Genomic DNA, 57671 nt, shown 5'->3' on the forward strand with positions numbered 1-57671 from the left:
GCTGCTCAGCGTCAGCGATCGCGGGCCGGGCTTTGATCCGGCGATGCTGGGTCAACTCGGACGTCCCTATCAGTCGAGCAAGGGCCGCCCGGGCCGCGGCCTCGGCCTTTTCCTGGTGGTCAACGTGATCCGCAAGCTGGGCGGCAGCGTTTCGGCCTGGAACCACCGGGGACGTGGGGCGACCGTGCGGCTGTCACTGCCGTTGTCGACGCTTGTCATTGGAGAGCGCGATGGCGAATGACCTGTCCCTCTTGATCGTCGAGGATGATGACGGTTTTGCGCGCACCCTGAAGCGCTCGTTCGAACGGCGCGGCTACGAGGCCGTCGTCGCCGGCTCGCTCGAGGACGTCGACGAGATCCTCAAAGAAAAGACGTTCGGCTATGCCGTCGTCGATCTCAAGCTCGGCGGCGCCTCAGGTCTCGTCTGCGTCGAGAAGCTGCATGCGCATGATCCGGAGATGCTGATCGTGGTGCTCACCGGCTTCGCGAGCATCGCGACGGCGGTCGAGGCGATCAAGCTCGGCGCCTGCCACTATCTGGCCAAGCCGTCGAACACCGACGACATCGAGGAGGCGTTCCGCAAGGCGCAGGGCAATGCGCAAGTGGCCCTGGCCGAGCGCTCCACCTCGATCAAGACGCTGGAATGGGAGCGCATCCACCAGACCCTGATCGAGACCGACTTCAACATCTCCGAAGCTGCAAGACGGCTCGGCATGCATCGCCGGACGCTCGCGCGCAAGCTGGAGAAACGCCCGGTGAAGTAGATCGATCCGGTTGTTGTCCGGAGGAGTGGAGTTCATTCTTTCCGACCTACTCCCTTGCCAGAGCCGTTGCCGGATCGAGCTGCGAGGCGCTGCGGGCGGGCATGTAGCCGAAGCCGATGCCGATCGCCATCGACGTGACCGCGGCGCCGACCATTGCGAGCGGCGAATAGATCAGCTGGAAGCCGACGTCGAGCGCGTTGAAGACCGTGCCGAAGCCGACCGCGAGCGCCAGGCCCAGCGCGCCGCCGAGCAGGCAGACCAGCACGGCCTCGATCAGGAACTGCATCAGGATGTCGCTGCGCCGCGCGCCGACCGCCATGCGCACCCCGATCTCGCCGACGCGCTCGGACACCGACACCAGCATGATGTTCATGACGCCGATGCCGCCGACCAAGAGCGAGATTACGGCGATGGCTGCCACCAGCAGGGTCAGCACCTGCGTCGTGCTCTCGACGGTCTTGCGGATGTCGTCGGTGTTGAGCACGAAGAAGTCCTTGGCGTTGTGCCGCGCCGTCAGCAGCGCCGTCGCGGCGCGCTCGGCCGCGGCCATCGGCGTCGCCTCGTCGACGCGGACGCTGATGCTGCGCAGCACCTGGTTGCCGAGGAAGCGCGCCTGCACGGTCGTGTAGGGCAGGTAGACGATCGGCGTGGAGCTGGAGCCGAAGCCGGCCTGCTGCTGCTTGGTGATGCCGACGACGCGGCAGGGCACCTTGCCGATCAGGACCACGCTGCCCAGCGGACTGACGTCGGGATCGGGAAACAACGCCTTGCGCGCATTGTCGTCGATCACGGCATCCTGGGCGTAGGAGCGCACGGTATCGGCATCGAGATAGCTGCCTTCGGCGAGCTCGGTGTTCTTGACCCGGAAATACTGCTCGCCGACGCCGGAGATCTGGGCGCTGACCTCGATCGCGCCGAACCGCAGCGTGCTGGTGGTCGAGACCGTCGGCGAGATGGCGTCGACATAAGGCTGCTGCGCCATGACCTTGGCGTCGGCGAGCACCAGCGTCCTGATCTTGCTGGAGCGCGTATCGCCGAAATCCCTGCCGGGAAAGAATTCCAGCGTGTTGGTGCCGAGCCGGTTGATGTCCTTCAGCACCTTGGCCTGCGAGCCCTTGCCGAGCGCCAGCACCAGCACGACCGAGGCGACGCCGATGATGATGCCGAGCATGGTGAGGAACGCGCGCATCCGGTGTGCATTCATGGCGAGCAGCGCCATCCGCGCGGCCTCGCGGAAACGGTCGAGCTGGCTGCGCCACCACGATGCCGCCGGGGCGGTATGGTCTTCGGTCGCTGCGGCCGGCGCGGGTTCCGAAGTCCGCGGATTGAGCCGGTCGGAAATGACGCGGCCGTCCTCGATCTCGATGATGCGCCGGGCGCGCTGCGCGACGCTCGGATCGTGCGTGACGATGATGACGGTGCGCCCGGAGGCGCTGATCTCGTCGAGGATGCGCAGCACCTCCTCGCCGCTGGCGCGGTCGAGCGCGCCGGTCGGCTCGTCGGCCAGGATCACGTCGGGATCGTTGACCAGCGCGCGGGCGATCGAGACCCGCTGCTGCTGGCCGCCCGAGAGCTGACCCGGCTTGTGGTCGGTGCGGCTGCCCATGCCGAGCCGCTGCAGCAGCGCCGCCGCCTTCCGGCGCCGCGCATTGGGGCCGAGCCCGGAATAGACGGCCGGGACCTCGGCATTCTCAGCGGCCGTGAGTTCGCCCAGCAGATGGTAGCGCTGGAAGATGAAGCCGAAATGCTCGCGCCGCAACGCCGCCAGCTCGTCCGGATCGAGCGAGCCCATCTCGCGGCCGGCGATCCGGTAGCTGCCGGATGTCGGGCGGTCGAGGCAACCCAGAATGTTCATCAGCGTCGACTTGCCGGAGCCCGACTGGCCGATGATGGCGACCATCTCGCCGCGCGCGATCTGGATGTCGACACCGCGCAAGGCATGGACGGTACTCTCGCCGGAGGCGTAGCACCGCCCGACGTTCTGCAGATCGATCAGCACCTCCGCCATCACGGACCTCCGGAGGAGGCCGGCGGCGGCATCACGGTTCGCTTCGGCCCCTCGTCGGGCGTCGAGATGACGACCCGCTCGCCCTCGCGCAGGCCGGACTGCACCTCGGCCCGGATCTTGTTGTTGAGGCCGATGTGAGTGGCGCGCTTCTCCAGTGTTCCTGCGCCGGTCAGCACGCGCACCGTGTAGCTGCCGTCGGGATTGGCGTTGCCAAGCGCGGACGACGGAATGGTCGGGACCTTGCGGGCCTCGCCGAGCAGGATGTGGACCTCGGCCGTCATGTAGGTCATCAGCCGCCCGTCCGGATTGGCGATGTCGAACACGCCGTTGTAGTAGATCGCCGACGACGTGGTGGACGAGGACGAGCTGCTGCTCGACGTGGTCGTCGTGCTCGACGAGAAGCTCGAATCGCTCTTGATCGATTCGGGCGCCGGCTCGATCGATCCGAGCGTGCCCTCGTAGCGATGATCGGGCTCGCCCAGCACGGTGAAATAGACGTTCTGTCCGGGCCTGACCTTGACCACGTCGGCCTCGGAAATCTCCACCCGCACGGTCATCGTCTCGACCTGGCCGAGCACGACGATGGTCGGTGCCGACTGCACCGCATTCACGGTCTGGCCCTGCTGGGTGACGATCGACAGCACGGTGCCGTCGATCGGAGCCGTGATCTTCGTGTAGCCGAGATTGACGCGCGCGGTCTCGATCGCCACCTCGGCCTCGACGATCTGCGCGTCGAGCTGCGCGATCTGGGCCTGGGTCTGCTTCGCGGTCGCCTCGGCGCTGTCATAGTCGGCGCGCGACGACGCCTTCTGCGCCAGCGTGACCTGCTGCCGCGCCAGGTTCGCCTCTGCCAGCGCCAGGGTGGCGACCTTCTCGTCACGCTGCGCCCGCACGCTCCGCAGGCTCGCCTCGTTGGTGCGCAGCGTGTTCTGCTGCGTCAGCGAGTCGATCTCGGCGATCAGGTCGCCGGCCTTCACTTTCTGTCCCAGCTTGACGTTGAGCGCGACGAGGCGCCCCGACGCCTGGGCACCCACCGCGACGAGCTTGACCGGCTTCAGCGTGCCGGTGGCGAGCACGGTCTGCTCGATGTCGCCGGTCGTGACGGGTGCGGTGACGAGATTGGCGTTGGGATTGCTGGTCAGCCTCATGACCAGCACGATCGCGGCGGCCAGAACGACGAGCACACCTAAGATCAGCAGCGGCCAGCGGCGCGGCCGCTTCGGCGCCGGCGCGCGGCCGTCATCGACCGCGACCGGTCGGGGCATGTGGGACAAGGGTGCGTTCATCGGATCACTTCGGAGGCACTTTATTGGAGCTCGGGTCGTGGATTATTTGGGGTCGACGGATTGCGCGAGATGCGGCCCGGTGCCGCTGTCGACGACCTCGGGCCGCGAGCTGTCGATAGCGCCGGTCCAACCGCCGCCCAAAGCCTTGGCCAGTGCGACGTAATTTTTTGCCAAGGTCGCGCGGCTGGCGAGCAGGTTGTCCTCCGCGGTGAACTGCGAGCGCTCGGCATCGAGCACGTCGAGGAAGGTGCTGGAGCCGGTCTGGTAGAGCGAGCGCGACAGCCGTGCAGCCTCGCCATAGCGTCGCGCCGACTCCGTCAGGCTGCGGATGCGGATGCGTTCCTGGGCGAGATTGACGATGGCGTTCTCGACGTCCTCGAGCGCGCTCAACACGGCGCTCTGCCAGGCGACGTGGTACTCGTCGCGCTGCGCCTCGGCGATCTCCACCGCCGCCTGCAGCTTGCCGCCGTTGAAGATCGGCACCGACACGCTGGGGCCGATCGACCAGCCGATGGTCGAGCTCTTGCCGAGATCGCCGAGCTTCAGCGCGCTGGTCGAGACCGAGCCGCTGAGGCTGACATCCGGATACAGCGCAGCCGTCGCTTGTCCGATCTTCGCGGTGAACTGTGCGAGCTGCCGCTCGGCCTTGCGGACGTCCGGCCGCATCACCAGCACGTCGGCCGGGATGCCCTTCGGCAACGGCAGGCGTGGCGCCGGGATCGCCGCAGTGCGCGACAGGCGCAGGCTCAGTGCGGCCGGGTCGCGGCCGAGCAGCACGCCGAGCCGGTGCACGGCCTGCTGATAGCTGCTCTCATAGGTCGGGATGGTGGCTTCGGTGCTGGCGGCGAGCGCGGAGGCCTTGGCGGTGTCGACGGCCGACGCCGAGCCGGCATTCTGCTTGCGCTCGGTCAGTGCCGCGGTTTCGCGCTGCGAGGCCGCCGTGCGCCGGGCCAGCGCCACCCGCGCCTGATAGGCGCGGGCATCGATGTAGTTGGAGGCGACGTCGCCGATCAGCGTCAGCAAGGTCGCGCGCAGATCGTCCTCCGCAGCGTCGACGCCATAGCCCGCGGCCTCGACCGCGCGGCGGTTGGCGCCGAACAGATCGAGCTCCCAGCTCGAATCGAAGCCGGCCTGGTACTGGCTGTAGGTGGTAGGAGCGATCGCGATGCCGCTCGTCGAGCTGCCGGCGCTGCGGGTCTCCGTCGCCGTGCCGGTGCCGCTCACTGTGGGAAACAGCGCGCCGATGGCTTGGCGCTGCGTCGCCCGCGCCTCGCGGATGCGCGCCTTGGCAGCGGCGACGTCGAGATTGCCGCTGACGGCGTCTGCGATCAGCTGATCGAGCATGACATCGCCGAGGCTGCGCCACCAATGTGCGAGCTTCAGCGCTTGCGTGGGTTTGTTGCGGTCGCTGCTCCAGCTCTGGGGCATGCCGAAATCCGGCTTCACGTAGTCGGGCCCGACGGCGCAGCCGGCGAGCAGCGGTGTGGCCAGGCAGAGTGCGAGCAGGAGAGGCTTCACGGTGGCTGAGACGATCGCGGTTCGGAAGAGGGCCGCGCCGGCCGAAGAGCCATGCCGCAGGACTTCCCTGTTGATGCTTGTCTGATGCGTAAAGCCTAGGCGTGATACCAATTTCGCAGGATTAAGTCGCGTGAAGAAATGTTTCCGCCTTAACAATACAGCTTACTTTTGCCACGATCGGAGCTCGCTTCGGGCTGTTCTTTTGGACTCAAATCGACCATGTTCCGCGCATGATGTCGTCACACAATACCGCCGTGGCCGCAGACGCAAACATACCGGCAGCTGCGCGCATTCTCTGCGTCGAAGATGACCGGGAGATTGCGGCGCTGCTCACCGAGCTGTTGCAGGAGCACGGCTTCGCGCCGCGCTTCGTGTCCTCCGCGGCCGCAATGAACGACCTCTTGCAGCGCGAGCAGGTCGACCTCATCATGCTCGACGTGATGCTGCCGGATGATGACGGCATGAGCATCTGTCGCCGCCTTCGCCAGATCTCGACCGTGCCGATCATCATGGTGACGGCGAAGGGCGAGGACATCGATCGCATCCTCGGTCTCGAGCTCGGCGCCGACGACTATGTCGTCAAGCCGTTCAATCCGCGCGAGCTGGTGGCGCGGATACGCGCGCTGCTGCGCCGCTCGCAATTGCATCCCGCCGTGATCGCGGCGCGGCAGGCACCGATGACTTTCGACGGCTGGCGCATCGAGCCGGCGACGCGCACGCTGTTCGATCCCGACCGCGTCAAGATCACGCTGACCAGCGCCGAGTTCGACATCCTCCTGGCGTTCTGCCGCAACGCTGGGCGGGTGCTGTCGCGCGAGCAACTGATCGAGCTGGCGCATGGCGGGCAGGCCGGGCCGGTCGAGCGCAGCATCGACGTTCACATCAGCCGCATCCGCCAGAAGATCGAGCCCGGCGCCAGGAGCTGGACCCTGATCAAGACGGTGCGCCTCGGCGGCTACGTCTTCACGCCAAGAGTCGAGACCATCGATGACGCCTGATAGCAAGCCGTGCCCGCGCCTCGGCCTCACCACGCAGATCGTGACGCTGGCGTCGCTGTCGGTGCTGTTCGGCATGGTCGTGATGATCGCGGCGGCGCTGCTGTTCCTCGATCCGCCCGACGAGCAGGAATCGCCGGCCTACGGCATCGCGCGCGTGGCCGAGGCGGTGCACTTCGTCCGCGCCGCGAACGACCCCGTGGCCGTCGACAGCAGCCTGTCGAGCCTGCGCAGCTCCGGCATCCAGGTCGAGCTGGTGCCGCTGACCTCGCTCACGCTGCTCGCCAAGCCGGTCAGGGACGTGCCATGGACCTCGCGGCTGGCCCGCCGTCAGCTCAGCGTGCTGCGTGACATCACCTTGCTCCACGGCGTCGGCTATGGCGCGTCGCCGCCGACCCAGATCATCGTCCAGGTCGACGGCGAGCGTGCGCTGGTGTTCGACGACGTGCCGCGCCTCGAATTCTGGTCGATGGTGCTGAAGCCGACGGCGGTGTTCCTGTTCCTCATCCTGATCCTGGGCGTGCTGCTGTCGATCTACGCGGCGCGGGCGATCATCCGGCCGCTGTCGGAGATGGCGCGCGCGGCGGCGGCGTTCGGCCGCTCGCCGGGAGCGCAGGAGCCGCTGAGCCGGCGCGGGCCCCGGGAGATCGCCCAGGTCGCCGAGGCGCTGAACGAGATGCAGGCGCGCATCCGCGCGCTGCTCGACGACCGCACGCGCATGCTGGCCGCGATCAGCCACGATCTGCGCACGCCGCTGACGCGGCTGCGGCTGCGCTCGGAGCGCATCGCTCAGGGCGAGATGCGCAGCGCGATGCTGCGCGACATCGACCAGGTCAGCCGCATGCTCGACGAGACGCTGGACTATCTGCGCGACGACACCAAGGCCGAGCAGCCGGCGCGGATCGAGCTGTCGAGCCTCTTGGAGACGATCTGCTGCGACTTCGCCGATGTCGGCCACGCCGTCACCTTCGATGGACCGTCGCGGCTGGTCTGCGAGGGCCGGGCGCGGGCGCTGTCGCGCGCCGTCACCAACGTAGTTGAGAACGCGGTCAAGCACGGCAGCGAGGTCGTGGTCAGCCTGTCGACCCTGGCCGACGGCATGATCGCGATCGAGGTCGCCGACGACGGTCCGGGCATTCCGCAGGCGCTGCAGGCGCGCGCGCTGGAGCCGTTCGTCAAGCTCGACCAGGCGCGCTCCGCCGGCGGCTTCGGCCTCGGGCTGTCGATCGCGCAGGAGATCATGAAGAAGCATGACGGCGGCATCGCGCTGATGCCCAATGCCCCGCGCGGTCTGCGGGTGCGGCTGTCGCTGCCGCTGCGCATCGCGATGTCCTCGGCGATCCCCGCCAAGGTGGCGTAGCAGACGCCACGAGAAGGAAACCCCGCCGGTGCTGATCCCGGCGGGGCCCTTGCGTTTGCCGATGTCGAGGGACGGCGATCAGCTCACGCGCTTCCAGGTCTGGCCGCCGCAGAACAGGCCGCCGAACGCGCAGCCCTGGACCCGCAAGGTGTTCGGGTTCTTGAGCACGACGGTGGAGTCGTAATTGCCGCCGCCGTCCGGATCGTGGATGCGGCCGATCCATTTGCTGTCCTTCGGCTTCATGTTGATCAGGATCTTCTCGCGCGTCTTCTCGGCAAAGCCGCAGATGTTGGCGCCGCACGGCTCGATCACGACGTTGCCCTTGCCGCCCTCGGTGGCCCACAGGCCGAGCGGCGAGTTCGGATCGGCTGCAGCCGGAGCGGGCTGAACTGCGGCAGGCGCCGCGGCGACGGTGACCGGCGCGGGTGCCGGAGCTGGCTGGGGAGCAGGCGCGGTCGCCGCGACCGGTGCCGGCGGCACCGGCATCTGCCCCGTCGTGGATGGCGCGACGGAAGCGGGCGCTGCGGGGGCCGGCGCGGCCACGGCTGGCGCGGCGGCGACGGGCGCTGGCGCATTCACGACCGGCGCAGCGGGCGCCGCGGCGGCGGGGGCCGGAGCGCTGGCCGCAGGCGCGCTGCTCGCCGGCGCATCATCGTCGAGCTTGGACGATGTCAGCCCGCTGAGGTCGATGCCCGACACCTGCAGGCAGGACAGCGACTGGCAGTTGCGCGGCACGGTGACGCGGATCTTGTGTCCGTCGAAATTGAACGCGATCGAGCTGCCGGCCTGCGCGGCGCTGCTCGCGATCAGAACGGCCGCTGCGGCCAGAAAGACGGTCTTCATGGATGAGCTCCCTCGGGACGGCGTCGTGAACCTGAGGGACCTGTTAAACGCGGGCGCCGGCGCGATCTGTGACAGAGATCACAGCCGGCGGATGCGTGTCTGAAGACGACAACTCCGCGCGGGAAGGTGGGCGATGGCACGCCGCCGGCCGACAGCCGCCCGTCGATTGATCGAGATCGGATCTCAGCGATCAGATCATCCCGACGACGATGGCGCCGACGAATGCAAACACGATATACGTGACCACCATGCTCAGCCGATCGGCAGGGCTCATGGGATGGCTCCCGTTTTCGTATCTCTCGCGCCCCTGACGTGCGCGTCGCTCTTGACGCAGGCGTTCCGCGGAGCGCGCGCCACACATATCCGATCGGCATCGGCAAAAAAGACAGCGCGGTTGTCGCTTCCCCGTAAATGGACTGCCTTTCACGTCACGATGGTTTGCGCGCCGTAAATGGACGGCATTGACAGGTCCTTAAGCAAATTGCCGCAAACCTCTGCATATGACGCGCGGAGTTCGTTTGTATCTCGTCGGCTCCATCGTCCTTGTCTCGCTTGCGGGTTGCGGCCGTGGATTCTTCCAGGAGCGCGAGCCGTGGCGGGCCGAGGCCGAGATTGCCTGCCTGAAATCGGGCGCGGTGAAGGAGAGCGCGGATATCGTCCGCATCAATCCGATCTCCGGCCCCGGCATGTGCGGCGCCGACTATCCGCTGAAGGTGGCGGCGCTCGGCGAAGCGACCACGAGCTATGGCTTCGCCGATGAAAGCCTGCGTCCACCGGCCGCGATCGGCGGCCAGCCGCGCTGGCCGATCAACCAGCCGCCGCAACGCTACGCCCCGCCCGCGACCTATCAGCCGCAGGCCGCGCCGCAGCCGGCCTATCCCGCGTCGAGCGCGGCCTATCCGAATTCGGCATCGCCGTCCTATGGCGCTCCTCCCGGCGCGCCACTGCAGCTCGAGCCGCCGGTCGGCGAGGACGACGTCGATCAGCCGGCCGACGCGGCCTATTCGCCCTATCGCGGTCAGCCGGCCGCTCGCACCGCCTATCCGCCGCAGGAACCGCCACCGCGGCTCGGACCGTCGCGCGATCCGGTCGGCACCGTCGGCCCGGTCGCGGTGAAGCCGACCGCGACGCTCGCCTGTCCGATCGTCTCGGCGCTGGACCGCTGGCTTGCGGAATCGGTGCAGCCGGCGGCCCAGCGCTGGTTCGGCACCAAGGTCGTCGAGATCAAGCAGATCTCGGCCTATTCCTGCCGCGGCATGAACGGCAATCCGAGCGCGCACATTTCCGAGCATGCCTTCGGCAACGCGCTCGACATCGCCGCCTTCACGCTCGCCGACGGCCGTCGCATCAGCGTCAAGGATGGCTGGATCGGCCTGCCGGAGGAGCAGGGCTTTCTGCGCGACATCCAGGGTGGCGCCTGCCAGCAGTTCACCACCGTGCTGGCGCCGGGCTCCAACGTCTATCACTACGACCACATCCATGTGGACCTGATGCGCCGCGCCAGCCGCCGCCTGATCTGCCAGCCGGCCGCGCAGTCCGGCGAGGCGGTGGCGGCGCGCGCGCAGCAGCGGCGCTATGGCTACGGCCAGCGCGAGCCCGACGTGACCAGCTCGATCCCGTCGCGCAAGCAGCCGCGCAGCATCGGCCAGCTGATCAACGAGGAAGACGAATTCCGGGACTATTGAGAGGGGCGAATAGGGAATAGCGAGTAGCGAATCGGGACGATCACCTGCTCGCCATTCGCTCGCGCCTGTGCGCCGCTGTGGATTTCTCCCGCCGTTGGCCGCGCCTGAAACCGTTCTGTCCCGCCCCGAAACGGAAACGCCGATGTCACGCGCTGCGCATTAGGAGTCCGTTGACCAGTTTTGCCGTCCGCCATTGGCCGACACTAGACCTGCCACAGTCGCCAGGAACAAGGCGCGCGGGGTTCTGGTTGCTGCCGGATTGGGAGAGGCGGAGATGGTATCGTATCGCATCAAGGCGATTGGCTCGGGCTTCGAGGTCGGCACCGCCGAGCAGGCCGTGCTGGTCTGCCGTTCGCTGAAGATCGCCCGCCGCGCCGTCGCCGACGCGCAGCGCCTGGAGCGGATGCCGCCGAAGCCGATTCCCTGGCGCACGCCGCCGCAGAGTGAGACCTCCGCTGGCGGAGCGGACGATGCCGCGCGCAGCGAGGATACCGACATCGAGGTTCTCGTCGTGTCGGATGGCCCGCCTCTGTGCTGCTGACTAACCGGCGCGGAAGCGGCAGAACTGGAACTGCTGCGTCGAGTCCCATGGCGTGCGATGCGCCTCGGTGCAACTGTCCTGCAGCGTGAAAGCAGGACCCAGCGTTGCGGCCAGGCTGTGGGCGTCGTAGCGGACGACCGGCAGTCCGCTGCACCTCTCCGGACCATCGGGCGCGAACGTGCCGATGATGACGGCCCCGCCGGGCACCACCGCCGCGCGCAGGCGGTCGACGTAGGCGGCGCGGTCCTCAGGCGCGGTGAGGAAATGGAAGGCGGCCCGGTCGTGCCAGACGTCGTAGCGCGCGTCCGGCGTCCAGGTGGTGACGTCGGAGGCGATCCACGTGACCCCGGCTGCCGCCGCGCCGAGCCTGCGGCGCGCCGTCGCCAGTGCCGCATCGGAGATGTCGAGCACGGCGAGCGCGCTGTAGCCGGCCGCGAGCAGCGCATCGACCAGCCGCGAGGCGCCGCCGCCGATATCGATGATCCGCGATGTCGGCGTCGCGCCGGCCTCGTGGATCAGCCGCAGCGAGGTCGCCGGATCGTCCTGGTACCAGCTGACCTCGGTCTCGGCCTTGGTGGTGTAGACGCTCTGCCAATGGGTGGTGCGGTCGGACATGGTTTCGGTCCCGAGGAGAGGCACACATTATAGCACGCGACGGCTCGAACTCTTGCCCAGGTGGTGGTGAGCTCCCCTCCCCCTTGCGGGGAGGGGGCGGGGGTGGGGGTCCCCACGCGCTGAACGTGGTGAGATCCCCATCATCTGTCGAGAACTCATGGGGTGCGTAACGCGACACGCAACGAAGCGTCGTGCCTGTCGGCGCGCTGGCTCTCATCAACGGCGGGACCCGTGAATACCAACCCCCAACCCCTCCCCGCAAGGGGAGGGGAGCGCACCGCCTGCGCGGCGATAGCGTGCCTTGAACGCGCTGCCGGAACGGTCATGCCGCTACGACGATCAAGTCCTCAAAACGTCCCCGCCACCGTCACCCGGAACGTCAGCGGCTCGATCGGGTGCAGCACGCGGTCCATCACGCCAGTCTGGCAGACCTGCGCCGGAACCGGCGTCGCGGGCGGCGACACATAGCAGTCCTTGTAGAGCTGGTCGGTCGGCAGCAGCGAGCCGTAACCGTAGGAGATCTGGCTGGCCTTGGTGTTGAGCAGGTTCAGCACGTCGAGCTGGATGCGCCAGCCATTGGCGTCGCGGAAGCCGATGCGGCCGTTGAACACGCTGGTCGCGGTCGAGCGGAAATAGTTGTCCTCGGTCAGCGGCGTCGATCCGAGATAGCGCCAGCGCAATCCGCCGAACCAGCCGGTCTTCTCGCCGAGCGTGATGCCGGCCGAGGCGATCATCGACGGCGCGTTCGGGATGGAGTTGCCCGGTGCATTGCCAAGCTGTGCCTGGGGGTAGCCGGCGAGCGAGGTGTAGACCGCCGCCTGGTCGGTGTTGTCGCCGACGAAGCGGGCATGCGTCATCGCCAGATCGGCATCGATGTCGATCCACGACGCCGGCCGATAATGGTTGGTCAGCTCGAAGCCGTAGCGCCGGCTCGGCCGGCTCGCCTCGGTGTCGCCGGCATCGCCGGAGAACAGGATCTCCGAATCCTGGTTGAGCATGAAAAGGCTGAGCGACGAGTCGAGTCCCGGAATGATGCGCGTGCGTACGCCGACCTCGGCGCCCTTGGTGCGGACGAGAAGCGGCGAGGAGGCTAGCTTGTTGGTCGGATCGGCCGGATCCTCGGTGGTGGTCGCGCCGCGGGCATCGTTGCTGTGCATGCCATAGCCGGCGCCAAGGAAGAATTCGGTCTTGTCGAACGGCCCGATCACCATGCGGAATTTCGGGCTGCCGAGGCTGGCTGCGGCATCGCCGGTGTTGTTGCCGTTGGTCAGCGAATACACGTGGGTCTGATAATAGTCGCCGCGATAGCCGACCGTGGTGCGCAGCCAGTCGGTCCAGCGCACGGTGTTCTCGACGTAGATCCCGACGCTGCCTTCGCCGACCTTGTCCGCGCGGACGACGCCGGTGCTGTTGGCATCGATGTCGGAGAGCAGCACCCGCTGACGGGTGTTGGTCAACGCCAGCGCGATGTCGTCGTAGCGCGTCTGGATGCTGACGGTCGTCTCCATCGGCTGGCCGGCAAAGCTGCCGTTCAAGGTGCGCGACGCGTTGGCGCCGAGCATCAGCCGGTCGTCGTGCTGGTGGAACTGGTCGCCATAGGTGGGGTTGCTGAGTGCGTAGGTGAAATTGTTGTAGAGATCGAGCTGGCTCTTCACCACATAGGCGTTGGCCTTCCAGGAGCCGGCGTCGTCGGTGCCGGCGATGCGGCCGGACAGCGCGAAGCGGTTGGTCTTGCCGCCGTCGGTCGGATCGACCGCATCGTAGCGGCCGAGCAGGCCGGAGGTGATGGCGCGCTCCGGCACCTGGTCGGTCGAGGTCCAGCGGTTCGCATAGGCCATGCCGGTGATCGAGAAGCCGTCGGTCGCGGTGCCCTGCGAATACCGCATCAGGCCGTTCAGCTTCTTCGCATCATCGGGCGCGGTCCACGGTCCGTCATAGCGGCCCGCCTCGCCGGCGATCAGCAGATGGCCTTCGCCGACATGCACCGAGTCCATGCCGAAGAAGCGGCGATAGCCGAAACTGCCCGCCGTCATCTGCACGATCGCCTTCGGCACGCTGTCGACCAAGCCGATATGGACGCTGCCGACCGAGGCGAAGTCGCCTTCGTCGGCGAAGTAGGGCCCCTTGCGCACGTCGACACGGCCGATCGTCTCCGGCATCAGCCAGTTGAGATCGGCATAGCCCTGGCCGTGGGCATGGGTGCGCATGTTGACCGGCACGTCGTCGACGAACAGCGCGAGGTCGGTGCCGTGGTCGAGATTGTAGCCGCGCAGGAAATACTGGTTGGCTTTGCCTTCACCGGAATGCTGCGTGACGATTAGGCCGGGCACTGCTTCGAGCACCTCGCCGGGCCGCGTGGCCGGGCGGGCGTTGATCTCCTCGCCGGATATCACGACCTCGCTCGCCATGCCCTGCGGCCGCGCCGGGCCGGAGCCGACATTGGGCGCGCCGGACGGTGTAGCCGCGGCCGTGGCGGCCGGGATCACATGCGCAGTCACACCGGCCGTGCCCGGCTTCGGTCGCTGCGCCGCGCGCCGGACCTGCGGCTTCGGCTTGGCCGTGCGTCGGGGGGCATCCACGTCGACCGTCGGCAACTCGGCAGGGGCCCGTTCCGGATGGGCGTTTGCCTGCTGCGCCAATGCCGCCATCAGCACGCCAACACCCGCCCCACGCCACCGCATCGTCACGCCCCTAGAGCTCGCCACAGGGCATGCATCGTCAACTGCCGCGCGCCTTCGTTGGCCCGCGACATGCTCGCTTGGATCGCCCTACTGTCGAATGTTAAAGAACGCTAAGGTGACACCGGTATGATGTCAACGTGAATACATCATACTCATGCGGTGGATAGGCGCTTGCCGCGCAGCTCAGGGAGACGGGACATGCAGCGCCTGACGATCACGATCGACGACGATCTGCTCGCCGAGGTCGACGCCTTCATGGCCCGGCGCGGCTACGACAATCGTTCGGAGGCGTTTCGCGATCTGCTGCGCAGCGGCTTAGAGACGGCTGACGCCGGCGCCAGCGACAGCCGGCACTGCATCGCGACGCTCAGCTACGTCTACGACCACGCCGCGCGCGAGCTGCCGAAGCGCCTCACCCAGGAGGCGCACGACCATTCCGGCCTCGCCCAGGCGACCCTGCACGTGCACATCGACCAGGAGAGCTGCCTCGAGGTCACCGTGCTCAAGGGCGAGCGGCGCGAGGTCAAGGCGTTCGCCGACCACGTCATCGCCGAGCGCGGCGTCCGCCACGGCCACGTCGCGATGATGCCGGTCGATCCGGCGCAGGACCACGGGCGTGCGCACAGCCATTCCCACAGTCACAGCCACGCGCATTCCCACACGACGAAGGGCGTAAAGAAGTAGTTGCCCTGGCTCGCAACGACGAAAGGGTAGGGTGGGCAAAGGCGCGCCCCGATGCTGCTGCTCAGACGTGATGCGTCGCGCGCCGTGCCCACCATTCCGCTTTCGTGTGCGCGGAGCGATGGTGGGCATGCGACCGCCGTGCGGGCGGCGGCTTTGCCCGCAGCTACTCCACACTTAGACGGTTCAAGCGAAGACGTCGCCGGCGACGGTGTGCGCCACAGTGACGTCGGCTATTGACCTACTTGCTCTAATCTATGCGAGTTAACGGACGCGGACTTAGCCTTTCGACCTTCGCAAGTTTACATATTTCATCGATGCAACGATCGATGTCTTTGTAAACCTCAGTGCCCGTAAAGCGCAGAACGTGCCAGCCCTGTCCAAACAGCCATCGGTCTCGTTGAGCATCGTGAGTCCGCTGGTACTTGGTTTTGTGGTATTCATGACCGTCCAACTCAATCGCAATCATCTTATCTGGAATCGCAAAGTCCAGGCGATATTTCCCAACGCGATGCTGCGGATATAAATGAAGATCGAGGAGCGCGAGTTCATAGAAAATCTGTTCGAGCGGCGACTCGAAGAAGTTCGGTGTAAAGCTATGGCGGATGGCCGGGTCGCGGCTCAGCAGCGCCGATATGATCGAGTCGTCGATCCAAATGGGCAAGAGCAATTTGCCGTCGGGAGTGCCTCTGCTCGAACTTATATCTACTGTCGGAACGATGTTGTCCGGGTTTTCAGCGTAGGCCATATCCACGATGCGGCATGCGATACATGGACAATGCGGAGTAGCCCGGCAGCCGCGAGAGATGACGCGCATTGCGACAGTCGAGGACACATAGGAGTGAGTGAAGGTGCCGTCGTCCGCTCGATCGATCATCAGCAACGCGTTGGGCTGGTCAAACAGCTTGTTGAGATGTGCGATGGTGATCGGTCCACGATAATCTGCATATTGGTGTTTGAGCGCGTCGATAAACATCTGCCCGGGCTTAGTGAACCTGTAAGCAAATAGTTTGTCTTGAACTTGCTTCCCCCCTTCCAGATCAAGCACCGAATAAGGGCCATCGTCGGTTTCAACCGTCGCTTCAAGAAGGAAGCAACCTATACAACGGCAGCCTTCGGTGGCGCATTCCTTGGTTAGCACAAACCTCCCTCGCGTCGGTGAGACGATAACGAAAATCCTCCGGGTCTGTTCGGTGTAAACGAGAGCGTAACTAACGTAACCGTCCAGCATTGCATGAAGTTCCGTCAGGTGAGCGTATCGATTGAAGCCACGATTCGCGTCATTTCAGGTGGGCTTACACGCAGCAAGGCCGCAACCTTGGTAGTACTCGTGTATCCGTGTTTGCGACTACAGGATTACCCTTTGCAATCCACCCACTGCGAGTGTCGGCCAGTCCATAGTCCAAATTGCGCCTAATACACAGTACATGCAGTCTCTCTGCAAGTCTGCAATCGGTCGAGGCGCAGGAGACGCAATGCCTTGAAGTGGCCCTTCTCGGACGCCTCGCTCCGGCGCTGGGCGCTGCGCTGTGGCATCGTCATCCGCGGCTGCAACGGAGCAAGTTGGCTTTGCTCATATTGCGCGCCTTGCATCGTCCGGGCTATTGCGAGGCGCCCTTGCGCCGACGTGTCCGCCGAAGCCGATCGGGCGTAGCGGAAGCCATCCAGACGCGTGGTGGGGGGCCTGGATCGCGTCGCTGCGCTCGCGGTGATGCCGTGCGGCTGCGGCCGTCTGCCGCGAAAACCGTCTGCGCGCAAAATCCAATTTCGTCGGCGGGGTAGGGTGGGCAAAGGCGCGCCCCGATGCGTGTTGCACGCTGCGCTTCATCGCGCGCCGTGCCCACTATTGGCTCCTCGTGCGCGGGACGATGGTGGGCACGCGACCGCCCTGCGGGCGGCTGCTTTGCCCACCCTACGCGTCTTGCTAGATCGCGTCGCTTCGGTCGCGATGACGCCGCACTGCTGCTGCTGTCATGCGCCTTCATGTGCGCGCAAAAACTAAATTTGTCAGTCCCATCAAGCTGATTTGGCCTGTCCAGTCCCCGCGCCAAAAATAATCGACTTCCAGTTTTCCGAATTTCATGGTTGTCTACCGCCATCCCGCCTCGATCGAAGAGGGACGTTTCGCGGTCGTCACGAGCGTTGGAGGCGGGGAGTGGTGGCCTGTCGGCGCGCAGCGCGCTGGAATCGCGAGCGGACGAACGCGACCGGCAGGACGATGAAGTCGTATGGTCCTGGCGCCCCGATGCTGGCGTCAAGTTCGCAGCAGATGCTCGCGCATCTGCGCGGGCGACGGTGGCTACAAGCCCGGACACCGGGGAGATTACGTATAAATCGTAAGCCCATCGCGCGGGGAGGGCCGGGTGTGTTCGGCCAGACCTGTGGTACCTGCCGCCTGCATTTTTTTGAGCAGGCGGGCCACGGGCGGTGTGCCGAGTATGAACGACAGCTTGGAGGTGGAAGTCCTCTATCCAGCCTGATGGCGGCGAAGGATTAGCGAAGCGCAAGGGCGTCATCGCGAGGTGGGGTCTGAAGACAGCGTGGAGCAAAGCCGCGGCCCGATGAACAAACATCGGATGTGAGGCCTACCCGGCCGGACGAGCGAGCCACCAATCGCGAAGTCCACGGTCATCAAGGGGCGGGGTGGTAGATCCGACGGGCATGCGGTGAAGGCGGTCGGTCTTACCTCGGGAGATCTGCGTCGTGTCCCGGCAACGGGACTGAGGTCGTTGCAAGGCGATCTGAACGCGACGCAGAAGTCAGCAGAGGGCATAGTAGGCGGCAGCGTACCGCCGAAGGCCCGAACGATGGAAGTTCTGGTGGAGCGGTGATCTCGCACGACCCAATGCGGCAGGAAGCTCAGAGCAATCTGAACCCTCGCCCCGGACCGAGGGGTGAAGCCCCGCGGGCCGGCGCCGGGGCGGCCGAAGCTCGCGCGGCGAAAGCCTGTCTCGATCAGACGGCGGTCGCGGGACCGTCGATGGAAAGGATCGTCGCACGTGAGAACCTGAAGAAGGCATTGGACCGAGTGAAGCGCAACAAGGGCGCGGCGGGGGTCGACGGGATGACCGTGGATGATCTGCCGGCCTACCTGAAGGTGAACTGGCTCGCGATCCGCGCCCAACTGCTCGACGGCACCTACAAGCCGCAGCCGGTGCGGCGTGTCGAGATTCCGAAGGCATCGGGCGGCGTCAGGCTGCTCGGCATCCCGACGGTGCTCGACCGCTTCATCCAGCAGGCGGTTCTGCAGGTGCTGCAAAGCGAATGGGATCGGACGTTCTCCGAGACGAGCTTCGGCTTCCGGCCGGGCCGCTCGGCGCATCAGGCGGTGGCGAAGGCGCAGACCTACATTGCGTCCCGGCACGCGGTCGTGGTGGATATCGATCTGGAGAAGTTCTTCGACCGGGTCAATCACGACATCCTGATGGGGCTGGTCGCCAAGCGGGTTGCCGACAAGCGACTCCTGAAGCTGATCCGCGGCTTCCTGACTGCGGGCGTGCTGGAGGGAGGGCTGGTCAGCCCGACGGAGGAAGGAACGCCGCAAGGCGGGCCGCTCTCGCCGCTGCTGTCGAACCTGATGCTGGACGTGCTGGACAAGGAGCTGGAGAGGCGAGGTCATCGCTTCGTGCGCTATGCCGACGACTGCAACATCTATGTGCGCAGTCGGAAGGCGGGCGAGCGGGTGATGGCGAGCATCGAGAGATTCCTGGAACGGCGCCTCGAGCTCAAGGTGAACAGGGCCAAGAGCGCGGTCGCCAGACCGAGCCACCGCAAGTTCCTGGGCTTCAGCTTTACGCAGGGGAAGAAGCCGCGCCGGCGCATCGCGCCTGAGGCCATTGCCCGTTGCAAGGCGAGAGTTCGGGAGCTGACGGGGCGACAGTCTGGCCGAAGCCTGGAGCAGATCATCGAGAAGCTGGCGCTGTATCTGAAGGGATGGCGCGGCTACTTCGGGTTCTGCGAGACGCCGTCGGTGTTGCGCAAGCTCGATGAGTGGATCAGGCGGCGGTTGCGCGCCGTCGTCTGGACCCAATGGAAGTGCGGTCCTACTCGCTTCGACGAGCTGCGACGCCGCGGCGTCGACCGGGAGACGGCGCTTAAAACCGCCGGCAACCCACGTGGTCCCTGGCGGCTCGCCAACAGCGCCGCACTGGCCAACGCTCTGCCAAGGTCCTTGTTCGCCTCACTCGGCCTGCCTTTCCTCGCAGCCCGCAAAGCCGCTTAATCCGCCGAACCGCCGTATACGTGATCCGTATGTACGGTGGTGTGGGAGGGGTGGAGTCGCGAGACTCCCCCCTATCCCGATCGGCCAGCGCCCGGCCTTCCCTGCACCCTCCGATCGATCCGAGGGTGATCCGAACGCAAAGCTCGGGCGTCACCAGCCGCGAGAAGGAGAGCGCATGTCTTATGCTGGCATATCTCGGGCTGACATGTCTTGCGCCGATATCTGTTGTGCCGACATCGCCGCGCGCATCGCTGCGGTCAGCGGCGTCTCAACTCTTGATGCCGTAGGTCGCGAGGAACATGCGGACGGCGCTCGCCACCACTTTGTGTACCTCGTCGGGCGAGGGGGCGGGGGCTCCCTGAAAGATGAAGGGCAGGAACAGCGTGGCCTGGCACATCAGCTGGAATTGCGATGCGGCGAGGTGGCAGTCGTCGATGGCGAGCTCCCCGGCATCGACGCGCGCCTGCAGATAGGCGGCGAGCCGGCCGATCGTGCCCTCGATGACGCAATCATAGTAGCGCCGCCCCACCTCCGGCATGCGTTCGGCAATCGCCATCACGGTGCGGATCGCCGATCCGCCGCCGGGGCGGCAGACGACCGCGATCCAGGCGGTGCCGAATTCGTACAGCACGGTCGCGGCGTCGCGGGCGGGCTCGAAGCTGAAGTTCGAGGCGCCCCGATGCACGGTCTCCTCCGAGACGATCGCCTCGAACAGGCGGAATTTGTCGGCGAAGTAGACGTAGAGCGTACCCTTGGAGACGCCGGCCGCGCGTGCGATCTCGCCCATGCTGGCGCCGTCGAAGCCCATGTCCATGAACACCTTGCGGGCGCCTTCGAGGATCTGGCGCCGTTTCGAGGAGTCCTCATCCGGCATCACCTGGGTGGTGTTATGGTCCGCCTCAATCATTGGTTTAGGCTGTTCCCGAAGATTTGGCCGGCGCCAACGTCACTAAGGCATCCGCGCGGATATGTTGCGATAGCGAAGATGTATATTGACCGAACGGTTCGGTCAATGGTAGATGTGGATTGACCGAACGGTTCGGTCGGGATTTTCGGGGCCTGAGCGGCCCCGCTGTCATGGGTGGGAGTCTCTGATGGCCGCTGCGAGAGATCAGGCTGTACGGGCGCGCCGTCCGGACGCCGAGGAAACGCCGAAACAGCCGAGCGCTGAGTCGGCCCGCCCGCAGCCCAGCGACACGGCGCAGCGCAAGCCGGCTGATGCCAAGCCGGCTGAGCTGAAGGCAGACGTCAGCACCGAGGCGCCATCCGAACGGCCCGCGCCGGCCGGCGCTCCTGCCGCAGCGAAGCCGCAAGCCGCGCCCGCCGCCGCGCCGAAATCCGGCAAGCGCAAGCGCGTGCTCGCCAGCATCGGCGTGCTGCTCGCGCTCGCCGCCGCCGGCTATGCCACACACTATTATCTGGTCGGCCGCTTCATGGTTTCGACCGACGATTCCTATGTCCGCGCCAACAACACCATGCTGGGCGCGCGCGTCTCCGGGCACATCCAGGAGATCGTGCCGCGGGACAATTCGGTGGTCCGCAAGGGCGACGTGATCTTCCGCATCGATGACGGCGACTACGAGATCGCAGTCGACGCCGCGCGCAGCAAGATCGCCACCCAGGAGGCGACCATCGCGCGCATCGGCCGCCAGGTCGCCGCGCAGCAGAGCGCCGTCGAGCAGGCGCAGGCCAATCTCACCTCATCCGAAGCCGCGATGAAGCGCGCCGGGCTCGACTATGAGCGCCAGCAGGCGCTGAGCAGCAAGGGTTTTGCCTCGCATGCGACCTTCGAGCAGTCGGAAGCCACGCGCGATCAGGGCATGGCCGGGGTGCGCGCCGCGCGCGCCGCGTTCGACGCCGCGCGCGACAATGTCGAGGTGACGAAGGCACAGCAGGTCGAGGCCCAGGCGCAGCTCGCCGAGCTCAAGACCTCGCTCGCCAAGGCCGAGCGCGATCTCGAATTCGCCACCGTGCGCGCACCGGTCGACGGCACCTTCTCCAACCGCCTCGTCAACACCGGCGATTTCGTCGCGGTCGGCCAGCGGCTCGGCAATGTCGTGCCGCTCGACGACGTGTTCATCGATGCCAATTTCAAGGAAACCCAGCTCAAGCGCATTCGCCCCGGCCAGCCGGTGACGATCAAGGTCGACGCCTATGGCGCACGCGGCTTCAAGGGCGTGGTCGACAGCATCTCGCCGGCCGCGGGTTCGGTGTTCACCCTGCTGCCACCGGACAACGCGACCGGCAACTTCACCAAGATCGTGCAGCGCCTGCCGGTGCGCATCCGCGTGCCGAAGGACGTGGCGCGGCAGAACCTCTTGCGCGCCGGCATGTCGGTCTACGTCACGGTGGATACCACCGACGCCAAGGATGCCGACGGCGACACCGACCTCGACGCACCCGCGACGGTGCAGGGGAAGTAGCGAGGTGATCTAACTGACGCGATTGCATTCGCTGTTGCGTCATCGGAAGTCAGCTCCCTCCCCCCTTGCGGGGGAGGGTTGGGGTGGGGGGTCTCCGGGCGAGACCGCCGTTGGGGACCCCCACCCCCGACCCCTCCCCGCAAGGGGGAGGGGAGCGCACCTGTGACGCGGCGCGGTCATCGACTCCAGCGGACTCATTAGACCATGGCCACCGCAACGACAGCCGACCCCACTATGAGCGCACCGGCCGCGCCGGCGGACCGCATCGCGCCGCGGCGGCTGATCGCGTTCCTGATCATGGTGTTCGGCATGTTCATGTCGATCCTGGACATCCAGATCGTGTCGGCGTCGCTCAGCGAGATCCAGGCCGGACTGTCGGCGAGCTCCAGCGAAGTGTCCTGGGTGCAGACCGCCTATCTGATTGCCGAGGTGATCGCGATTCCCTTGTCCGGCTTTCTGTCGCGCGCGCTCGGCACGCGGCTGTTGTTCGCGATCTCGGCCGCGGGATTCACCATCTCCAGCTTCCTGTGTGGCTTCGCGTCCTCGATCGAGCAGATGATCGTATGGCGCGCGCTCCAGGGCTTTCTCGGCGCCGGCATGATCCCGACCGTGTTCGCCTCGGCCTACACGGTGTTTCCGCGCTCCAAGTTCAACGTCGTCGGCCCGATCATCGGGCTCGTCGCCACCCTTGCGCCGACGGTCGGCCCGACGGTCGGCGGCTACATCACCGACGCGATGTCCTGGCATTGGCTGTTCTTCGTCAACATCCCGCCGGGCATCCTCATCACGGTCGGCGTGCTCGCCTTGGTCGATTTCGACGAGCCGCATTTCGAGCTGCTCGACCGCTTCGACTGGTGGGGCCTGCTGTTCATGGCCGGATTCCTCGGCTCACTCGAATACGTGCTGGAGGAAGGGCCGCAATATGAGTGGCTGCAGGACACGTCGGTGGCGATCTTCGCCGCGGTCTGCGCCGTCTCGGCGGTGTGCTTCTTCTGGCGCGTGCTGACGGTCGACGAGCCGATCGTCGACCTCTATGCGTTCGGCGACCGCAACTTCACGGTCGGCTGCCTGCTGCAGTTCTGCATCGGCATCGGCCTCTACGGCCTGACCTACATCTATCCGCGCTATCTCGCCGAGGTGCGAGGCTACAGCGCGCTGATGATCGGCGAGACGATGTTCGTGTCGGGCGTGACCATGTTCCTGATGGCGCCCGTGGTCGGCCGGCTGATGGTGAAGATCGACATGCGCCTGATCATCGCCTTCGGCCTCGTCATCTTCGCTATCGGCTCCTACCAGATGACCGGGATCACCCGCGACTACGATTTCTGGGAGCTGTTCGTGCCGCAGGTGCTGCGGGGCGTCGGCATGATGTGCGCGATGGTGCCGACCAACAACATCGCGCTCGGCACTCTGGCGCCGGACCGCGTCAAGAACGCGTCGGGTCTGTTCAACCTGATGCGCAATCTCGGCGGCGCGGTCGGACTCGCCGTGATCAACCAGGTGCTGAACGATCGCACCGATCTGCACATCTCGCGCCTGCACGAGCGGGTGACCTGGGGCAATGCGACCGCGGTCGAGACCCTCAACATGCTGCAGCAGAAGCTGCAGGGCATGGGCGACTCGGCGCTGATGGCGATGAAGCAGCTCTCGCAGATCGTGCACCGACAGGCCGTGGTGATGGGCTATGGCGATGCCTTCTTCATGCTGACCTGCTTCTACATCGCGCTCAGCTTCATGGTGATGCTGCTCAAGAAGCCGAGCTCGCCGATGGCGGGCGGCGGCGACGCACATTGACGTGAGCGGCTCCTGCGCGTGTCGCGGGTTGCCAAATCATACCGTCGATGGTATGGAACAAGAATTGTCGCTCGAACCGGGGAGATTTGCATGACCACATCGCATCTGCAGATCGCATGCACCCGCTCGATGCCTGTTCTGGTGTTCGGCCGCTCGCTTTGAGCACCATCGCTTAACTTCCCAACGCCTGAGTTACTCATCCGCAGACCGCGCGCCGCGTCGCGTCTGCACTATTTGGAGCCGGCCTGGCGCGACGAGCGCGGCCGGATGATGCCATGACCGTCGACGTCTCCGGCCTGAAGGCCGACAAGCGTCCCGCCGCGATCCGCGTCGTGATCCCGTTCGTGACCCGCCACTGGCTGAAGCAGCCGCGCATGGCCCTCGGCATTGCGTGCGCGCTGTTGGGCGCCACCGCTGCCGATCTGTTCATGCCGCTGTTCTCCGGCCGGCTGGTCGATGCGCTCACTCTGGGCCCAGGCAATGCCGATGCACGGCACAGCGCGCTGGTGGCGTTCGCCGCCATCGTAGGCCTCGGCTTCGCCTCGATCGTGCTGCGATTGTCGGGCCTGCAACTGATCGTGCCGTTCACGTTGCGCATCATGTCCGATGTCGCGCGCGACGCCTTCGTGCGCGTGCAACGCTTCTCGACCGACTGGCACGCCAACAGCTTCGCCGGCTCGACCGTGCGCAAGATCACCCGGGGCATGTGGGCGCTCGACCTCTACAACGACACCATCCTGCTGGCGCTGCTGCCGTCGCTGTCGGTGCTGCTGGGCTCGATGGTGCTGCTCGGGCTGCACTGGGGCGCTCTGGGCGGCGTGATCGCGATCGGCGCAGTGCTCTATGTCGCGATGACCGTCGCGTTCTCGACCCGCTACATCGCGCCCGCGGCGCGCATCTCCAATGCCTGGGACACCAAGGTCGGCGGCACGCTGGCGGACGCGTTGAGCTGCAACGCGGTGGTGAAGTCGTTCGGCGCCGAGGCGCGTGAGGACGGTCGGCTGATGCGCGTCGTCAGCCGCTGGTCCCGGCGGGTCAATCGCACGTGGCTGCGCTACAACACCACGGCTGCGGTGCAGCTCGGCGTGCTGCTGTGCCTGCGCTCGTCGGTGATCGGCGGCGCCGTGCTGCTGTGGATGGTGGGCAAGGCCTCGCCAGGCGACGTCACTTATGTGCTCACCAGCTATTATGTGATCCATGCCTATCTGCGCGACGTCGGCATGCACATCAACAACCTGCAGCGGGCGGTCAACGACATGGACGAGCTGGTGGCGATCCATGGCGAGCCGATCGGCATCGTCGATGCGGCGGACGCGAAGCCGATCGCGGTGACCGGTGGGCACATCGTGTTCGATGCGGTGACGTTCCACTATGGCGGCCATCGCAGCTCCCTCTACGACAGGCTGTCGGTGGACATCCGGTCGGGCGAGCGGATCGGGCTGGTCGGGCGCTCGGGCTCCGGCAAGACGACGTTCGTCAAGCTGGTGCAGCGGCTCTACGACGTCAGCGGCGGCCACATCCTGATCGACGGCCAGGACATCGCGCACGCCAAGCAGGACTCGCTGCGCAGCCAGATCGCGATCGTGCAGCAGGAGCCGATCCTGTTTCACCGCTCGCTCGCGGAGAACATCGCCTATGGCCGGCCCGGCGCTGGTCAGGCCGAGATCGAGCAGGCGGCGCGGCTCGCCAACGCTCATGAGTTCATCACGCGGCTGCCCAAGGGCTACGGCACGCTGGTGGGCGAGCGCGGCGTCAAGCTGTCGGGCGGCGAGCGGCAGCGGGTGGCGCTGGCGCGGGCGTTCCTGGCGGACGCGCGCGTGCTGATCCTGGACGAGGCGACCTCCAGCCTCGATTCGGAATCGGAGGCGCTGATCCAGGAGGCGATGGAGCGGCTGATGAAGGGCAGGACCGCGATCGTGATCGCGCATCGTCTGGCGACCGTGCGCAGTCTCGACCGCATCCTGGTGTTCGATCGCGGCCGCATCGTCGAGCAGGGCAGCCACGCCGCGCTGGTCGGCAGACCCGGCGGGCTCTACCGCAGCCTGTTCGAGCGCCAGGCCACCGAGTTCGGCCAGCTCTCGGCGGCTGGTTAACAAAAATGGTGAGGGGCCCGGCGCTGTCGGCGCCGAGCCCCTCATGAACATATCAGCCGGCCTGTAAGCCGGGTTCTGTAGGGCACCGTGATGCTTGCGCATGACGATACGTGACGGCCATTCCTCTGGGATCGCGCTTGCGCGCGACCTCGGGCAACCTACCCGGACGGCGAGCCTGACATCGCTCCCGCGGACGTCATCGCCTTGGCATCATCTGCCTTGGCGATTGTCTCCGCGTGGCCATCCCTATTCGGTTTTGCTCCCGGTGGGGTTTACCATGCCGGTTCCGTTGCCGGCCCCGCGGTGCGCTCTTACCGCACCTTTTCACCCTTACTGCCTCCCTCGCGGGAGGAAGCGGTTCGTTCTCTGTGGCACTATCCCTGGGGTCGCCCCCGCCGGACGTTATCCGGCACCGCATGTCGATGGAGCCCGGACTTTCCTCCCCGGCGGCCTTTCGGCACCTGCCGGAGCGGCCGTCCGGCCGACTGATGCAGCTTGAATGGGGCTTCTCGACCAGCACGTCAAGCCATCGCCATGCCGGCGGAAAATATTATCCTTCGCGTGTCGTTCCGTGTCGACGCCGTTCGACTGGATGTCGGCGATCCAGCCGAAGAGAGGAGCAAGTCCGATGCAGTATCTGTTGATGATCTACCTGAATGAGGCCGAATATGCGAAGATCGAGAAGGAGGCTGAAGGCAAGATGCTGGCGGAGTACCAGACGTTCACCCAATCGATCATCTCGAGCGGCAATTACAAGGGCGGTGACCGGCTGCAGCCGACCTCGACGTCGACGACCGTGCGGGTGCGCGACGGCAAGATCCTCACCACGGACGGTCCGTTCGCCGAGACCCGAGAGCAGCTAGGCGGCTACTACATGATCGAGGCCAAGAATCTCGACGAGGCGATCGGGATTGCCGCACGTATTCCCGGCGCCCGTTTCGGCTCGATCGAGGTGCGGCCGGTCTGGCAATACAATCATTGAGACCGGTGCGGCTCGCTGCCGAGAAGGTCACCGATGACGCCTGATGCGATCGACAGGGTGTTCCGTGATGAGGCCGGCCGCGCACTCGCGACCTTGATCCGGCTCGTCGGTGACTTCGATCTGGCTGAGGACGTGCTGCAGGATGCGTTCGCTGCGGCGCTGCTCAAATGGCGGGGGTCCGACGCCCCCGCCAACCCGCGGGCGTGGCTGGTCAACGTCGCCCGCAACAAGGCGATCGACCGGATCCGGCGGCGGAGCAATTTTCGCGACAAGGAGGCGGAGATCGTTCATGCGATCGAGCGTGACGCCGCCAACGACGACGCCGACGCGCCGTCCGATCTCGACGATGACATGCTGCGGCTGATCTTCACCTGCTGCCATCCGTCGTTCGCGCCGGAGGTCCAGGTGGCGCTGACGCTGCGCACGGTCTGCGGCCTCACCACCGCCGAGGTCGCCCGCGCCTTTGTCGCCGGCGAGGAGGCGATGGCGCAGCGCCTCGTGCGCGCCAAGCAGAAGATCCGCCTCGCGGGCATTCCCTATGAGGTGCCGGGACGCGACGCGCTCGAGGAGCGACTGCGCGGCGTCCTGACCGTGATCTATCTGGTGTTCACGGAGGGCTATCTCGCGACCTCAGGCACCGAGCTGATTCGCGAGGATCTCGCGCGTGAGGCGATCCGGCTGGGTCGCCTGCTGCTTGGCTTGATGCCGGAGGCGCGCGACATCAAGGGCCTGCTCGCGTTGATGCTGCTGCACGATGCGCGGCGCGCCGGCCGTACCAATGCGGCGGGCGACATCGTCCTGCTGGAGGAGCAGGACCGCGCGCTGTGGAATCGCGAGCAGATCGCCGAAGGGCTGGGGCTGGTCGAACAGGCCCTGGGCATGAAGGGGCTGCCGCAGCCCTATACGGTCCAGGCGGCGATTGCCGCGCTTCATGCTCAGGCCTCCAGCTACGCTGAAACGGATTGGCGGCAGATCGTGGGGCTCTACGAGGTTCTGCTGCGGATCGCGCCATCGCCCGTGATCGAGCTCAATCATGCAGCCGCCGTGTCGATGGTCGATGGCCCGGCGCGGGCGCTGGCGCTGGTCGATGCGCTGGCCGCGCGCGGCGGATTGAAGCAGTACGATCTTCTACCGGCGGTGCGGGCGGACCTCCTGCGGCGGCTCGGTCGGCGCGACGAGGCGCGCGCCGCCTACCGCGAGGCGAGCGCAGCCACGCAGCTCGCGCCGCTCAAGCGTCTGTATGCACGGCGGCTCGGTGAGCTCGACGCTGAGGCCTGACGTGTCAGACGCGCGGCGCCTGATCCTCGGCCGGCAGGCTCGTCAGCAGCGCATGCAACGTCCACAAGGTCGAGCGGTCGGCGATGCCGTCGATCTTTTCGGGGCGGAAGTGCCGTTGGAACGCGGTGACGACATCCATGGTGATGCCGTCGAATTTGCCCGTGATCGGCACGCCATAGCCGTATTTGGCGAGCGCCTTCTGCAAGCCCTTGACGTCATCGCCGATGCTGCCGAGCTTCAACGTCTCGCCCTTGGTGATCGCCGCCGGCTGCACCCAGTGGCCCACGCCCGAATTCGCCAGCGAATGCCACGGGAATTTCTCGCCGGGATCCTTCTTGCGCGCGGGCGCCACGTCGGAATGCCCGAGCACGCGATGCGCCGGCACATTGCGGCGAAGCATGATGCCTCGGCACAGCGCGATGACCGCCGCGATTTGCCGCGGTGGGAAATCCGGATAGCCCCAATCGTGGCCGCGATTGACGATCTCGACACCGATCGAGCAGGAATTGATGTCCTCGTCGCCGCCCCAGGACGAGAGACCCGCGTGCCAAGCGCGGAAGGCCTCCGGTACGCACTGGACGATGCGTCCGTCCTCAAGCACGACGTAATGGGCGGACACCTCGCTGCCGGCGGTGCAAAGCTTGGTGATCGCCCCTTCGACATCCGGCATTCCGGTGTAATGAAGAATGATCATGTCCGGCTGGCGCCCACCCTTGCGCTCGCCGAAATTGGCCGACGGGATCACGTCGGAGGCGATCGACGAGTCCGGCGTGAAGACCGGCAGGTCGGAAACGCCCTTGGGGATCGGCAGCGCACGGGGACGCTTCGATTCCGGCTTGTCGGATGGATTTGGCATGAACGACTCGAAGCGGACGGCGGCGGCGATGGCTCAAACCGAATATGGGCAGGCACTACTCTTTTACATGTCCCAGCCGCAATCGAAATCGCATGCGAGCCCTCGCTATTGAGCGGACCGTTGTACGGCGATTGCCAGTCCGCCGAACGGCGCGACGGCGTGCAGGACGAACGGTCTACCGGGCAGCTCCGCCTCGCGGTCCAAGTGCCCAACATCCGCCACAGACCGTCAACTGTTTGTTAACGCTAAACGCCGTTACTGAGTGGTGAAGAGCCAAGCCGGCTTTCGGGACGGCAAGCCGCCACGATGCAAGGTCCTGCACAGCAGATCACGATCGAAAGCGGTTCCGGGGCGCTCCGGCGCCGCGCGATCGCTGTCGGATCGAGGGTCTCGACAAGGCCGGATCGTGCCGCTGATGTCGGGACGGCTCGACGGATGACCGACCGTCCCGGGAGATGGCTTGGCGAATTGACGGGCGCGAGGATCGAAGGCGCGATGGGCTCGCTGCCGAACAAAGTCAGTCTGAAGCAACGGCGCGCTTGCGGAGCGGCCGCGTGAGCACGGCTGACCAGCGACACGTCCCGGTGCTCGGCCCCGAAGCGGTCGAGATGCTGGCGCCGCGCGCCGGCGGAACCTATGTCGACGCGACCTTTGGCGCGGGTGGCTATACACGCCTGATCCTGGCGACGGCGGGAACACGGGTGATCGGGATCGATCGCGACAGCACCGCAATCGCCGGCGGCGCGAGTCTCCTCATCGAAGCGGGCGGCCGCCTGACACTGGTCGAGAACCGTTTCTCGGCATTGGCCGACATCTGTGCATCGCAAGACCTCACACATGTCGACGGCGTCGTGATGGACGTCGGCGTATCCTCGATGCAGCTCGACTCCGCCGCGCGCGGCTTCTCGTTCAGGTTCGACGGCCCGCTCGACATGCGGATGGGCGGCACGGGGCCGACGGCTGCCGATGTCGTTGCGCACGCTGCCGAGCGCGATCTGGCCGACGTCATCTACATCTTTGGCGAGGAGCGGCACTCCCGCGCCGTGGCGCGGGCCATCGTCGCCGCGCGCAAGGAGCAGCCGATCACGATGACGCGGCAGCTCGCCGACATCGTCGCGCGCGTGGTGAGATCGAAGCCTGGCGACATCCATCCGGCGACGCGCACGTTCCAGGCGTTGCGCATTCTCGTCAACGAGGAGCTGGACGAGCTCGAACAGGCGCTGGCGGCAGCGGAGCGCGTGCTGGCGCCGGGCGGCCGCCTCGCGGTCGTCTCGTTCCATTCGCTCGAGGACCGCATCGTCAAGACGTTCCTGGCCGAGCGCAGCAGGACTGGCGGCGGCTCCCGCCATCGGCCCGAGGTGGCCCAGGAGGTACCGAGCTTCCAACTGCTCAACCGCAAGCCGGTGGTGGCCGCGGAGGCCGAGACCGAAGCCAATCCCCGGGCACGGTCCGCCAAGCTGCGCGGCGCCGAACGCACGGCCGCGCCGGCGCACGCCTCGGCATCCTCGTCCCCCTGGCCGCGCCTGGCCGATGTCCTGCGAGGAGGGTGACCGATGCGCCTCCTGCACCTCGTCGTGATCTGCTCGCTGATCTTCGCGGCGGCCTATGTCTATCGCATCAAGATGGACTCGACGGCACGGGTCGAGCGCGTGCTGCAATTGCGCGCTGAGATCCGCGAGCAGCGCGAGGCCATCGCAGTGTTGCGCGCGGAATGGGCCAAGCTCGACGCGCCGCTGCGGCTGCAAGGGCTGGTCGAACGGCATCTGCCGCTGAAGCCGCTCAACGCCACACAATACGACAGCCTGAAGAATCTGCCGGAGCGGCCGCCGCGATTTGCGCGACCGGACAATCCGGATCCGATCGGATCGATGATCGATGCGATCGACGCGATCAACGAAGAACCCCCCGTGACCGGATCGGTGCGTCGCCCGGAGGATCAGCAATGAGCGATCAGCCTCGGCCTCACGTCAAGCCGCAGGAGCCCTGGCGGCAGCGACTGGTGCGCACGCTGCTGTATGGGCGCGATGTCGATCGCACTGCCAAGGCGCGCGTGCGCGTCGGCCTCGCGATCGTCGCCTTTGCCGCGGTCTACGCGATCATCGGCGGCCGCCTCGTGATGTTCGCGATCGGCTCGGATGGTCCGAGCGCGCGGCGTGCCGCGCAGCAGGACGCCATCGCCACCGCGCGGCCGGACATCGTCGACCGTCATGGCGCCGTACTCGCCACCGACGTGAAGACGCCGAGCCTGTTCGCCGAGCCGCGCCGCCTCATCGACAAGGACGAGGCGATCGAGCTTCTGACGGCGACCTTGCCGGATCTCGATACGGGCGAGGTCCGCGACCGACTGCTGTCGCGCAAGGGGTTCGTCTGGTTGAAGCGCGAGATGACACCGAAGCAGCAGCAGGACATTCATCGCCTCGGCCTGCCGGGCATCGGCTTCCTGCGCGAGAACAAGCGCGTCTATCCGACCGGCAACGAGGTCGCCCATCTGATCGGCCTGGTGAACATCGACAACCAGGGCATCGCCGGTATGGAGAAGTGGCTCGACAATCAGGGCCTCGCCGACCTCCATCGCGCCGGCTTCGCCACCGATCGCCTGCAGCGCCCGATCGAGCTCTCGGTCGATCTGCGCGTCGAGCACGCGCTGCGCGATGAGCTGCTCAAGGCCAAGGACAAGTTCAAGGCCAAGGCGGCTTCCGGTCTCGTCGTCAATGTCAGGACCGGCGAGATCATCGCCATGGTCTCGCTGCCGGATTTTGATCCGAACAACCCGAAGGAAGCGCACGATCCCGATCGGATCAACCGCCTGACCACGGGCGTGTACGAAATGGGTTCGACCTTCAAGGCCTTCACCCTGGCGATGGCGCTCGACAGCGGCAAGTATGATCTCAACTCGCTGTGGGATGCGCGCGGACCGCTGCACTACGGCAAGTTTACGATTCACGACGACGAACCAAAGGGCCGCTTCCTCAACATGCGGGAAGTGTTCTACTTCTCGTCCAACGTCGGTGCTGCCAGGATCGCGTTGGCGCAGGGCGTGGACGCGCACAAGGCGTTCCTGCGCAAGATGGGCCAGTTCGACCGGTTGCGCACCGAGTTGCCGGAGAGCGCCTCGCCGATCCTGCCCAAGCGCTGGGCCGAGTTGAACACGGTCACGATCGCGTTCGGTCACGGCATGGCGGTGGCGCCGCTGCAGGGCGTGATGGGTGTCAGCGCGCTGGTCAATGGTGGCTATCTGATCCCGCCGACTTTCATGAAGCGCACCGAGGCAGAGGCGATGCAGGTCGCCAAGCGCGTGATCAAGCCGGAGACCTCGGAGAAGATGCGCTACCTGATGCGTCTGAACGCCGAGGTCGGCACCGCGCGCAAGGCCGACGTGAAGGGCTATTACATCGGCGGCAAGACCGGCACCGCCGAGAAGGTCATCAACGGCCGCTACGCCAAGAAGAAGGTGCTGACCCTCTTCACCGCCGTGATCCCGGCAGACAAGCCAAAATACCAGCTCCTGATCATGCTGGACGAGCCGCAGTCATTGAAGGAAACCTATGGCTTCATCACCTCCGGCTGGAATGCCGCGCCGACGGCTGGTGCCGTGATCTCCCGGATCGGGCCGCTGCTGGGAATCGAGCCCCGCTTCGACCTGCCGCCGTCCGACCGCCAAATTCTTGCAGCATCGCGGCTGACACAGTAAGCCGTCGTCGAATCGCGGGCTTTGGAGCTGCCGCCGCCCGGGGCGGGGCCAGGACTGGCACGGAACCAGGATGAAACTTCAGGACCTCCTGGGCGATCAGGCGACGCTCGACGCCCGCATCGCCGCTGTCGAGATCTCCGGCCTCGCGGTGGACAGCCGCGCCGTGCGGCCCGGCGACCTGTTTTTTGCTCTGTCCGGCACCAAGACCGATGGCACCCGCTTCATCGCGGCGGCGATCTCGGCCGGCGCGGTCGCCGTGGCCGGCGCGGCGGGCCCTGGAACGGAGCTGGCCGTGCCATTCATCGCGCTGCCAAACCCTCGGCGGGCGCTCGCGCTCGCTTCATCTCGGTTCTATCCGCGCCAGCCGGCGACCATTGCCGCCGTCACCGGCACCAGCGGCAAGACGTCGGTCGCCGCCTTCACGCGCCAGATATGGCAGCGCCTCGGCCACAGTTCGGCCAGCATCGGCACCGTCGGGCTGGTGTCGGACAAACGCACCGTCTACGGCTCGCTGACGACGCCGGATCCGATCGCACTGCATCGGCAGATCGACGAGATCACGCAGGATGGCGTCACCCATCTGGCGTTCGAGGCCTCGTCGCATGGGCTCGATCAATTCAGGCTCGATGGTGTCAGGGTCTCGGCCGGCGGGTTCACGAACCTGTCGCGCGACCACATGGACTATCATCCGGACATCACTCACTACCTCAACGCCAAGCTGAGGCTGTTCCGCGATCTCGTGCCGCCGGGCGGCCCTGCCGTGATCTCGGCCGATCATGAGTGCTCGCCGGAGGTCATCGCCGCCGCGCAGACACGCGGTCTTCGCCTGATGACGGTGGGAACGCATGGGGACGGCGCTGGAGAGGGCATCCGGCTGGTGGCCACTGCAATCGACGGCTTTGCTCAGCAGCTCCAGATCCAGCATTGCGGCCGCATGCATGCGGTCCGCCTGCCGCTGGTCGGCGCGTTTCAGATCGAGAATGCGCTGGTCGCGGCGGGCCTTGCGATCGGCACCGGCAGCGATCCGCAAGCCGTGTTCGAATCTCTCGAGCAGCTCGAGGGCGCCAGGGGCCGGCTCGAGCTGGTCGGCGAGCACAATGGTGCACCCATCTTCATCGACTACGCGCACAAGCCGGACGCGCTTGCCAAGGCGCTGCACGCGCTGCGGCCCTATGCTGCGCGAAAACTCGTCGTCGTGTTCGGCGCCGGCGGCGACCGTGACACCGGCAAGCGCCCTTTGATGGGCGCGATCGCCGCTGAAGGGGCCGACAGCGTCATCGTCACCGACGACAACCCGCGCAGCGAGGATCCGGCTGCGATCCGCGCCGCGATCCTCGCCGCCGCACCCGGTGCGCGCGAGATCGGCGATCGGGCGGAGGCGATCGAGGTCGCGATTGGCGAGCTGCAGCCCGGCGATGCGCTCGTGATCGCCGGCAAGGGCCACGAGACCGGACAGATCATCGGCAGCAATGTTCTGCATTTCAGCGATCACGAAGCGGTCGCGGACGCGTTGGCATCGAGGACACCATGACGAAGGCGCTGTGGACCGTGGCGGAGGCGGCGCGCGCGCTCGGCCTCGCCGGTGACTATCCGGAGAGCCCGATCGATTTCGTGACGCAGGACAGCCGTGCCGTGAAGCCCGGCAGCCTGTTCGTTGCGCTGAGCGGCACGCCGAGCGGTGGCTTCGTGTCGAGCTTCGCCTCCAGCCGCGACGGCTGGGAGTTTGCGGCCAACGCCGAAGCGGCCGGCGCCGTCGCGATGATCGTGCCGCACAGGATCGACGGCATCACCGTGCCGCAGCTCGTGGTGCAGGACACGCTGATCGATGGATTGTGGACGCTCGCGCGCGCTGCAAGGGCGCGCTTTCATGGCCCGGTGATCGGGCTCACCGGCAGCGCCGGCAAGACCTCGACCAAGGAGTTCATCGCCGCCTATCCCGGAGCGTCAGCCAGCCCGTCGAGCTTCAACAATTTCTGGGGCGTGCCGCTGACGCTGTGCAATGCCGATCCGGGCGCTTCGGTCTGGGTCGTCGAGATGGGCATGAATCAAAAAGGCGAGATCGCGCGGCTGACGGAGCTGTCGCAGCCGACGGTGGCTCTCGTCGTCAACGTGCAGCCGGTGCACCTGGAGAAGCTCGGCAGCCTGGAAGCGATCAGGAAAGAGAAAGTCTCGATCGCGTGCGGGCTGCCGGCTGACGGCGTTCTCGTGCTGCCGGCCGATCTCGCTGCGCCAGAATGGGCGGGCAAAGTGACCCGCTTCGGTGGCGGCGCTGACGTGCGCGAGCTCGCGCACACCTCGCGCGGCGACAGCTGGGATGTGTCGGCAGACATCGCCGGTCGCCGCGTCGCCTTCACGGTGACGCCGGGGGCGCCGCATCGCCTGCACAATGCGCTGGCGGCGCTCGCCTCCATCGCGGCGGCCGGGCTCGATCCGGCGCTGCTCGCGCCGACGCTCGGCCAGGTCGGCATCATGACGGGCCGCGGCGTCGAGCAGACCATCGGCGACATCGTTCTGATCGACGACAGCTTCAACGGCAATCCGGCCAGCATGGCGGCGGCGCTCGACAGCCTGCAGGCGCGGCCGGTGCGGGGGCGGCGCATTGCCATCATCGGCGACATGCTGGAGCTCGGCGACGAGGCGCCGGCCTATCATCAGGGGATGGTCGCTCATCTCGCCGGGGTCGACGGTGTCTATTGCGTCGGTCCGCTGATGCGTCACCTGTTCGACAGCCTGCCGCAAGCGAAGCGGCTCGGCTGGCACGAGGATCCGGTGACGTTGGATCCCGGTCGGGTCGCGGCGCTGCTCGCGCCGGGCGACGTCGTCGTCATCAAGGGCAGCAAGAAGATCTTCTGGGTCAACAAGTTCGTGTCGAAGCTCGCCGCGGCGTTGCAGGGCGTCGGTTGAAATCGGGCGATATCGCGGCGCGGCAGAAGGATAGTTTTCCACTGGTGGCCGAAGCGGTCATGCCGGACGGATCGTTCCCGTCGGGCTACGATTCGCACCCGGCCCCGTTCATGGTTAAAAGAGACTGGACCGGATTCGCGCACGAGCAACCGTGTTGGCGTGGCTTAGTCTCGGTGAGGCGGCATAGGCGGGTTGGATGTTCTACTGGTTGATCGAGCTGACGAATACGTTTCCGAGCCTTTCGGTGTTTCGCGGGCTCTTGAACGTGTTCCGTTACATCACCTTCCGGACCGGCGGCGCCGTCGTCACCGGCGCGCTGTTCGTGTTCCTGTTCGGCCCCTGGATCATTGATCATCTCAGGCTGCGTCAAGGCAAAGGCCAGCCGATCCGCACCGACGGCCCGCAATCGCATATCATCAGCAAGAAGGGCACGCCCACGATGGGCGGGCTGATGATCCTCTCGGGACTCGTCGTCTCCACCGTGCTGTGGGCCAATCCGCTCAATCCCTATGTCTGGATCGTGCTCGCGGTCACGCTCGGCTTCGGCTTCGTCGGCTTCTATGACGACTATCTGAAGGTCACCAAGCAGTCGCATTCGGGCTTCGCTGGCCGCCTCAGGTTGCTGATCGAGGCTGCAATCGCGCTGGTCGCCTGTTATGCGCTGGTTCGCCTCGGCCGCGATCCATCCTCGACAGGGCTGGCGATTCCCTTCTTCAAGGACCTCGTCTTCAAGTTCGGCTGGCTCTATGTCATCTTTGGCGCCTTCGTCATCGTCGGCGCAGGCAATGCCGTCAACCTGACCGATGGCCTCGACGGCCTTGCGATCGTGCCGGTGATGATTGCCTCGGCGAGCTTCGGTCTGATCGCCTACCTCGTCGGCAATGCCGTGTTCTCCGACTATCTGCAGATCCATTATGTCGCGGGCACCGGCGAGCTTGCCGTGCTGTGCGGCGCGGTGCTCGGCGCCGGGCTCGGCTTCCTCTGGTTCAACGCCCCGCCGGCCTCGATCTTCATGGGTGACACCGGCTCATTGGCACTTGGCGGGATGCTCGGCTCGATCGCGGTCGCCGTGAAGCACGAGATCGTGCTGGCGGTGATCGGCGGCCTGTTCGTGCTGGAAGCCGTGTCGGTGATCGTGCAGGTCGCGTCGTTCAAGCTGACCGGCAAGCGCATCTTCAGGATGGCGCCGATCCACCATCATTTCGAGCAGCTCGGCTGGACCGAGCCGCAGATCGTGATCCGGTTCTGGATCATCTCGGTGATGCTGGCGCTGGTCGGTCTCTCGACGCTGAAGCTGCGCTGATGGGTCCGTATGCCATGGATTGTCATTCCGGGGCGCGCGCAGCGCGAACCCGGAACCCCGAGATTGCGGATCAGCGCTGCGCGGTGTCCGGAACGACGGAGTTCTTCCCATGATCCCCGTCACCTCATTCGCCGGCAAGACCGTCGCCGTGTTCGGACTCGGCGGCTCGGGGCTGGCTTCGTGTCATGCCCTGCGGGCCGGCGGCGCCGAAGTGATCGCGGCCGACGACGGCGCCGATCGGATGACGGAAGCGGCGAAGGCGGGTTTCATCACCGCCGATCTGCGCACCGTCTCCTGGGCGAACTTCGCCGCGCTGGTGCTGGCGCCGGGCGTGCCGCTGACCCATCCCGTGCCGCATTGGAGCGTGCTCAGGGCACGCGAGGCCGGCGTCGAGGTGATCGGCGACATCGAGCTGTTCTGTCGCGAGCGCAGGCGGCACGCGCCGGATGCGCCGTTCGTCGCCATCACCGGCACCAACGGCAAGTCGACCACGACCGCGCTGATCGCGCATCTGATGCGGGTTGCCGGCTACGACACCCAGATGGGCGGCAATATCGGCACCGCGATCCTGTCGCTGGAGCCGCCGCGCATGGGCCGCGTCCACGTCATCGAGATGTCATCCTACCAGATCGACCTGACGCCCTCGCTCGATCCGAGCGTCGGCATCCTCATCAACGTCAGCGAGGACCATCTCGACCGTCACGGCACGATCGAGAACTACGCGGCCGTGAAGGAGCGCCTTGTCGCCGGCGTGAAGCCGCAAGGCACCGCGATTGTCGGCGTCGACGACGGTTTTTCGCGCGCGATCGCCGACCGGCTCGACCAGGCCGGCAAGCGCGTCGTGCGCATCTCGGTCAAAAATCCGCTGGCTGACGGGCTGTATGTCGAGCACGAGACCATCCTGCGCAGCGCTGGCGGGGCGCGCAGCGAGGTTGTGCGGCTCGGTGGCATCGGCTCGCTGCGCGGCCAGCACAATGCGCAGAATGCGGCCTGCGCGGCGGCGACTGCGCTCGCGCTCGGTGTCAAGGAGGACGTCCTGCAGCAGGGGCTGCGCAGCTTTCCCGGCCTGGCGCATCGCATGGAGCAGGTCGGCCGCCGAGCCAACGTGCTGTTCGTCAACGACTCCAAGGGCACCAATGCGGATGCGACCGCGCATGCGCTGTCGTCCTTCGCCGACATCTTCTGGATCGCCGGCGGCAAGCCGAAGGCCGGCGGCATCACCAGCCTCGCGGGCTTCTTCCCGCGCATCCGCAAGGCCTATCTGATCGGCGAGGCGGCTATGGAGTTCGCCGGCACGCTCGGTGACAAGGTGGCGCACGAGATGTCCGGCACGCTGGAGATCGCGGTGGCGCAGGCGGCTGCAGACGCTGAAGCCTCTGGCCTGAAGGAGGCCGTGGTCCTGCTGTCGCCGGCCTGCGCTTCGTTCGACCAATTCCGCAACTTCGAGATCCGCGGCACGCGGTTCCGCGAGCTGGTGCAGGCTCTGCCGGGCGTGAAGCCGGTGGCGTAGCTTCATCGCGACGGTACGGTGTGTTGGATTCTCCTCTGCGCGGAGGATGACGGTGTTTGCTCAGCAGGCCGGACGCTTGAACGATACGACGCGCATCTGCAGCAGCACACACCGGTGTCGTCCCGGCGAACGCCGGGACCCATACCCTCATGAAGCGGTTTGAGGCACGCGGGTCGTTGGCATTTTGTCCGTTCACGATGGCCGCGGCGTATGGGTCCCGGATCGGCGCCGCGACGCGCTGGCGCGTCACGGCTTGTCCGGGGCGACAGCGGAGGAATCCTTAACCCTTCAATAACCATCCTGGGCGCCAATGGTCTGATTCCTTAAGGCCTCAGGTGGACGCCCGATGCTCTCCCGTGAAGAACGCAATCCGCTGTCCGACTGGTGGTGGACGGTGGACCGCCCGCTGCTCGGCGCCATCCTCGCCTTGATGCTGTGCGGGGTGATCCTGTCGCTGGCGGCCAGCCCTCCGGTCGCGACCCGGATCGGGCTCGATCCGTTTCACTTCTTCAACCGCCACGTCCTGTTCCTGCTGCCGTCCTTCATCGTGCTAATCGGCGTGTCGTTCCTGTCGCCGCGCCAGATCCGGCGCAGTGCGCTGGTGGTGTTCGCGGTCGCCATCGTGCTGATCGTGCTGACGCTCGCGATCGGGCCGGAGGTGAAGGGCTCGCGGCGCTGGATCACGCTGATCGGTGTCAACATCCAGGCGTCCGAGGCCGCGAAGCCGGCCTTCGTCGTGGTTTCCGCCTGGCTGTTCTCGGAATCGGCGCGGCGGCCCGACATGCCGGCGACCACGATGGCGCTGGTGCTGCTGCTGATGCTGGTGTCGCTCCTGGTGATGGAGCCGGATTTCGGCCAGACCATGCTGATCCTGATGGTCTGGGGCTCGCTGTTCTTCATCGCCGGCATGCGCATGATCTGGGTCGCGGGCCTCGCCGGCGCCGCGGCCGCTGGTCTGTTCGGCGCCTATCTGCTGGTCCCGCACGTCGCCGGCCGCATCAAGCGCTTCATGAACCCGGCATCGGGCGACACCTTCCAGGTCGACACCGCGATGGAGGCGTTCTCCAACGGCGGCTGGTTCGGGCTGGGGCCGGGCGAGGGCATCGCCAAGCGCAGCCTGCCGGACAGCCACACCGATTTCGTGTTCGCGGTCGCCGCCGAGGAGTTCGGCATCATCCTGTGCCTGGCGCTGGTCGCGCTGTTCGCCTTCATCGTGATCCGCACGCTGTCGCGCGCCTATGCGACCGAGGACGGCTTTGCGCGCTTCGCGGCCTCGGGTCTGGCGATCCTGTTCGGCATCCAGGCGGCCATCAACATCTCAGTCAACCTGCAGCTGATCCCGGCCAAGGGCATGACCTTGCCCTTCATCTCCTACGGTGGCTCCTCGATCGTGTCGCTGGCCTATGGCGTCGGCATGATGCTGGCGCTGACCCGACAGCGGCCGCGGATGGAGGTCGAGGCCGGCGACGCAGCCGGCGCGCTGCGCAATTACGCCTAGGCTGCCTGGCTCGCAATGACCGCACATTGCCTGTAAACAAGCGCATGACCTCAACCGCGCCTCTCATTCTGCTCGCGGCCGGCGGCACCGGCGGCCATCTGTTTCCTGCTGAAGCGCTCGGTGTCGAGCTGATCAGGCGCGGCTATCGCGTCCGTCTCGTCACCGATGAGCGCGCGCTGCGATACAGCGGCCTGTTCACCCCGGACATGATCGACGTGGTGCCGAGCGAGACCGTGCGCAGCCGTTCGCCGTTGGCGCTGGCGCGCACCGCGCTGCTGCTCGGCAGCGGCACCATCGCGGCCTTCAACCTGATGCGGCGGCTCAAGCCCGCGGCCGTGATCGGCTTCGGCGGCTATCCGACCGTGCCGCCGCTGCTGGCGGCGCGGCTCGCCGGCGTGCCCAGCCTGATCCACGACGCCAACGCCGTGCTCGGCCGCGCCAACCGTTTCCTGTCCGCGCATGTGAAGGCGATCGCGACGTCGCTGCCTGGCGTGCTCGACCGCGATCCGGCGCTTTCGGCGAAGACCACCACGGTCGGCACGCCGATGCGTCCCGCCATCCTCGAAGCGGCGGCCATGCCCTATGTGGCGCCGGAGACTTCGGGCCCGTTGCGGCTGCTCGTCGTCGGCGGCAGCCAGGGCGCGCGCATCATGAGCGACATCGTGCCCGGCGCGATCGAGCGGCTGGAGCCGGCCCTCTGGGACCGACTGGTGCTGACCCAGCAGGTGCGGCAGGAGGACATGGCGCGGGTGCGCGCGGTCTATGACCGGCTCAAGATCAATGCCGACCTGCAACCCTTCTTCACCGACCTGCCGGCGCGGCTTGCTGCCGATCACCTCGTGATCTCGCGTTCCGGCGCCGGTACCGTCGCCGAGCTCGCCGCGATCGGCCGTCCTTCGATCCTGGTGCCGCTGCCGGGCGCCATCGACCAGGACCAGTTTGCCAATGCCGGCGTGCTCTCGGACGCGAACGCCGCGATCCGGATCGTGCAGAGCGAATTCACCTCCGACAGGCTGGCCTCCGAGATCTCGGCGCTCGCCGCCGAGCCCACGCGTCTCGCAGCGATGGCCCAGGCTGCGCGCGCGGCCGGGCGGCTCGATGCCGCCGAGCGGCTGGCCGACCTCGTGATCAGGACGGCGGCGCTCTAGTTGATCGAGTGCGCGGTGATGCGATGACGAACCGGAGCGCTGACCAGGGCGCCATCGCGGCGGATGATCATCCGATGCGTTTGCGACGCCATCCGTCCTTCGTGCCCGTGTTCGTCGGATTTTGCGATCAGCTGATTGCGCCCCTGCGCGGTCAGCGCCTGATGATCAAGCTGTTCGGTCAGCGCGCCCCGACGGAAATTGCTGCGCACATCGTGATGATGCACGTGTCGGCGCGCAAATCGGCCGAGCGGCCGACCCTGACGCGCCTGCAGATGCGGCTGCCGGGTCCGCGGCAGACGGCGGCGTTCGTCGCGCTTTTGCGCGGTCTGTCGCTGGTGACCGTCGAGCGAGATCCCGGGGACGCCCGCATCCGCTATCTGGTGCCAGGCGCCGTCATCCTCGAGGGTCTGCGAGGCTGGCTTGCCATGCATCTGGATTGCCACGCGCGGTTGACGCATGCCTACGGACTGAGCCTTCGTCTGCAGGACGACGCCGCGTTCTACGCGGAGACGATCCGGCAATGTGCGAGCTGGCTCTGCCGCGACAACCGGCCCCTGACGGGATTTCCCGATCTCGCCTGGACCGACGAGCACGACAGCGGCATCCATCTGGCGCTGACACTCGTCGCCCGTTCCGCCGCTGGGCGCGAGGCCGTCGAGATTTCGACGGCGGAGCTTGCGACCTCGCTGGGCGTCTCGCGCTCCCATATCCGCAATCTGCTGGCGACAATGGAGGAGCGCGGTCTGCTGCGCTTTGGCGACGGGCGCCGGCATCTGACGCTGATGCCGGATTTCGTGGCTTCCGTGGAGGCCTGGTTCTGCCACCAGGTGTGCTGGCTCGCGGCCGCAGCCGCGCGTGCGGATCGCGCGCTGCGGCCAGCTTGACGCGTCAGATCATCGTGACCCGGCCGGAGCCGATGTCATAGATGCCGCCGACGATCTTCACCTTGCCCTCGGCGACCATGCGGCCGACGATCGGCTTGGCGGTCGACAGGCGCCGGACATTGTTGCGCACGTTCTCCGCGGTGGCCTCGGCCAGCAGGTCCTGCGGCTTCTTCGCGATCGCGGCCTCGACGCCGGGTTTGAGCGCATTGATCAGGGCGGGCAGGTGGCCAGGCAGCTTGGTGCCGTCCTTGAGCACCTTGATCGTGGCATCGATGGCGCCGCAGCCGCTGTGACCAAGCACCAGCACGAGAGGCGTGCCGAGGAACTTGACGCCATATTCGAGGCTGGCGAGACCGTCGTCGTTGACGAAATTGCCGGCGACCCGGACCACGAACAGCTCACCGGGCCCCTGATCGAACACCAGCTCCGGCGCGACCCGTGCATCGGCGCAGCTCACGATCGCGGCGATCGGGTACTGTGCCGCGGCGCGCGCCGCGCGGCCGGCCGAGAAATCCTTGTTGTCGAGATTGCCGGCGACGTAGCGCGCGTTGCCATCGACGATGCGCTTCATCGCGTCGTCCGGCGAGATCGCGTTGGGGGGTGTTGCGATGTCGCTCGTCTGCTTGGCTTCCTTCGCAAACGCCGGAAGCGCGCCGAGCGCCGCGGCAGCCAGCACTGCGCCGCCGCCGAGCAGCCGACGGCGGGACAATACGGGAGGGTGCGTTTCACACAGCGAGCACATCGGCGGGGATTCTCCATCAAGAGTTGAAAGATGCGCGACCGGCACGCCGGCCGCGGCACTACCCATGCCACGCGAACTGACGCGGTGAACGCGCAAAAATTGCAGGTATCCCGTTGGGACGGGTTTGCGTGGGATCGTGCTTAACAATTTGTGAAGCGGGCATCCCCGGCGGGAACTGCTCGCCCATCGCGGCCGCGAAGCTGCCAAAATCGGCCAAAATCGGGCGGGCGCCTGCGAATTTGGCGATGTTTACGGCCGGGGCGGACTTGTCCAGGCCGGTCATGTCTTGCAAGAAGGGCTGATGATTCGCGGTCGCGCCCCTCCGCCGGGCGCCCGGAACCCTTGAGACGAGACGCCCCATGAGACTGCCGCGCGAGATCGGACCCATCCACTTCGTCGGGATCGGCGGCATCGGCATGAGCGGCATCGCCGAGGTGCTGTGCAATCTCGGCTACACGGTGCAGGGCTCGGACGCCTCCGACAACGCCAATGTCGCGCGGCTCCGCGAGAAGGGCATCACCGTCAGCGTCGGCCACAAGGCCGAGAACGTCGCCGGCGCGGATGTGGTCGTCGTCTCGACCGCGATCAAGCGCGACAATCCGGAGCTGATGGCCGCGCGCGCCCAGCGCATCCCCGTGGTGCGGCGGGCCGAGATGCTGGCCGAGTTGATGCGGCTGAAGAGCTGCGTCGCCATCGCCGGGACCCATGGCAAGACCACGACGACCTCGATGGTTGCGGCGCTGCTTGATGCCGGCGGGCTCGATCCCACCGTCATCAATGGCGGCATCATCAATGCCTACGGCACCAATGCGCGGCTCGGCGGCGGCGAGTGGATGGTGGTCGAGGCGGACGAGAGCGACGGCACCTTCCTGAAGCTGCCGGCGGATGTCGCCATCGTCACCAATGTCGATCCCGAGCATCTCGATCACTTCAAGACCTTCGACGCCGTGCAGGAGGCGTTCCGCACCTTCGTCGAGAACGTGCCGTTCTACGGCTTTGCCGTGATGTGCATCGATCACCCGGTGGTGCAAACGTTGGTCGGCAAGATCGAGGACCGCCGGATCATCACCTACGGCGTCAACCCGCAGGCCGATGTGCGCCTCGTCGATCTCACGCCGATGGGCGGCGGCTCTCGCTTCAAGGTGGTGTTCCGCAATCGCAAGAGCGGCGCGACGCACGAGATTGCCGACATCGCGCTGCCGATGCCCGGCCGGCACAACGCCTCGAATGCAACGGCGGCCATCGCGGTCGCGCGGGAGCTTGGCCTGTCCGACGAGGCGATCCGCAAGGCGATTGCCGGCTTCGGCGGCGTCAAGCGCCGCTTCACCCGCACCGGCGAATGGAATGGCGTGACCGTGATCGACGATTACGGCCATCACCCGGTCGAGATCGCGGCCGTGCTGAAGGCGGCGCGCGAATCCACCAACGGCAAGATCATCGCCGTGGTGCAGCCGCATCGCTACACCCGCCTGCAGTCCCTGTTCGAGGAGTTCTGCACCTGCTTCAACGACGCCGACGCAGTCGTCGTCGCCGATGTCTATCCGGCTGGTGAGGCGCCGATCGAAGGCGTCGATCGCGACCATTTCGTGCTCGGCCTGCGCGCCCACGGCCATCGCGACGTGGTGCCGCTGCCGAAGGCCGCGGACCTCGCCGGCATCGTCAAGGGCCTCGCCAAGCCGGGCGATCTCGTCGTCTGCCTCGGCGCCGGCAACATCACGCAATGGGCCTACGCGCTTCCCAACGAGCTCAAGGCGCTGGGGTGACCAGGTGAGCTTGACGAAGCGGGTCCCTGCCACACGGCACGCTCTGCTCTCTCTCCCCTTGTGGAGGAGAGGTGGAGAGGGGGGTACCACGAGCGCCGGCGCCTGGGGCTCACCCCCCTTCCTGACCCTCTCCCACAAGGGGGGAGGGAACGGAGAGTGCGTGCCGACCCTGACGATGTCGGGGCACGATGCGAGAGCGGCCGCATGACCTTCCCCGACATCACCCCCGACCTCAAAGCCGTCATGCCGGAGCTGCGCGGGCGGCTGCTGGCCAATGAGACCCTGGCGCCGTTCACATGGTTTCGCGTCGGCGGTCCGGCGCAGGTGTTGTTCACGCCGGCCGATGCCAACGACCTCGCTTATTTCCTGAGGCGGCTTCCAGCCGATCTGCCGGTCACCGTCATCGGCGTCGGTTCCAACCTCATCGTGCGCGACGGCGGGGTGCCCGGCATCGTCATCCGCTTGGCGCCGCGCGCGTTCGGTGAGGTCAAGGCGGAAGGCGACATCGTCACGGCCGGGACGGCTGCGCTCGATAAGCGCGTGGCCGAGGTCGCAGCCTCCGCCAATCTCGCCGGCCTCGAATTCCTGTTCGGCATCCCCGGCACGATCGGCGGCGCGTTGCGAATGAATGCCGGCGCCAATGGCGGCGAGACCAAGGACATCCTGGTCGAGGCGATTGCGATCGACCGCAGCGGGGAGACCCGTCTCTTCAACAATGCCGAGATGAAGTTCACCTATCGCGCGAGCGGCGTCGATCCGTCGCTGATCTTCACGGCAGCGCGCTTCCGCGGCACGCCGTCGGCGCCGGAGGCGATCCGGGCGCGCATGGCCGAGGTGCAGGCGCATCGTGAGACGGCGCAGCCGATCCGCGAGAAGACCGGCGGCTCGACCTTCAAGAATCCGCCCGGACATTCCGCCTGGAAGCTGGTCGATTCCGCGGGCTGCCGCGGCCTCAAGGTCGGCGGCGCCCAGGTTTCCGAAATGCACTGCAACTTCCTGATCAACACCGGCGATGCCACGGCCGAGGACATCGAGACGCTCGGCGAGACCGTGCGTGCGCGGGTCAAGGCGAGTTCGGGCATCGAGCTGCAGTGGGAGATCAAGCGGATCGGAGTCAAGGCGAGCTGATCGCCCCGCTTGCTCACGTGACGTCAGCGCAATCGCGACTGCGGTTGTGAGATCAACCGAGAAGACATTGATGCGCACCACGATTTTGTTCGGCGGCTCCAACAAGGAGCGCCTCGTCTCGGTCGCCAGCACCAAGGCGCTGCATGCCGCGCTGCCCGAGGCTGACCTCTGGTTCTGGGAGGCCGACGACACGGTGCATCAGGCGAGCGGCACGGCGCTGGTCGCGCATGCGAAGCCGTTCGAGGAGCCGTTCACCGCCGATGGCCCCCGGATCGGGACGCTCGCCGAGGCTCTCGATCGCGCCAGGGCCGAGGATCGGGTTCTGGTGCTCGGTCTCCACGGTGGCCGGGCGGAGAATGGCGAGCTTCAACTGATGTGCGAGCTTCGCGGCGTGCCGTTCACCGGCTCGAGCTCGGCTGCCTCGCACCTCGCCTTCGACAAGGTCGCGGCGAAGCGCTTCGCCGTGCTCGGCGGGGTGACGGCGGCCGAGGGCGTCGCGCTCGATGACGCCGAAGCGGCGCTGGCGCGCTACGGCAGGCTGATCGCCAAGCCGGTGAAGGACGGATCGAGCTTCGGGCTGATCTTCGTCAACGCCAGCCAGGACCTCGTTGCCGTCAAAGCGGCAGCCGCGACCGAGGAGTATCTGATCGAGCCCTTCGTCACCGGGACGGAGGCAACCTGCGGCGTGCTCGAACAGGCCGATGGATCGCTGATCGCGCTGCCGCCGATCGAGATCCTCCCCGCAGACGGCGCCTTCGACTATTTCGCGAAGTACCTCGCCGCGGCGACGAAGGAGATCTGTCCCGGCCGCTTCAGTCCGGAGGTGACGGCCGCGCTGCAGACGGAGGCGATCAAGGCGCATCGCGCGCTGTCCTGCGGTGGCTATTCGCGCACCGACTTCATCGTCTCGTCCAATGGTCCCGTTTATCTGGAGACCAATACGCTGCCCGGGCTGACCGCGGCCTCGCTCTATCCCAAGGCGCTCGCGGCACAGGGCATCGCCTTCGTCGATTTCCTCAATCAGCAGATCGCCTTGGCCGAGGGGCGCAGTCGCCGATCAAACGTGCGGTAGACGCACCGGAGGTCCCCCGGCCCGGCGTCCCCCGATGGTTCCTGTAACCTGTAAAATGCTTAAGAATTCCAGGCAAGGTCCTCATAAATCGGAGAAAAAATTCGTCTCTCCGGACCGATTTTACTTTTTGTTTACCAGGACGTCCGAAGGTTAACGCTGGCGCCTCAGTGGTGCTCGGCTGCCGGGTCGTGACGTCACCAGTGTCCGGCCGGCCGGGAGCGCAGGCGCGGGTCCGCGAGTATCTGCGGGCGCAACAGTTTGATGAGCTCGTGCAATGGATGGTGCAGGACGCCTCGCTCGATCGCAGAGGCCTCAAGCGAACCTGAAAGCCGCTGCCCTTGGCGCGGCAATCCTGCTGCGCGAGTATGTCTCGGCCCGCCTTCCGCGTGTCCGCTTCGCGCGGGGATACACGAAGCAACCTCTGGGCCGGCGGTCGACCCGAAGAGATCTTGCGCCGATGCAGGCCGCGCTCGCGCCGATGGTCGAGCGTGAGGCGCCGCCGCGCGTGGTCGAGCTCGTCGAGCGCTATCTGCCGCGCCGGCTCGGCACCGTGGCGACCGTGGTGCTCTTGTTCGGCAGCGTCTGGCTCGGCATCGTCAAGGGCGGCCACGCCCAGGACGTCAGCGCGGCCCTGTCCGACACCCGCAATGCGCTGGCCAATGCGGCCGGCTTCCGCATCACGGCCGTGGCGATCAATGGCCGCAAGCAGCTCACCCAGGACGAGATCCTCGCCGTCGGCGGCGTCACCGGCCGCTCCTCGCTGCTGTTCCTCGATGCCGCCGCCGTGCGCGACAGGCTCAAGGCCAACCCCTGGATCGCCGACGCCACGGTGCAGAAGTTCTTTCCGAACCAGCTGCAGATCGACGTCGTCGAGCGCAAGGCGTTCGCGCTCTGGCAGCAGGAGGGCCGCCTCTCGGTCATCGCCGATGACGGCGCCGTGCTCGAGCAATACGTCTCGCGCCGTTTCCTGACGCTGCCGTTGGTGGTCGGCAAGGGGGCCGAGAGCCGCGCGCGCGATTTCCTGGCGCTGCTCGCCCGTTACCCGCAGGTGCGCGCCGTCACCAAGGCCGCCGTGTTCGTCGGCGAGCGGCGCTGGAACCTGCGTACCAAGGACGGCCTCGACATTCGCCTGCCCGAGCACGATGTCGGCAACGCGCTCGCCACCCTGACCCAGCTCGATCAGGACGATCGGCTGTTCTCACGCGACATCGTCGCCATCGACTTGCGGCTGCCGGACCGCCTGACGGTGCAACTGTCCGAGGACGCAGCGAAGGCGCACGACGAGCTGTTCAAGGACAAGAAGTCCAAGAAGAAGGCCGGTGACGCATGACCGGCTTCGATCGCCAGACTCCGAAGACGCGCCCGATGGGCCAGAAGCGCACCGCGCTTGTGGCCTCTCTCGATGTCGGCACCAGCAAGATCGCCTGCATGATCGCGCGGCTGAAGCCGGCGCCGCCGAGCGACGCGCTGCGCGGCCGCACCCACACGGTCGAGCTGATCGGCTACAGCCAGATCCAGTCGCGCGGCGTCAAGGCCGGCGCCGTCGTCGATCCCGTCGAATGCGAGCAGGCCGTGCGGCAGGCGGTCGCACTGGCCGAGCGCATGGCCAGGGTGCGGGTCGAGTCCGTGCTGCTGCCGGTCGCCGGCGGCCGCGTCATGGGCCATCTGATCGAGGCCACCTCGGACATTCGCGGCGGCGCCGTGACCCAGGCCGATGTCAGCCGCGTGACCTCAACCGGCATGCATCACGCCACCGGCGACGGGCGCGCGGTGCTGCATGCCTTGCCCGTCGGCTACACGCTCGATGGCGTGAAGGGCATCCGCGACCCCCGCGGCATGCTGGCGCGGCAGTTCGGCGTCGACATGAACGTGGTCACGACCGACGCCACCGTGGCCAAGAACCTGATGCTCGTGGTGGAGCGTTGCCATCTCAACGTCGAGGCCATGGCGGCAAGCCCGTATGTTGCCGGGTTGTCGGTGCTGACCGACGACGAGGCCGATCTCGGCGCTGCCGTGGTCGAGATGGGGGCGGGCACCACGACGATCGCGATCTATTCCGGCGGCCGCTTCGTCCATGCCTCCGGTTTTGCGCTCGGCGGGCATCACGTGACCATGGATCTTGCGCGCGGACTATCAGCGTGCATTGCAGATGCCGAGCGAATCAAGACGTTATATGGCACGGTGCTGACTGGCGGGTCCGACGCGCGTGAGTTGATGTCTGTTCCGACGGCCGGTGACAACGAGCGGGATGTTCCGCAGATCGTGTCCCGCGCCACCATCGCGAACATCGTCAGGCACCGCGCAGAGGAGATTTTTGAAATGGTCCGCGACCGGCTGAAGGATTCGCCCTTTGCGGCAGAACCCAAGGCGCGCGTCGTCCTCAGCGGAGGCGCCTCCCAGCTGACGGGGCTGGTCGAGCTTGCGACCCGGATCCTCGACCGCCCGGTGCGTGTCGGCCGCCCGCTTGGCTTCGGCCGTCTTCCCAACGAGGCCAAGAACGCCGCCTTCGCGGTGCCGACGGGGCTGCTGGTCTATCCGCAATACGCGCACCTCGAACATGTCGAACCGCGGCATACGCGGCAGGTCGGGACAGGAACCGACGGCTACTTCGGAAAGGTCGGACGATGGCTACGCGAGGGCTTCTGATGACCGGTTTCCATCCCATGCGATTTCCAACAACACCAACCGCGGCCGGCGGCCGGGGCGAACCCACCCGCGCGTGATCGAGAGGCAATCATGGCACTCACTATTACCCCTCCTGATATCCACGAGCTGAAGCCCCGGATCACCGTGTTCGGGGTCGGCGGCGCGGGCGGCAACGCCGTCAACAACATGATCACGGCTGGCCTTCAGGGCGTCGACTTCGTCGTCGCCAATACTGACGCGCAGGCGCTGACCATGTCCAAGGCGCAGCGCATCATCCAGATGGGCACGCAGGTGACCCAGGGCCTCGGCGCCGGCTCGCAGCCGGATGTCGGCGCCGCCGCCGCACAGGAGGTGATCGACGAGATCCGCGATCACCTCTCGGGCGCCAACATGGTGTTCGTGACCGCCGGCATGGGCGGCGGAACCGGCACCGGTGCAGCTCCGGTCATCGCCAAGACCGCGCGCGAGATGAACATCCTCACCGTGGGCGTCGTCACCAAGCCGTTCCACTTCGAAGGCGCGCGCCGCATGCGCACCGCAGAATCGGGCATCTCGGAGCTGCACAAGGTCGTCGACACGCTGCTGATCATCCCGAACCAGAACCTGTTCCGGGTCGCCAACGAGAAGACCACCTTTGCGGACGCCTTCGCGATGGCCGACCAGGTGCTCTATTCCGGCGTCGCCTGCATCACCGACCTGATGGTCAAGGAAGGCCTGATCAACCTCGACTTCGCCGACGTCCGCGCCGTCATGCGTGAGATGGGCAAGGCGATGATGGGCACCGGCGAGGCCTCCGGCGACAAGCGCGCGCTGACCGCGGCCGAGGCCGCGATCGCCAACCCGCTGATCGACGATTCCTCGATGAAGGGCGCGCGCGGCCTCCTGATCTCGATCACCGGCGGCAAGGATCTCACGCTGTTCGAGGTCGACGAAGCCGCGACCCGCATCCGCGAGGAGGTCGACCAGGACGCCAACATCATCGTCGGCGCCACCTTCGACGAATCGCTCGACGGCCTGATCCGCGTCTCGGTGGTTGCCACCGGCATCGAGCAGGCGCAGTTCAACCGGAACGTTACGACCTCACAGCCGGCGGCGGCTGTCGCTCCGATTGCCGCCGCCCCGACCGCTGTTGCGGGTCTTCCTGAAAGCCGCCTCGCCGATCTGACCGCGCGCCTGCGCGCCGACAATCAGCGCCTGGCTGAACGCGCCGCCAAGCTCGAGCAGCAGGCGTCGCAGGCTCCGGCCGTCGCCGCTCCGGCACCCGCGCCGATGGCGCCTGCGCCGCGTCCGGCGCCGAATCTCGAGCGTGATACGCTGGCCGCCGTCGCGGCCGCGATGGCAAGCGAGCCCGGTCCGTCGGCTGCCCCGGCGCAGGCAGCGTCCTATGGCGATGTGACGGTGCGCCCGATTGCACAGAAGCCGTCGCTGTTCCCGGAGCCCGAGGCGCAGCGCGCGGCTCCGATCGAGCCGGCGGCCTTGCCCGAGACCTTCATTCCGCAGGCCGCCGAGCGGGTTCCGGTCCGCGCGCCGCGCATGCCGAAGTTCGAGGACCTGCCGATGCCGGCCCAGGCCGAGATTCGTCAGGCGAGGGGCGACGAGGGCGACGAGCATCCGCAGAAGACCCGGATGTCGCTGCTGCAGCGTCTCGCCAATGTCGGTCTCGGCCGCCGGGACGAGGACGCCGAGCCGCCGCTGCCGGTGCGGACCGCGGGTCCTGCCATGCCGCAGATGCCGCCGCTGCCGGAACGGAAGCCGCAGCGGAACGTTGCTCAGCAGGTTGCGAGCCACGAATCGCCCGTCTCGGAGTATGCCCGCCGTCCCGCGCCGCAGGGGCTGGATGTCCATGGCCGTCCCGCGCCTGTGTCCCCGGCGCCACAGGGAGACGACCATTTGGATATCCCAGCCTTCCTCCGCCGGCAGGCAACCTGAGAATTGTTACAGCCCTGACGGTGCTGAACAGGCCCGGCTCGCGAGAGCCGGGCCTTTTCCTTGGCCTCCCGGTGCGCGCCGATCGCCCTTCAACTAACTGATTTTAAATGATTAATTATTCTTTCGGTGTTTAGATCGGGAACCAGGAGGGTTAAGGCCACGTTCCAGTTTGGTTAAGGGTTGGCGCGAATACGGCAGAGATGGGGTAACAATCCGTAAAGAAGCGTGAGTTGGCGCTCTTTGGGGCTCTCGTTAAGTTCTGCCGTGACTTGGGGATGCCTGAAAGTGAGTCGGTTCGCGAGGGGCGACCGATGAAGGGTCAGGCGGGGTCTTGGGCGATCGTCGATGAAATTCAGCCGGCAAACAACGCTTCGTTCGCAAGCCACCGTCACCGGTGTAGGCGTCCACTCTGGTGCGCCTGTCAGCCTGACGATTGGCCCGGCGCCGATCGATGCAGGGATCGTGTTTCTCCGCACCGGCCTCGATGGGGCCGACCGCGAGGTCCAGGCCTCCTTCGGTTCAGTGATCGCGACCGAGCTCGCGACGGTGCTCGGTGACCGCACCGGCCCGCTGGTCTCGACCGCCGAGCATGTTCTCGCCGCGCTGCGCGGCATGGGTGTCGACAACGCCCTGATCGAGGTCGACGGCCCCGAGGTACCGATCATGGACGGTAGCGCTGCGCCGTTCGTCGCTGCCATTGACCAGGCCGGGATCGTCAATCAGTCGGCTCCACGGCGTTACATTCAGGTGCTCAAGCCGGTCCAGGTGACCATGGGTGCCTCGACGGGCGAGCTGCGTCCCAACAACTCCGGCTTCCGGGTCGAAGCCGAGATCGATTTCACCAATCCCGTGATCGGCCGCCAAGCCTATCATTTCGAACTCAATCCCGAGCGCTTCCGCCGCGAGATCGCCCGCGCCCGTACCTTCGGCTGCATGAGCGACGTGTCGCGGCTGTGGAGCGCCGGTTTCGCGCTCGGCTCCTCCTTCGACAACACGCTGGTGTTCGACGAGGACCGTCTGCTCAATCCCGAAGGTCTGCGCTACGCGGACGAATGCGTCCGCCACAAGGTGCTGGACGCGATCGGTGATCTGGCGCTGGCCGGCCTGCCGATGCTCGGAACCTATCGTTCGGTCCGTGGCGGTCACAAGCTCAACCACGCGGTCCTGACCGCTCTGATGGCCGATCGCGCCGCCTGGCGGATCGTCGAAGGCGAGACCGTGCGGCGTCCCCGCGTGGCCGCGGACGCCGTCGGTGGCATGGTCGGTGGCATGGTCGCCCCGGCCTACGGTCCGGACGTGTCCTGAGCGCCTGCTGCGAGGCTCGAGCGAACGGATAGCGTCCCTCGTGGGGCGCGATGGGGCAACACGATTCTGCCGTCGGTATTTGCTCGGCTGCAGATCTTGTACGCTGAATTTTTTGTCATTGATTGTTGCCGACCGCATCCTTCCTCATGGACGGGCTGTCGGCATTTCCAGGTTTTCCCGCGGCTTCTTCAGCGATAACCATGATGCACGGCGGCAGCCTCGATCTTGCCTTAATCCGGGCGGATTGGCTTCCTATGCGGTTGGTTGATGAAGTGTTTTCGGCTAGAGAGGCCGGGGCCGCGTGATGCGTGCCACTGGCGGGGCTCTTCCTTCGCGGTCATGAAGCGACCTTCATGGTGCGCGGCGTAGATCAGATCACAGGCATCGGGTTCCAAAGAAGCATGTCGATACAGCGTCTCACGCGCGACCTCCGTCATCCCGCAGCAAGCATCGGCCGGCTCCGCCTCGCCGCGTCGCTGATCCTGCTGGCGCCGTTGTTGAGCGGCTGCGGCACCGGCGGACTCTGGGACAAATTCCTGGCCAAGGACGACACCTTCGTCGATGAGCCCGCGGACAAGCTCTACAATGAGGGCTTGTTCCTGATGAACGAGAAGAAGGACGTCAAAGGCGCGACCAAGAAGTTCGAGGAGGTCGATCGCCAGCATCCTTATTCCGACTGGGCCCGCAAATCGCTGCTGATGTCGGCCTACGCGTCCTATCAGGCCGGCGACTACGACGGCTGCATCGGCGCTGCCACCCGTTACGTGACGTTGCATCCGGGCAGCCCGGACGCGGCCTATGCGCAATACCTGATCGCCGCGTCGCATTACGACCAGATCCCGGACATCAGCCGCGATCAGGGCCGCACCGAGAAGGCCATTGCCTCACTCGAAGAGGTGGTACGCAAATATCCGACCTCCGAATACGCCACCAATGCGAAGGCCAAGATGGAGGGCGCCCGCGACCAGCTCGCCGGCAAGGAGATGGATGTCGGCCGCTATTACATGCAGAAGCGCGACTACACGGCCGCCATCAACCGCTTCAAGGCGGTGGTGACGCAGTATCAGACCACGCGGCACGTCGAGGAAGCGCTGTATCGCCTGACCGAGGCCTACATGACGATCGGCATCGTCGGCGAAGCCCAGACGGCGGCGGCTGTGCTCGGGCACAATTTCCCCGACAGCAAGTGGTATAAGGACGCCTACAATCTCGTGAAGTCGGGCGGCGTCGAGCCCGAGGAGAACAAGGGCTCCTACATCTCTCGGGCCTTCAAGAAGCTGGGCCTGGGCTGAGCGGTCGGCCAGATCGGCTGGTCGGTCTGGCTTTGTTCTGTATTCTTGTTTTGTTCTCTATTTGCTGCTAGCATCGAGTCGTTCGCTCAGGGGCGTTCCGCCCCGTTACGAAGGACTTCGGTTCCATGCTGGCGCGACTGTCGATCCGTGACATCGTCCTGATCGAACGACTCGATCTCGAATTTTCCCATGGACTTGCGGTGCTGACCGGCGAGACCGGTGCCGGCAAGTCGATCCTGCTCGACGCCTTTGCTCTCGCTCTCGGCGGCCGCGGCGACGCCAGCCTGGTGCGCCACGGCGCCGACCAGGGGCAGGTCACGGCCGTGTTCGAGATCGGCAAGGATCATCCCGCCGCCAGGATCCTCGCTGCCAACGGCCTGGATGCCGATGGCGAGATGATCCTGCGCCGCGTTCAATACGGCGACGGCCGCACCCGCGCCTTCATCAACGACCAGTCGGTCAGCGTGCAGACGCTGAAAGCGATCGGCGCCACCCTGGTCGAGATCCACGGCCAGCATGACGAACGTGCGCTGGTCGATGCCGCCACCCACCGCCGGCTGCTGGATGCCTTTGCGGGCCTGGAGAAGGATGTCGCCGCGGTCGAGGCGCTCTGGGCGGCCCGCCGGACCGCGGTCACGGCGCTCGATGAGCATCGTGCGAGCATGGAGCGCGCGGCCCGCGAGGCCGATTATCTGCGGCATGCCTCGGACGAGCTGAAGAAGCTGGCGCCAAAGGAGGGCGAGGAGACGCAGCTCGCCGCCCGCCGCACCGCCATGATGCAGGGCGAGAAGATCGCAGGCGATCTGCGTGACGCGCAGGATGCCGTCAGCGGCAACCAGTCGCCGATTGCCGCGCTGGCTGCGGCGGTCCGCCGGCTGGAGCGACGCGCGGTCAGCTCGCCCGCGCTGGTCGATCCAGCGGTGAAGGCGATCGATTCGGCGATCAACGCCCTGGAGGAGGCCGATCAGCATCTGACGGTGGCGCTCGCGGCCACCGATTTCGATCCGCTGGAGCTGGAGCGCATCGAGGAGCGGCTGTTCGCGCTGCGCGCGGCCGCGCGCAAATATTCGACGCCGGTGGACGGTCTGGCTGCTTTGGCTGCCAAATATGCCGCCGATGTGATCCTGATCGATGCCGGCGCCGAGCAGTTGAAGAAGCTGGAAGCGGCGGCGGCGGCGGCCGATGCGCGCTATGCCGCGGCGGCGGCCAAGCTGTCGGCGGCGCGGACCAAGTCGGCGGAGAAGCTGAACCGGGCCGTCCATGCCGAGCTCGCTCCGCTCAAGCTCGAACGCGCCAAGTTCATGACCCAGGTCGACAGCGACGCCGAAGCGCCGGGGCCGGAGGGCATCGATCGCGTCGAGTTCTGGGTGCAGACCAATCCGGGCACGCGGCCGGGCCCGATGATGAAGGTCGCCTCGGGCGGCGAGCTGTCGCGGTTCCTGCTGGCGCTCAAGGTCGTGCTGTCCGACCGCGGCTCGGCGCCGACCTTGGTGTTCGACGAGATCGATACCGGCGTTGGCGGCGCGGTCGCCGATGCCATCGGCGCCCGGCTGGCGCGGCTCGCGCACGGGGTTCAGGTGATGGCCGTGACCCATGCGCCGCAGGTCGCGGCCAGGGCGGACCAGCATCTCCTGATTTCCAAGGATGCGCTGGATCGCGGCAAGCGTGTCGTCACCCGGGTCAACACGCTCGCCACCCTGCACCGCCGCGAGGAGATCGCCCGCATGCTGGCCGGCGCCGAGGTCACCGCCGAAGCCCGTGCCGCCGCCGACCGGCTGCTGGAGGCTGCGGCGGCATAAGCCGAGGGATCGGGCCGAACGCTTTTGGCTCCGGCGTGCGCATTGTGTAAACCGTCGTTTCGGGGCGGCCTTCGGGCCGTCCCGCCATGACGAGCAGACAGTACGCAGCATGCCCAAGACAGCAAAACCGAAGCAGCCCGTCGACGTTGCCGATCTCACCAAGGCCCAGGCCAAGGTGGAATGGAAGCGGCTGGCGCTGGAGCTCGAGACCCACGACAGGCTCTATTATCAGGATGACGCGCCGAAGATCTCGGACGCCGCTTATGACGAGCTGCGTCGCCGTTTCAATGCGATCGAGAAGCGTTTCCCTGAGCTCGTCAGCAGCGAGTCTCCGTCACAGAAGGTCGGCGCGGCTCCCTCCGGCCGGTTCAAGAAAGTGCGGCACGCGGTGCCGATGCTGTCGCTCGACAACGCCTTCGCCGAGGAGGACGTGCGCGACTTCGTCGGCCGCATCGCGCGCTTCCTCAAGCTTGCCGACGATCGCATCGATTTCTCGGCCGAGCCGAAGATCGACGGGCTGTCGATGTCGCTACGCTATGAAGGCGGCGAGCTGGTCACCGCCGCGACCCGCGGTGACGGCGCCGAGGGCGAGGATGTCACCGCCAACATCCGCACCCTGAAGGACGTGCCGCACAAGCTGCACGGCCGCAACCTGCCCGACATCTGCGAAGTGCGCGGCGAGGTCTACATGACCAAGCAGGCCTTCCTCGCGCTCAACGAGCGCCAGAAGGAAGCGGGCGACACCATCTTCGCCAACCCGCGCAACTCCGCCGCAGGTTCGCTGCGGCAGAAGGATCCGGCCATCACCGCCTCGCGTCCCCTCGGCTTCTTCGCCTATGCCTGGGGCGAAATGAGCGCGATGCCGGCGGAGACGCAGAGCGGCATGATCAAATGGTTCGAGCGCTGCGGCTTCACCACCAATCCGCTCACGAGGCTCTGCCACTCGGTGGAGGAGCTGATCGCGTTCCATCATCACATCGAGGAGCAGCGCGCCGAGCTCGACTACGATATCGACGGCGTCGTCTACAAGGTCGACCGCATCGACTGGCAGGAGCGGCTCGGATTCGTGTCGCGCACGCCGCGCTGGGGCATCGCGCACAAGTTTCCGGCCGAGCGCGCCATGACCGTGCTCAAGGACATCGAGATCCAGGTCGGCCGCACCGGCTCGTTCACGCCGGTCGGCAAGCTTGAGCCGGTCGGTGTCGGAGGCGTCATCGTGCAGAACGTGACGCTGCACAATGAGGACTACATCAAGGGGATCGGCAACAAGGGCGAGGTGCTGCGCGAGGGCCGTGACATCCGGATCGGCGACACCGTCGTGATCCAGCGCGCCGGCGACGTCATCCCCCAAGTGGTCGACGTCCTCATCGACAAACGGCCGGAGCACGCCAAGGAATTCCACTTCCCGAAGACGTGCCCTTGTCCGCTGCATACCGACGTCGTGCGTGAGGAGATTGCGACCGGCGAGGAGGGCTCGCGCGCCCGCTGCACCGGCGAGTTCGCCTGTCCGTTCCAGAAGATCGAGCACCTCAAGCTGTTCGCCTCGCGCCGCGCTTTCGACATCGATGGTCTCGGCGAGAAGCAGATCCAATTCTTCTTCGACCAGGGCTGGGTCAAGGAGCCCGCCGACATCTTCACGCTGGCCGCACGCAACAGCAAGCTGAAGCTCGAGGAGATCGAGGGCTATGGCGAGACCTCGGTGCGCAATCTCTTCAATGCCATCGACGCGCGGCGCGAGATCGCGCTGGAGCGCTTCATCTTTGCGCTCGGCATGCGCCATGTCGGCGAGACCACGGCGCTGGCGCTGGCGCGGGGCTATGGCTCATGGGAGGCGTTCCATGAGGCCTGTCTCAAGGTCGCCAATGGCGACGAGGAGGCGATCGCGGAGATGGATGCGCTCGACCAGATCGGCGACACCGTGATCAAGAGCGTCGCCGCCTATTTCGGCGAGGACCACAACCGCGGCATCGTCGAGCGGCTGACGAAAGAGGTCAAGATCCTCGACGCGGAGAGGCCGAAGCGCAATTCGCCGATCGCCGCCAAGACTGTCGTGTTCACAGGCACGCTGGAAAAGATGACGCGCGATGAGGCCAAGGCGACTGCCGAGCGGCTCGGTGCGAAAGTGTCGGGATCGGTGTCGAAGAAGACGGACTACGTCGTCGCCGGTCCGGGGGCAGGCTCAAAGCTGAAGGACGCGCAAAAGCACGGCGTGCAGGTGCTCACCGAGGACGAGTGGCTGCAGCTGATCGGGGAGTAGCAGCTCCGCAGTGTTGGTTGCGACAGACGCTGGATGCGACACCAACAGTTGTCATCATCCGCGAAAGCGGATGATCCAGTATTCCACAGGCATTTGTCATAGGGCCGAGACGCCTCGGCCTACTGGATACCCGCCTGCGCGGGTATGACGCCGAGAGTGACGCGCGGTCGTGCAG

Annotated in this window: 45 protein-coding genes and 1 other RNA gene (1 of these 46 running past the window's edge); 33 read left to right on the forward strand and 13 right to left on the reverse strand. The window is 66.5% G+C overall.

Translation table 11 applies throughout. The features are described 5' to 3' along the window. Positions 1–241, forward strand: the 3' end of a protein-coding gene (locus tag QX121_RS04205) for an ATP-binding protein (RefSeq protein ID WP_315811250.1). It extends 1112 nt beyond the left edge of the window; 241 of the gene's 1353 nt are visible here — the last part of the coding sequence; its start codon lies off the left edge, out of view; its stop codon occupies positions 239–241. Further along, positions 231–764 carry a response regulator transcription factor gene (locus QX121_RS04210; protein WP_315713466.1) on the forward strand — a complete coding sequence of 178 codons (534 nt, stop codon included), beginning with the start codon at positions 231–233 and terminating at the stop codon, positions 762–764. Before QX121_RS04205 ends, QX121_RS04210 begins: the two co-directional genes overlap by 11 nt. A 46-nt stretch (positions 765–810) precedes the next feature. Here QX121_RS04210 and QX121_RS04215 read toward each other — a convergent pair whose 3' ends face one another. Genes QX121_RS04215 through QX121_RS04225 form a run of 3 tightly spaced genes read right to left on the reverse strand, consistent with a single transcriptional unit; the run spans position 811 to position 5576 of the window. After that, positions 811–2772, reverse strand: coding sequence for a MacB family efflux pump subunit (locus QX121_RS04215; RefSeq protein ID WP_315811251.1), 1962 nt, complete (start codon positions 2770–2772; stop codon positions 811–813). After that, positions 2772–4058, reverse strand: coding sequence for an efflux RND transporter periplasmic adaptor subunit (locus QX121_RS04220; RefSeq protein WP_315811252.1), 1287 nt, complete (start codon positions 4056–4058; stop codon positions 2772–2774). Before QX121_RS04220 ends, QX121_RS04215 begins: the two co-directional genes overlap by 1 nt. Before the next feature lie 42 nt (positions 4059–4100). After that, positions 4101–5576 (reverse strand): efflux transporter outer membrane subunit, encoded by a 1476-nt coding sequence (locus tag QX121_RS04225; protein WP_315811253.1) that lies wholly within the window; start codon positions 5574–5576, stop codon positions 4101–4103. Positions 5577–5806: 230 nt separating this feature from the next. On the opposite strand from QX121_RS04225, the gene QX121_RS04230 reads away from it, so the two are divergent. Continuing rightward, entirely contained in the window at positions 5807–6574 is a 768-nt protein-coding gene (locus QX121_RS04230) for a response regulator (protein WP_315736751.1), read from the forward strand. Then, entirely contained in the window at positions 6564–7931 is a 1368-nt protein-coding gene (locus tag QX121_RS04235) for an ATP-binding protein (RefSeq protein WP_315811254.1), read from the forward strand. Before QX121_RS04230 ends, QX121_RS04235 begins: the two co-directional genes overlap by 11 nt. Positions 7932–8009: 78 nt before the next feature. Here the strand turns inward: QX121_RS04235 and QX121_RS04240 are convergent, their stop codons facing one another. Next, positions 8010–8774 carry a DUF2147 domain-containing protein gene (locus QX121_RS04240; RefSeq protein ID WP_315811255.1) on the reverse strand — a complete coding sequence of 255 codons (765 nt, stop codon included), beginning with the start codon at positions 8772–8774 and terminating at the stop codon, positions 8010–8012. Positions 8775–9274: 500 nt separating this feature from the next. On the opposite strand from QX121_RS04240, the gene QX121_RS04245 reads away from it, so the two are divergent. Both QX121_RS04245 and QX121_RS04250 read left to right on the forward strand, forming a co-directional pair. Beyond that, a complete protein-coding gene (locus QX121_RS04245) occupies positions 9275–10459 on the forward strand; it encodes an extensin family protein (RefSeq protein ID WP_315796257.1) in 1185 nt (394 codons plus the stop codon). Positions 10460–10733: 274 nt separating this feature from the next. Beyond that, positions 10734–11000 carry a hypothetical protein gene (locus QX121_RS04250; RefSeq protein WP_315778811.1) on the forward strand — a complete coding sequence of 89 codons (267 nt, stop codon included), beginning with the start codon at positions 10734–10736 and terminating at the stop codon, positions 10998–11000. On the opposite strand, the gene QX121_RS04255 is transcribed toward QX121_RS04250, so the two are convergent. Further along, positions 11001–11615, reverse strand: a complete 615-nt coding sequence (locus tag QX121_RS04255) for a class I SAM-dependent methyltransferase (RefSeq protein ID WP_315811256.1) — start codon at positions 11613–11615, stop codon at positions 11001–11003. 347 nt (positions 11616–11962) lie between these two features. Then, a complete protein-coding gene (locus QX121_RS04260) occupies positions 11963–14296 on the reverse strand; it encodes a TonB-dependent receptor (RefSeq protein WP_315811257.1) in 2334 nt (777 codons plus the stop codon). A 198-nt stretch (positions 14297–14494) separates the two neighbouring features. On the opposite strand from QX121_RS04260, the gene nikR reads away from it, so the two are divergent. Then, complete coding sequence (nikR, locus tag QX121_RS04265; protein ID WP_315811258.1) at positions 14495–14980, forward strand: nickel-responsive transcriptional regulator NikR; 486 nt, start codon at positions 14495–14497, stop codon at positions 14978–14980. A gap of 247 nt (positions 14981–15227) precedes the next feature. Here nikR and QX121_RS04270 read toward each other — a convergent pair whose 3' ends face one another. Beyond that, positions 15228–16208, reverse strand: coding sequence for an endonuclease domain-containing protein (locus tag QX121_RS04270; RefSeq protein WP_315811259.1), 981 nt, complete (start codon positions 16206–16208; stop codon positions 15228–15230). 1614 nt (positions 16209–17822) lie between these two features. Here QX121_RS04270 and ltrA point away from each other — a divergent pair. After that, complete coding sequence (ltrA, locus tag QX121_RS04275) at positions 17823–19199, forward strand: group II intron reverse transcriptase/maturase (protein ID WP_409997696.1); 1377 nt, start codon at positions 17823–17825, stop codon at positions 19197–19199. 268 nt (positions 19200–19467) lie between these two features. Here ltrA and QX121_RS04280 read toward each other — a convergent pair whose 3' ends face one another. Then, positions 19468–20106 carry a TetR/AcrR family transcriptional regulator gene (locus QX121_RS04280; protein WP_315811260.1) on the reverse strand — a complete coding sequence of 213 codons (639 nt, stop codon included), beginning with the start codon at positions 20104–20106 and terminating at the stop codon, positions 19468–19470. Between the two features lie 187 nt (positions 20107–20293). Between QX121_RS04280 and QX121_RS04285 the strand changes: the two genes are divergently transcribed. From QX121_RS04285 to QX121_RS04295, 3 genes are all read left to right on the forward strand, one after another. After that, positions 20294–21622: an HlyD family secretion protein gene (locus QX121_RS04285; protein ID WP_315811261.1), complete on the forward strand. Its 1329-nt coding sequence runs from the start codon at positions 20294–20296 to the stop codon at positions 21620–21622. 204 nt (positions 21623–21826) lie between these two features. Next, positions 21827–23416, forward strand: coding sequence for a DHA2 family efflux MFS transporter permease subunit (locus QX121_RS04290; RefSeq protein WP_315811262.1), 1590 nt, complete (start codon positions 21827–21829; stop codon positions 23414–23416). 275 nt (positions 23417–23691) lie between these two features. Continuing rightward, the gene (locus QX121_RS04295; RefSeq protein ID WP_315811263.1) at positions 23692–25509 is read left to right on the forward strand and encodes an ABC transporter ATP-binding protein; all 1818 of its coding nucleotides are present in this window, start codon (positions 23692–23694) and stop codon (positions 25507–25509) included. Between the two features lie 48 nt (positions 25510–25557). Here QX121_RS04295 and rnpB read toward each other — a convergent pair. Next, positions 25558–25998, reverse strand: an RNA gene (rnpB, locus tag QX121_RS04300) — RNase P RNA component class A. Positions 25999–26137: 139 nt separating this feature from the next. Here rnpB and QX121_RS04305 point away from each other — a divergent pair. Together QX121_RS04305 and QX121_RS04310 are read left to right on the forward strand one after the other, a co-directional pair. Beyond that, on the forward strand, positions 26138–26491 hold the full coding sequence (locus QX121_RS04305; protein ID WP_315736765.1) for a YciI family protein: 354 nt from the start codon (positions 26138–26140) through the stop codon (positions 26489–26491). Positions 26492–26524: 33 nt separating this feature from the next. Then, positions 26525–27769 carry an RNA polymerase sigma factor gene (locus QX121_RS04310; protein ID WP_315811264.1) on the forward strand — a complete coding sequence of 415 codons (1245 nt, stop codon included), beginning with the start codon at positions 26525–26527 and terminating at the stop codon, positions 27767–27769. 4 nt (positions 27770–27773) lie between these two features. Here QX121_RS04310 and QX121_RS04315 read toward each other — a convergent pair whose 3' ends face one another. Then, positions 27774–28625, reverse strand: coding sequence for an N-acetylmuramoyl-L-alanine amidase (locus QX121_RS04315; RefSeq protein ID WP_315736768.1), 852 nt, complete (start codon positions 28623–28625; stop codon positions 27774–27776). 554 nt (positions 28626–29179) lie between these two features. Between QX121_RS04315 and rsmH the strand changes: the two genes are divergently transcribed. From rsmH to murG, 9 genes are all read left to right on the forward strand, one after another. Then, on the forward strand, positions 29180–30175 hold the full coding sequence (gene rsmH, locus QX121_RS04320; RefSeq protein WP_315811265.1) for a 16S rRNA (cytosine(1402)-N(4))-methyltransferase RsmH: 996 nt from the start codon (positions 29180–29182) through the stop codon (positions 30173–30175). A 3-nt stretch (positions 30176–30178) separates the two neighbouring features. Further along, complete coding sequence (locus QX121_RS04325) at positions 30179–30571, forward strand: hypothetical protein (protein WP_315713444.1); 393 nt, start codon at positions 30179–30181, stop codon at positions 30569–30571. Continuing rightward, positions 30568–32316 carry a penicillin-binding protein 2 gene (locus tag QX121_RS04330; protein WP_315811266.1) on the forward strand — a complete coding sequence of 583 codons (1749 nt, stop codon included), beginning with the start codon at positions 30568–30570 and terminating at the stop codon, positions 32314–32316. The genes QX121_RS04325 and QX121_RS04330 overlap by 4 nt, the downstream gene beginning before the upstream one ends. Positions 32317–32386: 70 nt before the next feature. Beyond that, on the forward strand, positions 32387–33847 hold the full coding sequence (locus tag QX121_RS04335) for a UDP-N-acetylmuramoyl-L-alanyl-D-glutamate--2,6-diaminopimelate ligase (RefSeq protein WP_315771385.1): 1461 nt from the start codon (positions 32387–32389) through the stop codon (positions 33845–33847). Further along, entirely contained in the window at positions 33844–35220 is a 1377-nt protein-coding gene (murF, locus tag QX121_RS04340) for a UDP-N-acetylmuramoyl-tripeptide--D-alanyl-D-alanine ligase (protein ID WP_315811267.1), read from the forward strand. The genes QX121_RS04335 and murF overlap by 4 nt, the downstream gene beginning before the upstream one ends. Before the next feature lie 196 nt (positions 35221–35416). Further along, the gene (gene mraY, locus QX121_RS04345; protein ID WP_315736774.1) at positions 35417–36523 is read left to right on the forward strand and encodes a phospho-N-acetylmuramoyl-pentapeptide-transferase; all 1107 of its coding nucleotides are present in this window, start codon (positions 35417–35419) and stop codon (positions 36521–36523) included. A gap of 109 nt (positions 36524–36632) precedes the next feature. Next, complete coding sequence (gene murD, locus QX121_RS04350) at positions 36633–38033, forward strand: UDP-N-acetylmuramoyl-L-alanine--D-glutamate ligase (protein WP_315811268.1); 1401 nt, start codon at positions 36633–36635, stop codon at positions 38031–38033. A 346-nt stretch (positions 38034–38379) separates the two neighbouring features. After that, on the forward strand, positions 38380–39531 hold the full coding sequence (ftsW, locus tag QX121_RS04355) for a putative lipid II flippase FtsW (protein ID WP_315811269.1): 1152 nt from the start codon (positions 38380–38382) through the stop codon (positions 39529–39531). A 44-nt stretch (positions 39532–39575) separates the two neighbouring features. Beyond that, positions 39576–40679, forward strand: coding sequence for an undecaprenyldiphospho-muramoylpentapeptide beta-N-acetylglucosaminyltransferase (murG, locus tag QX121_RS04360; RefSeq protein ID WP_315811270.1), 1104 nt, complete (start codon positions 39576–39578; stop codon positions 40677–40679). Here murG and QX121_RS04365 read toward each other — a convergent pair. Next, the gene (locus QX121_RS04365; RefSeq protein WP_315778783.1) at positions 40676–40903 is read right to left on the reverse strand and encodes a hypothetical protein; all 228 of its coding nucleotides are present in this window, start codon (positions 40901–40903) and stop codon (positions 40676–40678) included. The two genes, murG and QX121_RS04365, sit on opposite strands and share 4 nt — an antisense overlap. Between QX121_RS04365 and QX121_RS04370 the strand changes: the two genes are divergently transcribed. Then, complete coding sequence (locus QX121_RS04370; protein WP_315811416.1) at positions 40898–41563, forward strand: helix-turn-helix domain-containing protein; 666 nt, start codon at positions 40898–40900, stop codon at positions 41561–41563. The two genes, QX121_RS04365 and QX121_RS04370, sit on opposite strands and share 6 nt — an antisense overlap. Before the next feature lie 4 nt (positions 41564–41567). On the opposite strand, the gene QX121_RS04375 is transcribed toward QX121_RS04370, so the two are convergent. Continuing rightward, the gene (locus tag QX121_RS04375; RefSeq protein WP_315771395.1) at positions 41568–42305 is read right to left on the reverse strand and encodes a carbonic anhydrase; all 738 of its coding nucleotides are present in this window, start codon (positions 42303–42305) and stop codon (positions 41568–41570) included. A 58-nt stretch (positions 42306–42363) separates the two neighbouring features. Then, positions 42364–42597 carry a hypothetical protein gene (locus tag QX121_RS04380; protein ID WP_315811271.1) on the reverse strand — a complete coding sequence of 78 codons (234 nt, stop codon included), beginning with the start codon at positions 42595–42597 and terminating at the stop codon, positions 42364–42366. 67 nt (positions 42598–42664) lie between these two features. Here QX121_RS04380 and murC point away from each other — a divergent pair, with 67 nt between their 5' ends. The 10 genes from murC (at position 42665) to ligA (ending at position 57496) form a co-directional block, all read left to right on the forward strand. Further along, on the forward strand, positions 42665–44068 hold the full coding sequence (gene murC, locus QX121_RS04385) for a UDP-N-acetylmuramate--L-alanine ligase (RefSeq protein ID WP_315778781.1): 1404 nt from the start codon (positions 42665–42667) through the stop codon (positions 44066–44068). Positions 44069–44272: 204 nt separating this feature from the next. Continuing rightward, positions 44273–45196 carry a UDP-N-acetylmuramate dehydrogenase gene (gene murB, locus QX121_RS04390; RefSeq protein WP_315811272.1) on the forward strand — a complete coding sequence of 308 codons (924 nt, stop codon included), beginning with the start codon at positions 44273–44275 and terminating at the stop codon, positions 45194–45196. 70 nt (positions 45197–45266) lie between these two features. After that, positions 45267–46268, forward strand: a complete 1002-nt coding sequence (locus QX121_RS04395; RefSeq protein ID WP_315811273.1) for a D-alanine--D-alanine ligase — start codon at positions 45267–45269, stop codon at positions 46266–46268. Positions 46269–46542: 274 nt separating this feature from the next. Continuing rightward, complete coding sequence (locus QX121_RS04400) at positions 46543–47598, forward strand: cell division protein FtsQ/DivIB (protein WP_315736786.1); 1056 nt, start codon at positions 46543–46545, stop codon at positions 47596–47598. Then, a complete protein-coding gene (gene ftsA, locus QX121_RS04405; RefSeq protein WP_315736788.1) occupies positions 47595–48914 on the forward strand; it encodes a cell division protein FtsA in 1320 nt (439 codons plus the stop codon). Before QX121_RS04400 ends, ftsA begins: the two co-directional genes overlap by 4 nt. 90 nt (positions 48915–49004) lie before the next feature. Beyond that, positions 49005–50843 (forward strand): cell division protein FtsZ, encoded by a 1839-nt coding sequence (gene ftsZ / locus QX121_RS04410; RefSeq protein ID WP_315811274.1) that lies wholly within the window; start codon positions 49005–49007, stop codon positions 50841–50843. Between the two features lie 345 nt (positions 50844–51188). Then, on the forward strand, positions 51189–52148 hold the full coding sequence (gene lpxC, locus QX121_RS04415) for a UDP-3-O-acyl-N-acetylglucosamine deacetylase (protein ID WP_315811275.1): 960 nt from the start codon (positions 51189–51191) through the stop codon (positions 52146–52148). Positions 52149–52549: 401 nt separating this feature from the next. Then, positions 52550–53440 carry an outer membrane protein assembly factor BamD gene (locus QX121_RS04420; protein WP_315736792.1) on the forward strand — a complete coding sequence of 297 codons (891 nt, stop codon included), beginning with the start codon at positions 52550–52552 and terminating at the stop codon, positions 53438–53440. 125 nt (positions 53441–53565) lie between these two features. Further along, the gene (recN, locus tag QX121_RS04425; protein ID WP_315811276.1) at positions 53566–55239 is read left to right on the forward strand and encodes a DNA repair protein RecN; all 1674 of its coding nucleotides are present in this window, start codon (positions 53566–53568) and stop codon (positions 55237–55239) included. A gap of 109 nt (positions 55240–55348) precedes the next feature. After that, positions 55349–57496: an NAD-dependent DNA ligase LigA gene (ligA, locus tag QX121_RS04430; RefSeq protein ID WP_315736794.1), complete on the forward strand. Its 2148-nt coding sequence runs from the start codon at positions 55349–55351 to the stop codon at positions 57494–57496. The last annotated feature ends 175 nt before the right edge of the window (positions 57497–57671 follow it).

The organism is Bradyrhizobium sp. SZCCHNR2028 (genome assembly GCF_032380995.1).
Classification (GTDB): domain Bacteria; phylum Pseudomonadota; class Alphaproteobacteria; order Rhizobiales; family Xanthobacteraceae; genus Bradyrhizobium.

Bases quoted from the DNA above. Each gene is read 5' to 3' on its own strand.
- QX121_RS04315 (WP_315736768.1), bottom strand. From the start codon at position 28,625: ATGCCAAATCCATCCGACAAGCCGGAATCGAAGCGTCCCCGTGCGCTG.
- QX121_RS04215 (WP_315811251.1), bottom strand. From the start codon at position 2,772: ATGGCGGAGGTGCTGATCGATCTGCAGAACGTCGGGCGGTGCTACGCC.
- QX121_RS04335 (WP_315771385.1), top strand. From the start codon at position 32,387: ATGAAACTTCAGGACCTCCTGGGCGATCAGGCGACGCTCGACGCCCGC.
- murC (WP_315778781.1), top strand. From the start codon at position 42,665: ATGAGACTGCCGCGCGAGATCGGACCCATCCACTTCGTCGGGATCGGC.
- QX121_RS04240 (WP_315811255.1), bottom strand. From the start codon at position 8,774: ATGAAGACCGTCTTTCTGGCCGCAGCGGCCGTTCTGATCGCGAGCAGC.
- QX121_RS04255 (WP_315811256.1), bottom strand. From the start codon at position 11,615: ATGTCCGACCGCACCACCCATTGGCAGAGCGTCTACACCACCAAGGCC.
- QX121_RS04395 (WP_315811273.1), top strand. From the start codon at position 45,267: ATGCGCACCACGATTTTGTTCGGCGGCTCCAACAAGGAGCGCCTCGTC.
- QX121_RS04220 (WP_315811252.1), bottom strand. From the start codon at position 4,058: ATGAACGCACCCTTGTCCCACATGCCCCGACCGGTCGCGGTCGATGAC.
- QX121_RS04330 (WP_315811266.1), top strand. From the start codon at position 30,568: ATGAGCGATCAGCCTCGGCCTCACGTCAAGCCGCAGGAGCCCTGGCGG.
- QX121_RS04325 (WP_315713444.1), top strand. From the start codon at position 30,179: ATGCGCCTCCTGCACCTCGTCGTGATCTGCTCGCTGATCTTCGCGGCG.
- QX121_RS04285 (WP_315811261.1), top strand. From the start codon at position 20,294: ATGGCCGCTGCGAGAGATCAGGCTGTACGGGCGCGCCGTCCGGACGCC.
- QX121_RS04230 (WP_315736751.1), top strand. From the start codon at position 5,807: ATGATGTCGTCACACAATACCGCCGTGGCCGCAGACGCAAACATACCG.
- QX121_RS04210 (WP_315713466.1), top strand. From the start codon at position 231: ATGGCGAATGACCTGTCCCTCTTGATCGTCGAGGATGATGACGGTTTT.
- ltrA (WP_409997696.1), top strand. From the start codon at position 17,823: ATGCGGCAGGAAGCTCAGAGCAATCTGAACCCTCGCCCCGGACCGAGG.
- murB (WP_315811272.1), top strand. From the start codon at position 44,273: ATGACCTTCCCCGACATCACCCCCGACCTCAAAGCCGTCATGCCGGAG.
- ftsZ (WP_315811274.1), top strand. From the start codon at position 49,005: ATGGCACTCACTATTACCCCTCCTGATATCCACGAGCTGAAGCCCCGG.
- QX121_RS04370 (WP_315811416.1), top strand. From the start codon at position 40,898: ATGCACGTGTCGGCGCGCAAATCGGCCGAGCGGCCGACCCTGACGCGC.
- ligA (WP_315736794.1), top strand. From the start codon at position 55,349: ATGCCCAAGACAGCAAAACCGAAGCAGCCCGTCGACGTTGCCGATCTC.
- QX121_RS04400 (WP_315736786.1), top strand. From the start codon at position 46,543: ATGGATGGTGCAGGACGCCTCGCTCGATCGCAGAGGCCTCAAGCGAAC.
- murG (WP_315811270.1), top strand. From the start codon at position 39,576: ATGACCTCAACCGCGCCTCTCATTCTGCTCGCGGCCGGCGGCACCGGC.
- QX121_RS04310 (WP_315811264.1), top strand. From the start codon at position 26,525: ATGACGCCTGATGCGATCGACAGGGTGTTCCGTGATGAGGCCGGCCGC.
- murD (WP_315811268.1), top strand. From the start codon at position 36,633: ATGATCCCCGTCACCTCATTCGCCGGCAAGACCGTCGCCGTGTTCGGA.
- lpxC (WP_315811275.1), top strand. From the start codon at position 51,189: ATGAAATTCAGCCGGCAAACAACGCTTCGTTCGCAAGCCACCGTCACC.
- QX121_RS04245 (WP_315796257.1), top strand. From the start codon at position 9,275: ATGACGCGCGGAGTTCGTTTGTATCTCGTCGGCTCCATCGTCCTTGTC.
- mraY (WP_315736774.1), top strand. From the start codon at position 35,417: ATGTTCTACTGGTTGATCGAGCTGACGAATACGTTTCCGAGCCTTTCG.
- QX121_RS04290 (WP_315811262.1), top strand. From the start codon at position 21,827: ATGGCCACCGCAACGACAGCCGACCCCACTATGAGCGCACCGGCCGCG.
- ftsA (WP_315736788.1), top strand. From the start codon at position 47,595: ATGACCGGCTTCGATCGCCAGACTCCGAAGACGCGCCCGATGGGCCAG.
- QX121_RS04270 (WP_315811259.1), bottom strand. From the start codon at position 16,208: ATGCTGGACGGTTACGTTAGTTACGCTCTCGTTTACACCGAACAGACC.
- QX121_RS04305 (WP_315736765.1), top strand. From the start codon at position 26,138: ATGCAGTATCTGTTGATGATCTACCTGAATGAGGCCGAATATGCGAAG.
- QX121_RS04235 (WP_315811254.1), top strand. From the start codon at position 6,564: ATGACGCCTGATAGCAAGCCGTGCCCGCGCCTCGGCCTCACCACGCAG.
- QX121_RS04420 (WP_315736792.1), top strand. From the start codon at position 52,550: ATGTCGATACAGCGTCTCACGCGCGACCTCCGTCATCCCGCAGCAAGC.
- ftsW (WP_315811269.1), top strand. From the start codon at position 38,380: ATGCTCTCCCGTGAAGAACGCAATCCGCTGTCCGACTGGTGGTGGACG.
- QX121_RS04280 (WP_315811260.1), bottom strand. From the start codon at position 20,106: ATGATTGAGGCGGACCATAACACCACCCAGGTGATGCCGGATGAGGAC.
- QX121_RS04260 (WP_315811257.1), bottom strand. From the start codon at position 14,296: ATGCGGTGGCGTGGGGCGGGTGTTGGCGTGCTGATGGCGGCATTGGCG.
- QX121_RS04250 (WP_315778811.1), top strand. From the start codon at position 10,734: ATGGTATCGTATCGCATCAAGGCGATTGGCTCGGGCTTCGAGGTCGGC.
- QX121_RS04295 (WP_315811263.1), top strand. From the start codon at position 23,692: ATGACCGTCGACGTCTCCGGCCTGAAGGCCGACAAGCGTCCCGCCGCG.
- recN (WP_315811276.1), top strand. From the start codon at position 53,566: ATGCTGGCGCGACTGTCGATCCGTGACATCGTCCTGATCGAACGACTC.
- QX121_RS04375 (WP_315771395.1), bottom strand. From the start codon at position 42,305: ATGTGCTCGCTGTGTGAAACGCACCCTCCCGTATTGTCCCGCCGTCGG.
- nikR (WP_315811258.1), top strand. From the start codon at position 14,495: ATGCAGCGCCTGACGATCACGATCGACGACGATCTGCTCGCCGAGGTC.
- murF (WP_315811267.1), top strand. From the start codon at position 33,844: ATGACGAAGGCGCTGTGGACCGTGGCGGAGGCGGCGCGCGCGCTCGGC.